This is a genomic window from Streptomyces sp. NPDC050147 (assembly GCF_040660195.1).
Classification (GTDB): Bacteria; Actinomycetota; Actinomycetes; order Streptomycetales; family Streptomycetaceae; genus Streptomyces.
This window is the reverse complement of record NZ_JBFALJ010000020.1, coordinates 119,188-176,858: the sequence shown is the minus strand read 5'-3', so window position 1 is coordinate 176,858 and position 57,671 is coordinate 119,188. Positions and strand designations below refer to the sequence as shown.

The following is a 57,671-nucleotide window of genomic DNA, read 5'->3' as shown; positions in this document are numbered from 1 at the left end:
CCATCTGCTCGCGCTGGGCGGCGAGGACGGCCTCGTGCCGGCGCTTCTGCCGGGCCGCCTCCGGGTCACCGAGCCGCAGGCGTGCCGCGTCCAGGAGCGGCAGGTCGGACAGCGTCCAGGCCTGGGGTGCCGCCTTGCGCCCCAGCGTCCGCACCTCGTCCGGGGTGAGCCAGGGCGCGCACATCTTCAGGTAGGCCCTCACCGACCACAGGTCTGAGACGAGGTCGGCCGCCTCGAGCAGCGGCCACGCGCGGTGCAGGGTGGTGACCAGCTCCTCGTCGTGCCGCAGCGACCGCTCGAAGAGCTCGCCGGGAACGTCTCCGTCGACCTTGTCGAGCAGGATCGCGACGAGCTCCTCCCAGATCTGCTCGCGCGCCTCGTTGTGCGGGGTGCCGTGTCCCGCCGCGTCGAACGCCTCGGCCCAGTCGTCGGCGCTCAGCCAGACGTCGGCCCAGTCGGTCGAGACCGTCATCCCCTTGGTGGGCGGCTCCTCGTAGAACCTGACGGCCGTCTCGATCGCCTTCACCATGTCCGCGGACGACTTCAGGCGGGCCACCTCGGGGTCGCTCTCGGCCTTCGCGGTGGCCCCTTCGGCGACGAGGTCCTGCAGGACGCAGGTCTGCACGCCCTCCTCGCCGAGGCTGGGCAGGACGTCGGCGACGTAGTTCAGGTAGGGCCGGTGCGGGCCGACGAACAGCACGCCTCCCCGGCTGTGGCCGACACGGGGGTCGGAGTAGAGGAGGTAGGCGGAACGGTGCAGGGCGACGACGGTCTTGCCGGTGCCCGGACCGCCGTCGACGACGAGAGCACCGCGGGAACCCGCCCGGATGATGGCGTCCTGGTCGGACTGGATGGTGGCGAGCACGTCGCGCATCCGGGACGAACGGTTGCCGCCCAGGCTGGCGATGAACGCGGACTGGTCGTCGAGGGCCGCATGCCCTTCGAGCCCGTCGGCGGTGAACACCTCGTCCCAGTAATCGCTGATCCGGCCGTCGGTCCAGCGGTATCTGCGGCGGCTCGCCAGACCCATCGGGTCGGCGTGGGTCGCCGCGAAGAACGGCTCGGCCGCGGGGGCACGCCAGTCGAGGAGCAGCCTGCGCCCCTCGCTGTCGGTGAGGCCGAGCCGGCCGATGTACACGGGCTCGGGGTCGTCCGCGGTCACGATGTGTCCGAGGCACAGGTCGAGACCGAAGCGGCTCAGGGTGCGCAGACGACCGGACAGGCGGTGGATCTCCAGGTCCCGGTCCATCGCCTCCCTGCCGATGCCGCCGGGCGCCCTGCGCTGGGCGTCGAGGCGGTCGGACACTTCGGCGACGGTCTGCTCGAGGGTCTGTGCGACGGACGCGAAGTGCTCCTCGTCCCGGGCGATCAGCGCCGGGTCGGCCTTGGCGGCGAGGCGGGCAGGAAGGTCGAACGCGGACAGCAACGCAGGCACTTGGTGAGTCTCCCGTTTTCGCAGGTCCAGGGGGTAGGCCTGCGATTGTGAGGCACCACCGGGGCCTTGCCGCAAGCCCCCCACTGCGCTATAAATTAAGAGTGGCAAGGAGTGCGAACACCTCCTTGCCTCTTCTTTTTCTCCTCTGCCGCCGCTCTTCTGCCGCTCCTCCGCCACCGCATGTCGCCGCACTCTAGGTGCCGTGGGCAACCATGCGCGAGGATGTGGCGGCCGGCGTCCCAGCGATCGAGGAGAGTCATGACCGTACGCATCCATGGCACCTGCGCCCCCGGATTCGAGGGCGTACGCGAGGAGTTCGAGCGCAACTTCGTCGAGCGCGGTGACCTCGGGGCGTCCGTCGCGGCCACCGTCGACGGTGAGTTCGTCGTCGATCTGTGGGGCGGTGACGCGGACAAGACGGGCACGCGCGCGTGGGAGCGCGATTCGCTGGTGAACGTGTACTCCACGACCAAGGGGATGACCGCACTGAGTGCGCATCTGCTGGCCGACCGGGGCGAGCTCGACCTGGACGCGCCCGTCGCCCGGTACTGGCCGGAGTTCGCCCAGGAGGGCAAGGCCGACATCCCGGTGCGCTGGCTGCTGAGCCACCGCTCCGGGGTGGTCGCGCCGCGCGAGCCCATGACGTCGGACGATCTCTACGACTGGGAGAAGGTGTGCGGGGCGCTGGCCGCGACACCGCCGTGGTGGAAACCCGGCTCGGCGCAGGGGTACCACGCGCTGAGCTTCGGCTATCTGGTCGGTGAGGTGGTCCGGCGGATCACCGGGGTCTCGCTCGGCACGTTCCTGCGGAGCGAGATCACGGGACCGCTGGGCGCGGACGTGTACGTGGGCACTCCGGTCAGTGAGCACGGCCGGTGCGCGAACATGGCGAGGCCGCTCGCTGCGGACGGCCCGCGCAGCGCGCTCGGCTCCGAACCGCCGCCCGCGCCGCCGGTGTCCTCGATCGACGCCCACCCGATGGCCGTCGTCACCCTCGCCCTGCGGTACCTGCCCGTCGGCAACGTGAACAGCGCGGCCTACCGATCCTCCGAGATCCCCGCGGCGAACGGGCACGCTTCCGCGCGGGGACTCGCGACGGTGTACGCGGCACTTGGATGCGGCGAGCTGCTGAGCCCCGCTGCACTCGAACGGCTCCGGACCCGGCAGGGCGAGCCCGACGAGCCGGACCTGGTGCTCGCGGCGGGCACGGCGTGGGGTGAGAAGTGGGACTGGGGGCTCGGCTACATGCTGAACCGGTACGGGCAGGCGGGCCCCAATCCACGGGCGGTGGGACACGGGGGCGCGGGCGGGTCCTACGCGTTCGCCGATCCCGAGAACCGGGTCTCGTACGCGTACGTGATGAACCGGATGGGTGGCGGGACCTCGGGAGAGGATCTACGGAGCGTGCATCTGGTGGGGGCGCTGTACCGCGGGCTGAAGTAGGGGCCGGAGTCCTCGGGGCCGGGGCACGGGCGCGCGGGGAACGTAATCTGCCCCCATGGAGCAGCACACCTCCCGTCACCGCCCGACCGGGCAGTACGCCGCCGCCGACCCCCGCAGAGCGGCCATCATCGACGCGGCTCTCGCGCTCTTCGCCAAGGCGGGCTATCTGAACTCCTCCCTGGCGAAGATCGCGACGGAAGCGGGTACGTCCGCGACCGTCATCACCCACCACTTCGGGTCGAAGCAGCGTCTTTTGATGGCGGTGCTCGAAGCGCGCGAGGAGCGCACGGTCCGTACCTTCGGACGGCTCGGCCCCGACGCCGGCGGTGACGACGTACGCGCGCTGTTCCGGGAGGTGCTCGCGCTGGCGGCGTACAACCTCACCCAGCCGGGGCTCATCCAGCTCCACACCAAGCTGTCGGCGGAGGCGGGTGATCCCTCGCACCCGGCCCACGCCTACTTCGCCGAGCGGTACGAGCGTGTCGCGCGCTCCCTCGCCGCTGGGCTGCAACGCGCGGTCGACGCGGGGCAGTTGAAGCCGGAAGTCGACCCGGAGGGCGTCGCGCGCGAGATCCTCGCCGTGTCCGACGGGCTCCAGGTGCAGTGGGCGATCGCCGAAGGGCGCCTGGACTTCGTCGAGCTGTACCGGGCGTACCTGGACCGGCTCACCCAAGCCCTTGCCGTGGACGGCGAGGGCTTGGGTGAGCCGGATGCTCAGCGCTCCATGCCGTCGCGACACGCACGGAAGTGACGGGGGCCCCTGCCGCCCCCTAGCGCGCCACCCCCGTCAGCCGGATGTCGCGCGACGACGACCCGACGTACACCGCGCGCCGTCCCTCGGGGCGCGTCCAGCGTCCACGCCCCGTGTCCCAGTACGACAGCTGCCGCTCGGCGACCCGCAGCCTGACCCGGCGCGACTCCCCCGCGCGCAGCTCGACGCGGTCGAAGCCGGCCAGCGTCTTGACGGCCATCTCGACATCGGCGCCGCGGGGTGCGCCCACGTACACCTGCGGGACCTCCGCGCCCGAGCGCCGCCCACGGTTGGTCACCGTGAACGACACCTCGTAACCCTGGCCCGCCCTGCGTACGGACAGGTCGCGGTAGCCGAACTCCGTGTAGGACAGGCCGTGCCCGAAGGGGAAGAGCGGCTCGATGCCCGCCTTGTCGAAGCCGCGGTAGCCGGTGAAGATGCCCTCGCTGTACGTGACCACTCCGTCGACGCCGTAGTAGCGCTCGGGGTGGGCCGGGTCCAGCGTGGGGTGGTCCGTGTCCTTCTTCGGCCAGGTCACGGTGGTCTTGCCGCCCGGGTTCGCGCGGCCGGTGAGGAGGTCGGCGGTGGACCAGCCGCCCTCCTGGCCGACGTAACCGGTGTGCAGGATCGTGCCGACCTCGCGGCGCCAGGGCATCGTCGCCGGGCAGCCGGTGGTGAGGACGACGACCGTACGCGGGTTGGCCCTGGCGACCGCCGTGATCAGCTCGTCCTGGTGGGCCGGGAGCGTCAGCGTGGTGAAGTCGCCGCTGCCGCCCACCGATCCGCCCGAGCCGTTGAAGGCGAAGACGACCGGGGTGTGGACGCGCCGGGCCAGCTTCGCCGCGGCGGCGATGGAGGCGGTGCGCCGCTCGGGGGTCACCCAGGCGAACCGCACCTGGACCGGGCCTCGTTCGGCGATGGTCGCGGCCCAGCCGGTGGCCTTGACGGCGACCTGGTAGGGCTTGCCGCCGGTGAGCTGGACGGGGTCGGCCTGGCCGTTGTCGAGGCCGTCCGTGGTGGGGACGATCGAGGACCACTTGCGCGCGAAGCTGTCGCGGGCGCCCGCCGCGGTCGTCAGCTCCTTGCCGTCGAGGCTGAGCGAGAGGCCCGCGCCCCAGCCCTGGATCTTGAGCGCGTACTCGCCGGTGGTGGGCGGCACGAAGGTGCCGGTCCACTCGGCCGTCGTACCGACGGGGAGCGCCATGTCGCCGACGAAGTCGACGGTCTTGTCCTTGCCGCCGCCTTTCCGCGTCAGTCCCTCGGGAAACGCCGACGCGGGGACGGCCGTGCCCGTGAGGTCGACGCCGACCTCGTAGGCGATCTTCCGCTTGGTGCTGCGGCGCAGCGCGTCGAGCGGGCTGACCAGGCGCTCCTCGAAGCCGTACGCGCGCTCGCCGGACACCGATGTGGCGAGCTGGCCCGCGGTCGGGCCGATGAGGGCGAGGTCGCGCAGGGCGGCACGCGACAGCGGCAGGCCACCGCCCCTGTCCTTGTCGTTGGCGAGCAACACCGCGCCCTGGGTGGCGACTTCGCGGGCGACGCGGGCGCCGGCCTCGACGTCGATCCGCTTGCGGGCGGGGACGCGGCTGCCGTCGAGCATGCCGAAGGCGTCGTACTGGCCGAGGATGCGGGAGACGGCGGTGTCCAGGGCGGCTTCCGGGACGGAACCGTCCTTGATGGCCTTCTTCAGGGGCTCGCCGTAGAAGGAGCCGTCCCACATCTGCATGTCCTGGCCCGCTTCGAGCGCGGCCGTGGAGTGGGTGGCGCCCCAGTCGGAGGTGACGAAGCCCTTGAAGCCGAGTTCGCCGCGGAGGATGTCGGTGAGGGTGGTGCGCTGCTCGGAGTTCCACTCGCCGTTGAGGTGGTTGTACGCCGACATGACCGAGGAGACACCGGCGCGGACGACGGCCTCGAAGGCGGGCAGGTACAACTCGTGCAGAGTGCGGTCGTCGACGACGAAGTCGTAGGAGTTCCCCGGCTTCTCGCGGTCGAACTCGTGCAGGCGCTGGTTGTTGGCGAGGAAGTGCTTGGCCTGGGCGAGCATGCCCTGCGCCTGGACGCCCTCGACCTGAGCGGCGCCGATCAGGCCGTTGAGGTAGGGGTCCTCGCCGGACTGGTCCTTGTTGCGGCTGAAGTAGGGCGTGCGGGAGAGCTCGATCTGCGGGGCGAGCAGCACGTCCATGTCGAGGGTGCGGCCCTCGCGGCCCATGACCTCGCCGTACTCGCGGGCGAGTTCGAGGTTGAAGGAGGAGCCGAGCGTGGCGACCGGCGGGAGGCCGGTCGCGGACTTGGTGACGTTCACGCCCGCGGGACCGTCACTCAGGCGCAGCTCCGGTATGCCGAGGCGCGCGATGCCCGGCAGGTATCCGGCCTGACCCAGCCTTCGTGGGTCGGTCGCGCCGTGGACGAGGCTGATCTTCTCGTCGAGGTTGAGGCGGGCGATGAGCCCCCGGACGCGGCGCGTGGCGGCGGCAGCGCCCGGGGAGGCGGCGGGTTCGGTGCGGGTGCCTTGGGCGGCGGTGGCCGCGGCGGGCGTCGCCGCGGCGAGCGGGCCGGCGGCGGCCACGAAGGCGAAGGCGGCCGCGGTGCCGCCCCATTGCTTCATAAGTTCACGACGTGTGGTGGCAGGCATGGCGAAACGGCCTCCGAACGCGGCTCTGGGCATGCCGAACTGGGTCGACGACGCCAAGAGCTGAATGCGTCATCCGCGCCAGTGCGGTGTTGTGGGGCCTGAGTCTTGATTGGTTGAACACGCAAGGTCAAGGCTCGCGTCGGCAAAACTTTGCGGGTCGTTCAGTTTTGCGATGGCGGCGGCGGTGGCCGCGTGTGACTGCGGTGCTCTCATCCACGGCGGCCATGGCGACCTGCGGCGGTCATCGCGGCCTCGTGAACGCCACGTCGAGGGGGGAATAGAGGAGCGATCACGTCAGTCGTCCATGGGGACACCCACGTCACGGCACGAAGCGAGGAAGCACATGTCCAAGGCGTACGCGTTCACCCGGTTCGGCGGCCCCGAAGTGGAAACCTTCGTCGACCAGGACCCACCGGAGCCCGGCCCGGGGCAGCTCCTGGTCGCGGTGCGGGCGGCGGGGGTCAACCCGGTCGACTGGAAGCTGCGGGCGGGCAAGCGGCGGCCGGGGGCGCCGCCCGCCGAGTTCCCCGAGGTGCTGGGGAGCGAGGTCGCCGGCGTGGTCGAAGCGGTCGGCGCGGGCGTCGAGGGGTTCGCGGTCGGCGACGCGGTCTTCGGCAACCCCGACACCGGTGGCTACGCCGAGTACACCCTTCTTCCCGCGTCTCTCGCCGCGCACAAGCCCGCGGGCCTGACCTTCGCGGAAGCCGCCGCGCTGCCGGTCGCCGTGGCGACGGCGTACGACGGGGTGCGTCAGCTGGATCTGCCCGCCGGGGCGACGCTCCTGATCACCGGGGCCGGCGGCGGGGTGGGCGTGGCCGCGGCGCAGCTGGCGCGGCACCTCGGCATCCGTGTCGTGGGCACGGCGAGCGCGGGCAAGAAGGACTTCGTCGAATCCCTGGGGGCGGTGCATGTGGCGCCGGGGCCCGACCTGGCGGACCGGGTGCGGAAGGCCGCGCCGGGCGGGCGCGTCGACGCGGTCTTCGATCTGGTGGGCGGGGAGGATCTCGCGGCGGTGGCGTCCCTGCTGCCGCTCCCTGGCCGCGAGGGCAAGCTGATCACGGCCGCGGCCAAGGAGACGGTCGGTGAGCTGGGCGGGGCGGCGGTAGCCCGGGCCCGGACCAGCGAGGTCCTGGACGCGGTGGCGCGGCTTGCCGTCGACGGGGTACTGCGCCCGCAGGTGACGGTGACGTATCCGCTGGAGCGGGCCGGTGAGGCGCTTCGTGCGGTGGAGGGCGGGCACGCGCGGGGCAAGGTGGTGATTGAGGTGGGGGCGTGAGGGGGATGGCATTCCGGTCTCGGGCAGAGGGAGGTGAATGCCCGGGGAGATCGGGTGCGTGAGTGAGGAAGGCCCTGGTCAAAGGGGTTTCGCGGCCTGCGGAGAAAAGGAGAGGACGACGTGACGGCCTCGTTGGTAGATTCCGGATCATGGAACCTATCGGCGAGAAAGAGATTCGCGCGGCCTTCGTCAACTGCTCCAAGGGCGAAGCCCGCAGACTCACGCTCCCCTCGGGCTTCCCGGAGATCCCCTGGTCCGACCTGGACTTCCTCGGGTGGCGGGACCCCAAGGCCCCGGACCGGGGGTACATCGTGACGGAGCGGGACGGCGAGTACGTGGGCATCGCGCTGCGCGCCTCGACCGGCGCGCGCAAGAGCCTGTTCAAGTCCAGCATCTGCTCGGTCTGCGTGACCCCGCAGTCCGGTTCGGGCATCACGCTACTCGTGGCTCCCCTCTCCGGCCCCGCGGGCCGGCAGGGCAACTCGGTCGGCATCTACATCTGCGCGGACCTCGCCTGCTCCCTCTACGTGCGCGGCAAGAAGACCACGGCGCTCGCCCGCCGCTTCGAGGAGACCCTCACGCTGGAGGCGCAGCACGCCCGCACCGTGGCGAACCTGCATGGCTTTGTCGACAAGGTCCTCGAAGGTTCGAAGGCCTCGGCCTGACCGTCAGGTCTGCCGGGGGTCCACCACCTGCAGAGTCAGTGCCGCCGACGGTGCCGCCATCCCCGGTCCGCCCGCCTCGGCCCACGCGATTATCTCGTCGATCGAGTCGTCGTCCATGGCGAAGCCGATCCAGACCGCTCGGCCGCCTCGCCGGCGCCCTTCCCGCGAGGGCTGCACGACGACGATGTTCGCCTGCCCGCACGGTCCGAGGCACTCGCTCGTACGCACCGCGAACCGCCCCGACGACTCCGCGGCTGCGGCCCGCATCCGTGCCAGTTGCCAGTCGTGGTCCGTGCCCGGGTGCTTGCGCGCGTTGCCGCAGCAACAGCCCCGGCACACGACCAGTGTGCAGGGGCGGGCGGCGGCGGATCCGATGGAGATGACGGGACTCATCCAGTGATCATCTCAGCCCTACCTCATGGCACGCTCGCTCCATCACGTTCCATCACGTTCCATCACGTCCCGCGAGGAAGCGCGAAGACTCCGCGCAGGAGAGGGAGAGCAGCCATGGCCATCCACTGGACCGTCACCATCGACTGCGCGCAGCCGGGAGAGCTGGCCAAGTTCTGGGCGCTGGCACTCGGTTATGTGCCGACGCCGCCGCCGCCCGGCTTCGACAGCTGGGAAGCGTGGTTCAGGCACCATGGCGTCCCCGAGGAGGAGTGGGACGACGGTGCCTACCTGTCGGACCCGGACGGCATGGCGCCCACCCTCTCCTTCCTCAAGGTCCCGGAGTCGAAGGTCGCCAAGAACCGCCTGCACCTGGATGTGCGGGTGGGCGGCGGCCGTGAGACCCCCTGGGATGTGCGGTGGCCGCGGGTCGTCGCGGCGGTGGAGAAGTTGACTGCCGCCGGGGCGACGGTGGTCCGGGAGCACCAGATGCAGGGGAAGCCGGATCATGTGGAGATGGCGGATCCTGAGGGCAATGAGTTCTGTGTGGTGTGAGCACCGCCGGTGGGGGCGCCTGGCCCCCACCGGCGGTGGTGGAGGGGTGGCGAGCGCGGAGAGCCGGAACCGCTCCCCCTCCCCCGTTCACCGCAGGTAGCCCAGGCCCGGATGCACCACCCCGTACCCCTCCATCAACCTCCGCGCCACCGCCACGGAATCCACCAGCGGATGCAGCGCGAAAGCCTTCACCGCCGTGGCGCGTGAGCCGCTCTCGGCCGCCGACAGGATCTCTCGCTCCACCGCTTTGACCGCGCACACAAGCCCCGTCGCGTGACCCGGCAGCGGGTCGACGGTCATGGGATGCGCGCCGTTGGCGTCGACCGAGCACGGGACCTCGATCACCGCGTCAGCGTCCAGCACCGAAAGGGTCGTGCGGTTGCGCACGTTGAGGATCAGCGTCGCCCGCTCGTCCCGCGCGATCGCCCGCATCAGGGCGAGGGCGACCTTCTCGTAGCCACCGGATTCGAGGTCCTCGGCCGCACGCTCCCCGACGCCCGCCACCTCCCGGCTCTCGGCCATGTACGTGGCCTCGCGCTCCGCACGTGTGGCGTCCCATGCCTTCAACGCCGACAGTGAGCCATCGCCTCCCCGGCCCGCCTCCTCGTAGAAACGGGCTTGTTGGCCGAGCAGGAACGCCCCCCTCGTCTGCTCCGCCTCCTGGTAGGCGCGGACCGCCTCGCGGTTGAAGTAGTAGTAGTGCAAGTACTCGTTCGGGATGGCCCCCAGCGACTGGAGCCACTCCGCGCCGAACAGCCGCCCCTCCTCGAAGGAAGCCAGCATCCGCGCGTCACCGAGGAGCCGCGGCAGTTCGTCGCGCCCCGCGATCCGCAGTCCGCGCAGCCAGCCCAGGTGGTTGAGTCCGACGTAGTCGATGAACGCCTCGTCGGGGTTGCCGCCCAGCAAGCTCGCCACCCGGCGCCCCAGTCCCACCGGTGAGTCGCAGATGCCGATGACGCGGTCGCCGATGTGCCGGGACATCGCCTCGGTGACCAGGCCCGCGGGGTTGGTGAAGTTGATGACCCAGGCGTCGGGGGCGAGCCGCCGTACGCGGCGTGCGATGTCGACGGCGACGGGCACGGTCCGCAGGCCGTACGCGATGCCGCCCGCGCCCACGGTCTCCTGGCCCAGGACACCCTCGGCGAGCGCCACCCGCTCGTCGGCCGCCCGTCCCTCCAGGCCCCCCACCCGGATCGCCGAGAAGACGAAGTCGGCACCCCGCAAGGCCTCGTCGAGGTCGGTGGTGACCGTGACGGCGGGAGCCTCCGGCACCCCGGCCGCCTGGTCGGCAAGGACCCGGGCGACTGCGCCAAGGCGCACCGCGTCCAGGTCGTGCAGCACGACCTCCGTGACCCGGCCTTCGGCATGGTCGCCGAGGAGCGCGCCGTACACGAGCGGGACGCGGAACCCGCCGCCCCCGAGAATGACCAGCTTCACGTCTCAACCACCTTCTGTCGTAACAGCCGCCGCCGGACGTCGCAGCCGCCGCCGGAACACCTGTCGACCTGTCAGAACTCACCCGTCGACAGAGGTCACGTTACGTACGATTGCCCGGCAGCGATCGACCCCCCACGGAGGCAGCGCACCGATGACACCTCTCAAGACGTCCGCGAAGGCATCCGCCGCCCTGCTCGGCGCCCTCGCGCTGGCGATGGCGACCGGCTCCCCGGCATCGGCCGACACGGCCCCGAGATCCCCCGGCGGCTGGCAGGAGTCCGGCGTCTCCTCCGTCAACTCGCTCACCGGCAGCCAGGGCCTGGCGAGCCGCGCCGACGGCAGCCTCCTCTACCGGGGCCTCGGCTCGATCCCGCTCGACCTGCGGGCCAAGGGCTGGAGCCACGTCGGCGACCCGGACATAGCCGCCGGCCACACCGTCGACGCCTATCAGGGCGGCGACGACGCGAAGTCGAAGATGTTCGCCGTCACGACGCCCGGCGGGAAGCGCTACCTCTACGAGCACCGGCTCGACGCGGGCGAGAAGCTCAACAACTCCTTCGCGGCCGTCGCGCCCGGCGACCAGTGGCTGGTCTCGGGCGAGTGGGGCGACCAGAACCGTCTCCAGGTCTTCCCCGCCCCGCTCCTCAACCCCTCGACCCCGCCCACCGGCGGTGCGCTCCCCCAGGCCGGACAGATCTCGCTCGACAAGCCGGTCCGTGACATCCAGGGGTGCGACTTCGTCTCCGGCACCCGCCTCGTGTGCGCGTCCAACGACGCGTCGAAGGAGCTGTGGCCCGAAGACCGGCCCGTCCTCCAGGTGGACCTGGAGCACGCGCTCGACGGGAAGCCCGTGACGGGCAAGGTCACGAGCCTGTTCGCCGTTCCCCAACGGAGCCTGTGCCGCGGCACGTTCGAGACGGAGGGCGTCGACTACGACTCCGCTCGCCGCACGCTGCGCGTCCAGGTCGTACCGCCGGTGCCGTGCCTGGTGACGACATCGGTCTACTCGTACCGGCCGACGACCGGCTGACCCGCACACCCTCTCGGCACACCGGACGTGTGCGACGGGGCGGGGCGGGGGATGGTCGCGATCATGACACAGCGACACCGGCACGCACCCGTGCCCGAAACGCGCCCCGCTCAGCCCCGCCGCCCCATACGGCAGCTGCTCGCCGCGTCGGTGGGCAACGCCGTGGAGTGGTACGACTGGTACGCGTACACGTTCCTCGCCACGTACATCGCCGATCAGGTCTTCCCCAAGAGCTCGGGCAATTCTCTCGTACCGCTGCTCTCCACGTTCGCCGTCTTCGCCGTCGGCTTCTTCATGCGTCCCGTCGGTGGCCTGCTCATGGGTGCGGTCGCCGACCGGCGCGGCAGGCGCGCCGCGCTGACGGTCACGATCCTGCTGATGGGCGCCAGCAGCCTGCTGGTCGGCCTGACGCCGACCTACGCGTCCGTCGGGGTGCTCGCCCCGGTGATCCTGGTCCTGGCCCGGCTGCTCCAGGGCCTCTCCGTGGGGGGCGAGTTCGCGGCGTCGACGACCTTCCTCGTCGAGTCCGCGGGCCCCGGTCGGCGCGGCCTCTTCTCCAGCTTCCAGTACGTGTCGACGAGCGCGGGCCAGCTGGCCGCGTCCGGTGTCGCGGCGCTGCTCGTCGGCGTGCTCTCCGAGGGGCAGATGGACGGGTGGGGCTGGCGGCTGCCGTTCGTCATCGGCGCGGTGCTGAGCCTGGTCGGCTTCTGGATCAGGCAGGGCGCGTACGAGACCCGTCAGGCACCGCGGGACGCATCCGAACGCCCCGGCCTGTTCGACGCCCTGCAAACGTATCCGCGCCAGTCGCTGCTGATCTGCGGCATCACGGCCGGCGGCACGATCGCGTACTACACGTGGACGTCGTACCTCCCGACGTACGCCGAGTTGAACACCGACATCAGCAAGAGCCAGGCGCTGCTGTCCGGCACGCTCTCACTGGCGTTCTTCGCACTGCTCCAACCGGTCGGCGGACTGCTCTCCGACCGCTTCGGCCGCAGGCCGCTGCTGCTCTTCTTCGGGATCGGCTTCGCCGTCCTGAGCGTGCCGCTGCTGCGCTCCCTGGACGGCTCGTTCGGTTCGCTGCTCATGGTGCAGTGCGCGGGCATGGTGCTGCTCACCGGCTTCACGTCCATCTCGGCAGCCGTGAACGCGGAGGTGTTCCCCGCTCACGTCCGCGCCGCGGGGATCGGCTTCCCCTACTCCCTCACCGTCGCCCTGTTCGGCGGCACGGCCCCGTACATGGGCACCCTGTTCAAGGAGCTCGGCGAACCCGGCCTGTTCCCCTGGTACGTGGCCGTGCTCTGCCTCGCGTCATCGGTGGTGTATCTCCGGCTTCCCGAGACGGCGCACAAGGAACTGGAGCGCTAGCCCGCCCTGTTGGTCTCGGAAGCCCTGTTGTCACGGAAGCATCACCACTCACACCAAGTCCCTTCACATGCGGACATCGCAGGACTAGCGTCATGCCCCTTTCCGCACCAAGGGGGGCACCATGGCCAATCCGTATCCCGCACCGCCGTCGGCACCGAGACCCGCACCCAAGTGGGCACGCAAGCGCTTCGTGCTCCCCGCCCTCGTCCTCACCTTCTGCATCGGCCTCGGGGCCGGTCTCGGTGACGACGGCAGCACCAAGGCAAAGGCCGCCGCCAAAGACACGGGGCCGACGCCGACCGTCACGGCGACTGCGACCGCGACAGCGACCGAGACGGCGAAGCCGGAACCCGCCCCCACCGTCACCAAGACCGTCAAGGCCACGAAGACGGTGAAGGCCACCGTGACCGCCCAGCCGGAAGCGGCCGGTTCCGGCTCGGGCGACGACGACTCAGGCACCGGCGGAGGCGGCAGCGTCGCCTACGGGAACTGCACCGAGGCCCGCGCCGCGGGAGCCGCGCCCGTCCACCGTGGCGAACCCGGCTACGGACCCCACCTCGACCGTGACGGGGACGGCGTCGGCTGCGACAGCTGAGCGGACCTGCGGCTACGGCCTGCGGGGCACGGGGCCGATGGCACGGCCCGCCCACTCCGGGGCCGGTTCCGCGAGGGATGTCAGGTGTTCGCGGATCGCGTCCGGGAAGGGGGCCGAGCGCCCCGCGTTCTGGTCGACGTGGATGGCCAGGAGTTCCGTCGTCGCCGCGGGGGTGGCGTCCTGGGCGATGTCCGCGTCGGCCTCCCCGACCACGTACAGCTCGTGGGTGAAGCGGGCCTTCTTGGCGTCCGCGCCCAGGATGCGGGTGCGGACGGCGAGGTGGGCGCCCTCCGCGACGTCGTCGAGATAGCGGATGTGCGCCTCGACCGTGTAGAGGGAGCAGCCGGTCGACTCGCGGTAGCCCGCGTGCAGGCCGGTCTCGATCATCATGGCGTCGGTGGCGTAGCCGAAGACGAGGACGTAGAACGCCTCGCTCATGTGGCCGTTGTAGTCGATCCACTCGGGCCGTACGGTCCGGCGCAGGAGAGGAAGGGGCTCGTGGGGCAGGGACTCGGTCACTTGGTGTCCTCCTGTGCCGCACGCTGCTGCGGCAGGCGTCCCGTCGCCCGCAGTACGTCGATGACTCCCTGGTCACGCTCGGCGACGAGGTCGGCGATGGTCCGCCCGTCCGCCGCGTCGTCGCATCCGGCGACCACCGCGTCGTACAACTCCTTGTCCAGCTCCGGTGCTTCGAGGCGCGTCCACGGTGACTTCAGGGACGGGCCGAAGTGGTCGAGCATATGGGCCATGCCGCCCTCACCGCCCGCGAGCGCGAAGGTGAGCATGGGGCCCATGAACGCCCAGCGCAGGCCGGGGCCTTCGGTGATCGAGTCGTCGATCTCCTTCACCGTGGCCTCGCCGTTGGCGACCATGTGCAGGGCCTCGCGCCACAGGGCTTCCTGGAGGCGGTTGGCTATGAAGCCGGGCACCTCGCTCGTCATGGTGATCACGGACTTGCCCGCGACCTCGTAGAAGCGGGACGCCCACGTCACCGCGTGCGGCGCGGTCTTGTCACCGCCGACCACCTCGACCAGCGGGATCAGGTAGGGCGGGTTGAAGGGGTGGCCGACGACGAGGCGGCTCGGGTCGGCGGCCGTGGTCTGCATGTCGGTCATGGGGTAGCCGGAGGTGGAGGAGGCGATGACGACTCCGGCGGGCGCGGCGGCATCCAGCTGGGCCAGCAGGTCGCGCTTCAGCTCCAGCTTCTCGGGGGCGCTCTCCTGCACGAACTGGGCGTCGGCGACGGCCTCTTCGAGGGTGGCCGTGACGGTGAGGCGGTCCGGGGAAGCGCCTTCGGCGAGGCCGAGCCGGGTCAGCGCGGGCCAGGCGGCGCCGACCAGGCGGCGCAGCTTCTGCTCGGCGTCGGGGGCCGGGTCCCAGGCGGTGACGTCGTAGCCACGGGCCAGAAAGTGGGCGACCCAGCCGCCACCGATGACACCGGCACCTATACAGGCGACCCGGCGGACTTCTTCAGGGGTGGTCGTGGTCATGCTGGTGGGGTCCTTTCGTTGCTGCGCGGCACTGCTGAGCGGGGTCGTGCCCCGAAGGGGCGCGGGGAACTGCGCGACCAGCCACGACCGGCCCGCAGCCGGGTATCCGCGCAATCCAGCGAAGCGCTACCGCTTGAGGCCGAGCTTCTGGCGCGCCTCGTCCGGCGTGGCGACGCGCGAGCCGAGGTTCTCGGTGATCTGCACGGCCCGCTCGACGAGTTGGGCGTTGCTGACCTTGTTTCCCTTGCCGAGGTAGAGGTTGTCCTCCAGGCCCACGCGGACCTGACCGCCGAGCAGGATGGACTGGGCGACCCACGGCATCTGCATGCGGCCGAGCGCGAAGCTGGCCCACTGGGCGCCCTCGGGAAGCATGTTGACCATGGCCTGGAGGACGCCCGGGTCGGCGGGGGCGCCCCACGGGATGCCCATGCAGAGCTGGAAGACGGTGGGGTTGTCGAGCAGCCCTTCGGCGAGAAGCTGCTTGGCGAACCAGAGCTGGCCGGTGTCGAAGATCTCCAACTCGGGCCGTACGCCCAGCTCCTGGATGCGCTTGGCGCCCTGGCGGAGCATGTCGGGGGTGGAGATGTAGAGGTTGTCGCCGAAGTTGAGGGAGCCGCAGTCGAGGGTGCAGATGTCGGGGAGCAGGTCCTCGACGTGCGGGAGGCGGTCCAGGCCGCCGACGAGATCGGTGCCGGGCAGCTCGCCGAGCTGCTTCAGCGGCTCGACCGGGTCGATGACGAGGTCGCCGCCCATGCCCGCGGTGAGGTTGATGACGACGTCGGTGCCGGTCTCCTTGATGCGCTCGACGACCTCGCGGTACAGGCGGGGGTCGCGCGAGGGGTCGCCGGTCTCGGGGTCGCGTACGTGGATGTGTACGACGGCGGCGCCGGCCTCGGCGGCCTCCACGGCGGAGGTGGCTATCTGCTCGGGGGTGACGGGGACATGGGGGCTCTTGCGTACGGTGTCGCCCGCGCCGGTGAGGGCGGCGGTGATGATGACGTCTTGGTTCACGGGCATGGTGAACTCTCCCTCGGTGTGGGGTGTTGGAGAACAACTGAGGTACTGCTGAGTACGACTGAGGTACTGCTGAGGTGCTGCCGATCCCTGCCGGTGCTTATGCGGGTCTCGGCGCGGCGAGCGTCGCGTCCACGTACACGAGCAGCGCCTCGTGCATGTCGTCGGGGGTCGTGCCGTCGTCTCCCGGGGTGGAGGCGAGCACCTGGGTGGCGAGGCCGTCGATCAGCGCGGTGAGCCGGAGCGCGGCGGACTGCGGGTCGACGAGGCGGAACACGCCCTGGTCGACGCCGCGCCGGATGACGTCGGCGACCGTCGAACGCCACTGCCGGTAGTAGTCGGCGTGCAGCCGACCCACGGCGGTGGAACGGGCGGCCTCCGCCCACAGGTCCAGCCAGACGCTCCACTGCCAGCGCTGCTGCGGGGTGCGGGGCGTCTGGAGTTCGATCAGCTGGCGCAGCTCGTCGGCGGCGTCGGCCGCGTCGGCGATGCGGGCGGCCCGCCGTGCGGTGTCCTCGTCCATGCACCAGCGGACGGCGGCCTCCAGGAGGTCGTCGCGGCCGGGGAAGTGGTAGTGGATGGCGGCGGTGCTGGTGGCGCAGGCTTCGGCGATGTCCGCCACGCGTACGGCGTGGAATCCGCGCTCGGCGACGAGCCGGACGGTCTCGCGGACGATCTGGAGGGGGCGTCCGCCGTCCGGGGCCGCGGCGGTGCGTTCCCGGCGGGCCGGGGAGGCGACGGACTGAGCGCCCGGGAGCTGGGTGCCCAGGAGCCAGCCCGCGTCGACGCCGCCGGTGTCGGCGATGCGGGCGAGTTCCGCGACGGTGAAGCGGCGGGTGCCGCCGAGGGAACGGGAGAGCTTGGAAGGGTCCATCACGATGCGGCGGGCGAATTCGCGCTGGGTCACTCCGGCGTCGGCGATGACCTTGCGGACCCTGTCCGCGACCTCGGGGTCTTGCTGCATGGGCGGTCACGCTACCCGGGCATTGCGGTGAGCGCAATTTCTGGGGCACACCTTGTCCAGGCTATCTCCGGGATTGTGATGCTGACTGACGTCTCAGTTATCAGATATCGCAATGCGGGGCCCTCGCGTCGTAGGCCGTGCCCCGGCATCGCGGCGTCGCGCCCGCACACCCGCTCCCCGTGCGCTGCGGGGGTACGGGTGTGCGGGAGATGTGCCGCTCTGCGGCGGCTAGGTCCTGTCCTGGACGCCCTTGACGAACTCGTCCAGGTAAGGGTCAGCGATCTTCACCGGCCCCAGCTGATGATGCTCGGCCGGGTCCACCGTGATCGCGCGGGCCCGCTTCACCAACGACTCCATCGAGGCCCGCTCCCGCGCGGCCCCCGCGTCGTTCCCCTCCTGGGCGAAGGAGAGCGCCGCAAGGCCGTGCCCCATCGCGGAACCCCACAGTTCCGTCGCGTCCAGCCACTGCTTCGCGTCGTGCAGGAACCGCTCGTCCGGCACCCCGGCGCGCAGCACCGCGGGGACCTTCTCGATCTCCCGGGCCGTGGGCCGCAGAGCCCGTACCGCTTCGGTGGGATCGCTCTCGTACCGTTTCCAGAACGCGTCCAGCTTCGCCCCGAGTACCGGGGACTGCGGCTGCCAGTTCGACTCACCGAACGTGGGCGCCGCGTGGTTGAGGTCCACGAACGTCCGTACCGCGTCGGCGACCCGCTCATCGCCCCCGGCGAGATACAGCGCCGCCTGCCGCCCTGACCGCGACCGCTCGTACCCGCGGTCGTTCCACGAGAAGTCGTTCATGGTGAAGACGGCGAGCTTGCTCGCCCCCTCCTGGTTCATCGGGTTGGACACGATGCCGCTGAGGTGGCCGGACAGACCGGGCTCGCGCTTGTCGTAGGGCGCGAGAAGCAGCCGTCCCGCCGTGCGCGCGAAGTCGTTCACCGGGTAGTTGTCCCAGACGAACACCTTCCTTCCGAAGAGCTCGGCGGCCTTCTCGGCCTGGGAGTTGGTGATCTCCGGCGGGACCACGTCCGTGCCCGTCCACATCACCTCGACGGCTCCGTCGAGCTCGGCCCTCATCGTCTGCTTGTACGCGGTGTCCGTGAGGTCCCCGTACTCCGTGGGCACCATCTGCAGCGGATGGGCGCCCTCGTGCCGCGCGATGAAGTCCCGCTGGATGGTGTTGAGGAGCCCCACCTGCGCCTTGGCCGCGGGCCCGCGGCCCGGCTCGCCGAACTTCGCCTTGTCGGCATCGCAGTTCCACTTGGTGTAGCTGATGTCGTCCAGCGGCACGGAGAAGGACCGCACCCCGAGGTCGTACATCGCCTGGAGCTTCGCCGTCAGCGCCTTGACGTCGGCCGGGTCCGAGTAGCAGATGGAGCCGCCCGGCGAGACCGCGAACGTGAAGCGCACGTGATTGGCCGTCGCGCGGTCGATCAGCTTGCCGAGTTCGGTGAGCTTGTCCGCCGGATACGGCTCGCGCCACTTCTCCCGGTGATAGGGGTCGTCCTTGGGCGCGTACACATAGGTGTTGGCCTTGGTGTCGCCGAGGAAGTCCATCTGGTCGAGACGTTCGGCCTCGGTCCAGGGCGGTCCGTAGAAGCCCTCGATGCTGCCGCGCAGCGCCATGGCGGGGAAGTCGGAGACCTCGGCCCCCGCTATCCGCCCCTCGCCGATCAGCCGGCCGAGGGTCTGCGCCGCGTAGAACTGCCCGGTCGCGTCCTTGCCGCCGAGCGCGACGGTGCGGCGTTCCGCCCGCAGCGCATACCCCTCCGCCTGCTCGGGCACCTTCGTCCTGCCGAGCGCCTTCGCGATGTCGGGCCGGGTCGCGGGGCCGAGCAGGACGGTCAGCGGGGCACGGCCCGACGCCTTGGCCCGTACATCGATGTCGCGCACCCCGTGGGCGCGCAGCGTCTCGGTGACCCGCCGCCGGGCCGCCTCGTCCGTGCCTTCGCCGACGACGAGTTCGGCCCGCCGGGCGAGCGGCACGTCGCCGCCCACCCGTGCCATGTGCTGCGGTGTCGGGGAGACGACGGGGAGGCGGCGGGACGCGGCTTCCTCCTGCGTGGCTTTCGCCTGGCCCGGGGAAGGCGCGGCGAACGCCGAGGGGGCTGCCGGGACGGCCAGGACGGCCAGCGCGAGGAGCGCTGTACGCGGTCTGAGCGTGCGAGTGGAGCGGGGCATGGAACCTCCGGGCTTCGGGACGGGGGTGCGGGCGGGCTCGGGTGCCGAGGGGCTGACGGGGCTGACGGTCGGCGGCTCAGTCGCGCGTGTGTGTGCGGTACAGGTCGAGATCGCCGTCGAGTTCCAGGGCGATGACCGTGCACAGCGGATCGAGGTGGTCGTCGGTGAGATGGACGTACTCCCAGCCGGGTACGTCACCGAGACCGCCGACACGCTCGTGCCTCACGGCGGTGTCCCTGCCGAGCACGCGGGCGGACGTCACGCCGTTGCGCACGCCTCGCAGCACCACGTACTCATGGGGCCGGTCGAAGAGGAACAGATACAGGGTGCGGCGGTCGGCGGAGAGCGTCGAAGGGCCGTAGAAGTGGCCGTGCGGAAGGCCGCGTACCGTGCCGTAGATCGCGTCGGCGTGCCTCCCGGTCCACTCCCCCAGCGCTTCGAGGCGCTCCGTCTGTTCGGGGAGCAGCGTGCCGTCCTCCTTCGGCCCGACGTCGAGGAGCAGATTGCCGCCGCCTCCCACGGCCTCGACGAAGATGCGGACGAGCTGACGCGATGACTTGTGGCGGGTGTCCTGCGGCTGGTAGCCCCAGGAGTCGTTGACGGTGAGGCACAACTCCCAGGGCTGGGCGGGGGGTTCGATCGGTACGCCCTGTTCGGGCGTGGCGTAGTCACCGTGTCCGGTGAGACGGCCGTTGACGACGGTGTGCGGGCAGAGCGCCCGGATCTCTTCGGCGAGTTCCGCCATCCGCCACTGCTCGGGGCTGCGTTCCCACTCTCCGTCGAACCACAGCAGGTCCGGTTCGAACCGCTCCAGGAGCTCCCGCACCTGCACGCGGTGGAAGGCGAGGAAGTCCGCCCACCTCTCCTCGGATTCCTCGCCGACGGCGGGCATGGAGAAAGGGTTGCCGCGTTCGGCGGGGTCCTGGCCGTCGGGGCGCACGGTGGCGTAGTCGGGGTGTGACCAGTCCAGGTGCGAGTAGTACAGGCCGACCTTGATGTCCCGGGCACGCAGGGCGGCGACGTACGGGGTGATGAGGTCGCGTCCCGCGGGAGTGCGCTTGACGACGGACAGGTCGTTCGCCGCCGTGTCCCACAGGGCGACCCCGTCGTGGTGCTTGGCGGTGAGGACGGCATAGCGGGCCCCCGCGCGGACGAAGAGGTCGGCCCAGGCCTCGGGGTCGTAGGCGGAGGCGGTGAAGCCGTCGAGCTGCGCCATATAGCGGTCGTAAGGGACCCGGCCGTCGAAGAACGACCAGGACTCCGCGACGCCGTCCACGCTGTAGATGCCCCAGTGGAGGAAGATTCCGAGCTTGGATTCCGTGAACCACGGCTGAATCATGTGCAGTTCTCCTCGTCGTGCGTGCGCGTCAGGCCTGGCAACGTTGTCTACGGGCGGGGAGGTGCCGACGACGGCCGACGGCCACCGGACGGAAAGCGCTTGCGCGCCAGCAGGCTAGATCGAGAAAGATGCCCCGTACAAGGGGGCGTCGGACGGCAAATCCCGTTGCCGTGGGGGGCCTTGACGGGGCGGCGTTCCTGCTTCATCCTCACGGCCCGCTCATGGTTGCGACGTTTGAACCGCTGGGCTCACGCAATGGTGTGACGCTCCGGTCATCACCGCATCGCTCACCCTCGCTCGGGTAGTGCTCCGCTGTCGTGAGCCACCGTCGCGAGGAGAACGCCGGATGTCGCAGCCCTTTGAACTGCCCAGCTTCTACATGGTGCATCCCGCCCGCCTCAACCCCCATGTGGAAGAGGCCAGGGAGCACTCCGGGAAGTGGGCACGTGACATGGGGATGCTGGAGGGTTCGGGGGTCTGGGAGCAGCGCGACCTGGACGCACACGACTACGCCCTGTTGTGCGCGTACACCCACCCTGACTGCGACGGCCCGGCGCTGTCCCTGGTCACCGACTGGTATGTGTGGGTGTTCTTCTTCGACGACCACTTCCTCGAACTGTTCAAACGGACCCAGGACCGCGACGGCGGCAAGGCCTATCTGGACCGGTTGCCCGCCTTCATGCCGATGGACCTGTCCACGCCCGTGCCGGAGCCGACGAATCCGGTCGAGGCTGGTCTCGCGGACCTGTGGGCGCGGACCGTGCCGTTCATGTCCCATGACTGGCGAGCCCGGTTCGCCGAGAGCACCAGGAACCTGCTCAACGAATCCCTGTGGGAGCTCTCGAACATCAACGAGGGCCGGATCGCCAACCCCGTCGAGTACATCGAGATGCGCCGCAAGGTGGGCGGCGCGCCCTGGTCGGCGGGGCTGATCGAGTACGCGACGGGCGCGGAGGTCCCCCCGGCCGTCGCCGGCTCCAGGCCGCTGCGCGTCCTCAAGGAGACCTTCTCCGACGCCGTCCACCTGCGCAACGACCTCTTCTCGTACCAGCGGGAGATCGAGAACGAGGGAGAACTCTCCAACGGCGTACTGGTCCTCGAGAAGTTCCTCGGCTGCACCACGCAGGAAGCGGCGGACGCCGTGAACGACCTCCTGACCTCGCGGATGCAGCAGTTCGAGAGCACGGCGCTGACCGAACTCGCCCCGCTCTTCGTGGAGACCGGGCTGCCCCCGAAGGAGTGCGCGGACGTCCTGGCGTACACCAAGGGCCTCCAGGACTGGCAGTCCGGCGGGCAGGAGTGGCACATGGTGTCGAGCCGCTACATGAACAAGGGCGGCGGCGCGCCGTCGCCGCTCGACGGCCCCACCGGGCCCGGCACGTCGGCCGCCGGGATCAAGGCGCTGATCGCCGCCACGGGCGCCAAGCGGCTGCGCGGCTACACGCACGTCCCCTTCCAGCGCGTGGGCCCGTCCCTGCTGCCCGACTTCAACCTGCCGTTCGAGACGCGCCTGTCACCCCACCTGGAGGCGGCGCGCCCCCGCGCCGTGGAGTGGGCGGGCCGGATGGGCATGCTCGTACCCCAGCCGGGCGTGCCGGGTTCGGACATCTGGGACGCGCGCAAGCTGTACGGCTACGACTTTCCGCTCTGCGCGGCGGGCATCCACCCGGACGCGGACCTCGAAGCCCTCGACCTGGGCTCACAGTGGCTGACCTGGGGGACGTACGGGGACGACTACTTCCCGGTGGTCTTCGGCAGGCCCCGCGACCTGGCGGGCGCGAAGCTCTGCAACGACCGGCTCTCGCTCTTCATGCCGCTGGACTTCGCCGACATGCCGGCGGCGACGAACGCCTTGGAGCGGGGCCTGGCGGACCTGTGGGTGCGGACCGCGACGCCGATGGACGACGAGGCGCGCCGCACGCTGCGCACCGCCGTCGAGGTCATGACGGCCAGCTGGCTCTGGGAGCTGGACAACCAGGCACGGAACCATGTCCCCGACCCCGTCGACTACATCGAGATGCGCCGCCTCACCTTCGGCGCCCCGCTCACGCTGAGCCTGTGTCGCCTGGGCAACGGCCCGCAGGTCCCGCCGGAGATCTACCGCAGCGGCCCGATGCAGAACCTGGAGAACGCGGCGGTCGACTACTCGGCCCTGATGAACGACGTCTTCTCGTACCAGAAGGAGATCGAGTACGAGGGCGAGATCCACAACGGCGTCCTCGTCGTCCAGAACTTCTTCGACTGCGACTACCCGACGGCGCTCGGCATCATCGACGACCTGATGAAGTCGCGACTGAGTCAGTTCCAGCACGTAGTGGCCCACGAACTCCCGGTTCTGTACGACGATTTCGGCCTCCCTCAGGAGACACGGGACATCCTCGACCGCTATGTGCGCGAACTTGAGAACTGGATGGCGGGCATCTACACCTGGCACCGCGACTGCCGCCGCTACCGCGAGGAGGACCTGTCACACGGCCCGCTGCGGGCCCCGTCGGGATTCGGCATGGCGGCCGTACGCCCTGACTGGCTGCGGGAGTTCGCTCTGGCCGCCGACCGGCAGCTGGAAGGGGCGATTAGCCTGCTCCCATGAGTCTTGTCCCTGACCGTGCCCAGCGCGCCGCGGGCGCCCTCGTCGGCTCCGCCGTGGGGGACGCTCTTGGCGCGCCCTTCGAGTTCGGGCTGGGGGGTGACTTCTCGGCACGCTTCCCGGAGGCAGGCTCGGGCGGGGAGATGTGCGGGGGCGGCGGCTGGGACGCCGGCGAGGCCACGGACGACACACAGATGGCCGTGCACGTCGCGGACTCGCTGCTCGCGTACGCGGGTCTCGACCTGCCCGACATCTTCGGCAGGTTCCAGCGGTGGGCGGCGGCCGGGCCCAAGGACATCGGCCTCCAGACGGAGGACGTCCTGACGAACGGCCTGCCGTGGGACCTCGCCGCACAGGCTCACTTCCGGGTCAACACGCGCGCCGCGGGCAACGGTTCGCTCATGCGCGCCACCACCGCCGCCCTCTACTTCGCCCGCGACGGCCGGACCGGCACGATGGACGCGGCCCGCCGTATCGCCGCCCTCACCCACGGCGACCGCGCGGCCTGGGAGGGCACAGCCGTCTTCCACGAGCTGCTGCGACTGGCGCTGGAGGGCACCGATCCCCTGGCGCACCTCACGGAGACACTGGACCTGGTCCGTCCCGACCACCAAGGCCGGTACGCGCGCGTCCTCGCCCCCGACTGGCATCCGGACGACGCCACCGAGTTCAACGGCGCGGTCTGGCCCTGTCTGGGCTCGGCCGTGTGGGCGCTGCGCACCACGGCGACGTACGAGGAAGCGGTGCGCGCGGCGGTCGACCTGGGCGGCGACACGGACACCGTGGCCGCGGTCACCGGCGCCCTGGCCGGTGCGCGCCACGGCCTCGCCGCCATACCCACCGGCTGGACGGCTCCCCTGCACGTCCCGCTGCCGGGCTCCGCCGAGCCGGGCCGGACGCTGCGCCTCGCCGACCTCGTGGACCTCGCCCGCCGTCTGGACGCGCCCCGTCCCGGCTGATCAGCCGGCGTCCCGCGGCTGAGGCAGGATCTGGCGCAGGCGCGGGTCGGGGTGCCGCTCGCGGCTCCACTCACGTGGGTAGCCGACCGAGACCTCCTGGAAGCGGACGCCGTCGTGCCAGGTGGTGCGGGGGATGTGCAGGTGGCCGTAGACGACCGCCGCCGCCTCGTACTTCACATGCCAGTCGGCGGTCAGCTCGGTGCCGCACCACAGGGCGAACTCGGGGTAGTGCAGGATCCGGGTGGGGTCGCGCACCAGCGGCCAGTGGTTGATCAGGACCGTGGGCAGGCCGGGCGTCCGCCGGGCGAGCATCTCCTCGGTGAACGCCACCCGGGCGCGGCACCAGTCGTCGCGGCCCAGGTAGGGGTCGGGGTGCAGGAGCACCTCGTCGGTGCAGACGACGCCCGCCGCGTGCGCGGCTTCCAGCGCGTCCCGCTTTGCGTACGTGCCCTCGGGACGGAACGTGTAGTCGTAGAGGAGGAACAGCGGGGCCACGGTGACGGGGCCGCCGTCGCCGCGCCACACCGGGTAGGGGTCCTCGGGGGTCGCGGCGCCCAAGGAGCGGCACAGATCCACGAGGTGGCGGTAACGGGCCTCGCCGCGCAGCTGGTTCGGGTCGTCGCGGGGCGTCCACAGTTCGTGGTTACCCGGTGTCCACACCACTTTGGCGAAACGGTCGGTGAGGGTGCGCAGCGCCCATTCGACGTCGGCCATGCGCTCGGCGGTGTCCCCCGCGACGATCAGCCAGTCCTCGTCGGTCTCCGGGCGCAGGGACTCGAGGAACTTCCGGTTGTCGTCGTACGCGACATGCAGATCGCTGATGGCGTACAACTTCGGTTTCTTCTCGGGTACTTGTGTCACTCCGTGAGGCTAACCGCAGGGCTGACCCCGCGGTGCGCGATCAATGGTGTCCGTCCCCGCCACCCTGTTGGATCTCCAGATACTCCTCGGGCGTCGCCTTGGGCACCTGGGCCGACGGGCCGTACATGGCCCGTCCCAGGCGTGCCCTCAGCCGCTCGCCCCGGGTGACCTTGCGGGCCACGCCGTGCTCGTCGACCGCCGGGCCGATCTCGTACGGCTTGGGCTGCTCGTGCGCGGTCAGCTTGTACAACTCGCCCTGCGACAGCGGCACATGGACCTCCACGTACTCGCCATGGGGCAGGCGTTTGATCGTGCCGCTCTCCCGGCCGTGCAGCGCCTTCTCGCGGTCGCGCAGCTGCAGCCCCATGCACCATCGATGGGTCACGTAGAAGGCGATCACCGGCCCGACGAAGCAGGAGATCCGCACGAACCATGTGATCGCGTTGATGGAGAGATGGAAGTGCGTGGCCCAGATGTCGTTGCCGCCGCCGACCATCAGGACCGCGAACAGCGTCAGCCAGGCCACGCCGAGCCCGGTGCGCACGGGGGCGTTGCGCGGCCGGTCCGCGATGTGGTGCTCACGTTTGTCGCCGGTGAGCCAGGCCTCGATGAACGGATAGACGGCGATGGCCATGAGGATCAGCGGGAACAGCGAGAACGGGATGAAGACGCCCAGTTCGAGCGTGTGCCCCCAGGCGTTGATCTCCCAGCTGGGCATCACCCGGATCAGACCTTCGGAGAAGCCCAGATACCAGTCGGGCTGAGCGCCCGTGGAGACCAGGTCCGGCCGGTAGGGCCCGATCACCCACACGGGGTTGATGGTGGCGACCGCGCCCATGATCGCCAGGACCCCGAAGACGAGGAAGAAGAAGCCGCCCGCCTTGGCGATGTAGATGGGCATGAAGGGCGCCCCGACCACGTTCTTCTCGGTCTTTCCCGGCCCGGCGAACTGGGTGTGCTTGTGGTAGAAGACCAGGATCAGGTGGGCGACGACGAGGCCCAGCATGATCCCCGGCAGCAGCAGGACATGGACGCTGAAGAGCCGCGGAATGATGGCGTCGCCCGGGAACTCCCCGCCGAAGAGGAAGAAGGAGAGGTACGTCCCCACCACGGGGACGGACAGGATCGCACCCTGCGCGAAGCGGATGCCGGTGCCCGAGAGCAGGTCGTCCGGGAGGGAGTAGCCGGTGAGGCCGGTGATGATGCCGAGGAACAGCAGCGTCCAGCCGAACAGCCAGTTGACCTCGCGCGGCTTGCGGAAGGCGCCGGTGAAGAACACCCGCATCATGTGCACCAGCATGGCGGCGACGAAGACGATCGCGGCCCAGTGGTGGATCTGCCGGATCAGCAGACCGCCGCGCACTTCCATGCTGATGTCGACCGTGGACTCGAACGCCCGGGTCATCTGGATGCCCTTGAGCGGGGTGTAGACACCGTCGTAGACGACCTCGGCTCCGCTCGGCTCGAAGAAGAGCGTCAGCCAGACCCCGGTGAGGATCAGGATCAGAAAGCTGTAGAGGCAGATCTCCCCGAACATGAAGGACCAGTGGTCGGGGAAGATCTTGCGCATCTGGCTCTTGGCCAGGGTGTTGATGCCGAGACGGCCGTCCGCCCAGTCGGCGACTCGCTCCCCCTTGCCGGCCGGATCCGGCCGCTTGCTCTCCCGGGTGTGCTCGATACTTCCACTCATCCGGCTACCCCCCTCAGGCGGCTACCAGGCTAGATCAAGGACTGCCGCGAGCCAACAGGGCCCCGCCGTTTGTTAGTTGGCGATCATGGGGTGCGCAGACCAGGCCACACGGCTCGCGCGGCGGAGGTCCCGTCACCGTGGCGCGCCTCCCGCGGGCGGCCGGAGCACTTCCTCGCTCCTCCAGCGAGGCGGCCGGGGCGCTCCCTCACTTCTCCCGCGGGGCCGCCGGCACTCCCTCACTTCTCCCGCGGGGCCGCCGGAGCACCCCCTCACTCCTCCACCTCCCGCACAAGGTCTATCGCCCGCCCCAGAGTCGTGAGCCGGGCCTCCAGGGTCTCGCCCGCCGGGTAGAAACGGACCGTGTCCACGCCCGCTTCGCGCCACACCCTCAGCCGCTCGCGGACCATGTCCTCGGTGCCGATGAGAGTGGTGGCGAGGACCATGTCGTCCGTGATCAGGGTGGCCGCGCCGTCCCGGTCACCGGACTGCCAGCGCTCGTGGACCTCGGCGGCGACCTCGGCCCAACCCTGTCTGCTGTAGGCGTTGTTGTAGTAGTTGGTGGTGGCGGAGCCCATGCCGCCCAGGCTGAAGGCGAGCTCCTTCTTGCGGCCGGCGACCATCACGCGCAGCGCGTCCTCGTCGTCGGCGAAGGCCACTTCGGCGCCCTGGCAGACGTCGAGGTCACCTCGGGTGCGGCCGGAGGCGGCCAGGCCCGCGTCGAGGTGGTCGAAGTAGGCCTCCTTCGCGCCCTCGGGGACGAAGGAGGTGCCCAGCCAGCCGTCGGCGATCTCGCCGGTCAGACGCAGCATCTTGGGCGAGAGGGTGGCCAGATAGATGGGCAGCTCATGCTCGGCGCGCATGGACAGGCGCATGGGTGTGGCCTCGCCGCCGGGCAGCGGGAGGGTGAACTCCCGCCCCGTGTACGAGATCTTCTCCCCCGTGACCGCCTGGCGGACGATCTCCACGGTCTCCCGCATCCGGGTGAGCGGCCGCGCGAACGGCACCCCGTGCAGGCCTTCGATCACCTGCGGTCCTGACGGGCCGAGCCCGAGAAGGAAGCGGCCCTCGGAGATGTTGGAGAGGGTGATCGCCGCGCGGGCGATGGCCGCCGGGGTCCGGGTGGCGAGCTGGATGATGCCGGAGCCGAGCAGCATGCGTTCCGTGCGCGCGGCCAAGTACCCGAGCGGGGACGGCGCTTCGGAGCCCCACGCCTCCGCGACCCAGCAGATGTCCATCCCCAGCTTCTCGGCCTCGGTGACGAAATCGACGCTCTCCCGCCAGTTCGCCCCGGACGCCTCGATGGTCGTCGACGTGCGCATCAGGCGTCCGCCTTTCCGGACGCGGCACCTTCAGCCAGCTTCTTGATCGCGTCCAGCGTCGCCGCCATGTTCTGCTCGAACTCCCGCATCCTCACGTACACGATCTTCTGCTCCTTCTCCGGCATCCGGTCGATCGCGTACGACAGCCCCGAGCGGCCCGGCCCCATCCGCACCCACTGGGTCAGTTCCGTGCCGCCGTCGTCCGCCGCCGTGAGGCTGAACCTCCAGAGGGCGCTGGGCCGTTCGGGGTCCTCGACCGCCCAGGCGAACACGCGCGGGGCCTCGCACTCCACGACGTACGACGTGGTCTCCCAGGTGCCGAACGACGCGTGCTCGCTGCGGCCTGTGAACCGCGCGCCGAGGACGGGCCCGGTCGTCCCGTCCAACCACTCGGCCGACCGCAGCTCCGCGCTCAGCGTGGGCATCAGGGCGATGTCGGAGACGAGCTCCCACACGCGTTCCGGTGACGCGGCGATCCGTGTGCGTGCCTCGGCCGTCGGCCTGTCCGCGTAGCGCGCGCCTGTCCACTTCATCGTGGCTCGCCTCCCTGTTGTCGTGATTACCTCGCTGACCACGAGAGTTGCTTAGATAGACTCACTCGTCAAGAGTGAGTACCGCGGCAGCTGAACAGGGGCTCAGCGGCTGAAGCGGTCCCGGATGTCAGGCCGTTCGGCGAGCCTCGCCGGGTAACCCGGGCCGATGCGTGCGTGCGTGTCCGCGGCCGACATCGGCTCCTTGCAGTGTCCGCAGACCACCTCGGCCTCGGCCTCGTGCCCGCAGCGGTTGTGCTCGAAGACGACCGGGGCCCCTTCGTCGCCGCTCAGCCAGCGGTTGCCCCAGCTGTTCATCACGGCGAGCACGCCGAAGAAGTCGCGGCCCTTCTCGGTGAGCACGTAGTCGTAGCGCACCGGTTCGCTCTGATACGCGCGCTTCTCCATGAGGCCCTCGTCGACCAGCCGGCGCAACCGGTCGGTCAGGGTGTTGCGTGCGATCCCCAGCTCCTGCTGGAAGGAGTCGAACCGCTTGATCCCGTAGAACGCCTCGCGCAGCACGAGCGGCGTCCACCAGTCGCCCAGCAGGTCCATGGTGCGGGCGATGGAACAGGGCCAGTTGGCAAAGGAGGTCCGCCTCATGCCGCAAGGATACGAGAAGGGGCCACCGGGTCCCGGTGGGTCTCGGAACTGGACTCAGCAGCCCGCGGCGGGTGCCGACGCCCACGCGTGGCGCCTCGCGCGATGCCTCACGTGACGTTCGACGCAAACGCGGCGCCCCCGTTGTGGAGCGGCCCGCAGAGCTGATCGAGTGGCAGAAACCGTTGTGCCCGACGCGCGCATCACCGGTCACACCCGCACAAGCCGGAGGCCCCGTTGCTCTTCTCATCCGTGGACGATGTCGCCGCGCGGCTCGCCGAGACGGGCTACCTGGCCTCGACGGCCGTCGCCACCACCGTCTTCCTGGCCGACCGCCTGGGCAAGCCGCTGCTCGTGGAGGGCCCGGCGGGTGTCGGCAAGACCGAGCTGGCCAAGGCCGTCGCCGAGGTCTCGGACGCGCGTCTGGTCCGCCTCCAGTGCTACGAGGGCGTGGACGAGTCCCGCGCGCTGTACGAGTGGAACCACGCCAAGCAGCTCCTGCGCATCACCGCGGGCCGCGACGAGTCCTGGGACGAGACGCGCACGGACATCTTCAGCGAGGAGTTCCTGCTCCCGCGCCCGCTGCTCACCGCCATCCGCGGCGACGAGCCGAAGGTGCTCCTGATCGACGAGACCGACAAGGCGGACGTCGAGATGGAAGGGCTGCTCCTGGAAGTCCTGAGCGACTTCCAGGTCACCGTCCCCGAGCTCGGCACCATCACCGCGACGCGCCGCCCCTTCACCGTCCTCACCTCGAATGCGAGCCGTGAGCTCTCCGAGGCGCTGCGCCGCCGCTGCCTCTTCCTCCACATCGGCTTCCCCGACGAGGAGCTGGAGCGCCGCATCGTGCGCCTGAAGGTGCCCGGACTCGACGAGGCCCTCGCGCAGTCCGTCGTCCGCGTGGTGGGCGCGTTGCGCGCGATGGACCTGCGCAAGGCGCCGTCGGTCGCCGAGACCATCGACTGGGCCCGTACGCTCCTCGCCCTCGGCGCCGACTCCCTCGACGAGGACGTCGTACGCGACAGCCTCGGCGTCGTCCTCAAGCACCAGGACGACGTGTTGAAGGCGACGGCCAAACTGGACTTGGAGACGGCGTGACCGCGGCGGCCACCGGCGTCCCGGAGCGGCTCACGGCTCTCGTGCAGGCGCTGCGTTCGCACGGCATCCGGATCGGCACGGGCGAGACGGTGGACGCCGGGCATGTCATCGAGGCGCTCGGTCTCACCGACCGGGAGCGGGTACGGGAGGGGCTCGCCGCCGCGCTGCTGCACGGCGAGGGACAGCGGCCGGTCTTCGACCCGGTCTTCGACCTGTACTTTCCGCGCGGGATCGGAGCACCGGACACCCCGGACAGCTCCGGCACAGGGCAGGACTTCGACAGGGACGACCTGCGTGATCGCCTGGCCGCCGCGCTCGCCGCCGACGACCAGGCGCTGCTGGCCCGGTTGGCGGCCGAGGCGGTGGACGGCATGGGCGGTTACGGCACGCGGCCCGGGTCGGGAGGCACCGGAGGCTCGGACGGCTGGTCGTCGCACCAGACGCTGTCCCGGCTCCGCCCTGAGACCCTCCTTGCCCGTGTCCTCGCCGGTATCCGCCAGGGGACGGCAGAAGGCGAGTTCACCGACCGTCTCGGCGCCGACGAGATCCGCCGCCGCATCGAGGGCTTCCGTGCGCTCGTGGGCAGCGAAGCCCGCCGCCGGGTCGCCGAGCGGCGCGGCGCGGACGAGATCGCGCGGCGGGCCATCGCCCCCACCGCCGACCGGGTCGATTTCCTCGTCGCGGGCCGCGCCCAGCTCGACGAACTGCGCAGAACGGTCCAGCCGCTGGCCCGCAAACTGGCGACGCGCCTCGCCGCGCGCCGCCGCCGTGCGGCCCGCGGCCACATCGACCTGCGCAGAACGCTGCGCGGCTCCCTCTCGACGGGCGGCATCCCGATGCGTCCGGTCCTGCGAAGGCGCCGCCCCGCACGCCCCGAACTGGTCCTCCTGTGCGACGTGTCAGGCTCGGTGGCGGGTTTCGCCAACTTCACGATGCTGCTCGTGCAGGCGCTGCACGACCAGTTCAGCAAGGTGCGGGTCTTCGCCTTCGTCAACCGCGTCGACGAGGTGACCGACCTCATCACGCGTGGCGGGGCCGGCCCCGAGGGCCTGGGCAGCCGCATCATGTCGGGGGCGGCGGTCACCGGCCATCACGGCAGCAGTGACTACGGCTCCGCCCTGGGCGAGTTCACCGAGCGCTACACCGAAGCGGTCACCTCACGCTCCACGGTCTTCGTGCTCGGCGACGCCCGCACCAACATGAGCGACCCGAACGTCCCCGCCCTGCGCGCCATCGCCGCCCGCGCCCGCCGGGTGTACTGGCTCAACCCGGAGGGCCGCGCCCAGTGGCAGACCGGGGACTCGGTGGCGGGCACCTACGCCGAGCTCGTGGAGATGTACGAGTGCCGGAACGCAAGGCAGCTCGGCGCGCTGATCGGGCGGTTGTTGCCGGTCTGAGCCGTCCGCCCCTCCGGGCTCTCCGGCAGCGGGCCACGTCATCGGGCGAACCAGCTCGCGCCCGCGAGCGGTCCGCCGACAGCCGCGACCAAGGCGACAAGGCGGTACGGAACCTGCTGGATCGTCACGCCACCGAGGGCCGTCGGCTCCGAGGTCGCACCCATGACCAGGCACCCGAACCGAGCCGCTTTAAGCTGTCCCGGCAGGGGCGTACAGAACGGCGAGGAGACGACGTGGCAGGCGGCGCGGATCAGGTCAAGGAGCAGATACGGGCTCGGATCGGCGACGTGCGGGCCGAGCTCGTCGGGCTCAGCAGGCGCATTCACGCCCATCCGGAGATCGCGTTCGAGGAGCGGCGGGCCGCCGGGTGGTGCGCCGATGTGCTGCGTGGGCACGGCTTCGCGGTGACCGCTCCGGCGTACGGCCTCGAGACCGCTTTCGAGGCGACCCTGGGGTCGGGGCCCGTGACCGTCGCGCTTGCCTGTGAGTACGACGCGCTGCCCGGCATGGGGCACGCCTGCGGGCACAATCTGATCGCGGCGGCGGGCGTGGGGGCCGCTCTTGGTCTTGCTCCCGTCGTCGAACAACTCGGGCTGACCGTGCGCGTGTTGGGGACACCTGCGGAGGAGAGCGGGGCCGGGAAGGCGCTGATGCTGGACGCCGGGGCCTTCAAAGGGGTCGACGCGGCGATGATGATTCATCCGTGCCCGTTCGAGGTGGCCGACTTCCACTCGTACGCGATGGGGGCGCTGTCGGCGACGTACACCGGGAAGTCCGCGCACGCCACGCTCAACCCGCAGGACGGCCGGAACGCGGCCGACGCGCTGACCGTGGCACAGGTGGCCCTCGGGCTGCTCCGGCAGCAGCTGCCCGGGGAGTGGAAGGTGCACGGGATCACCACCGAGGCCGGGACGGCGCTGAATGCCATCCCCGAGCGGGCGAGCGCCGCGTACGCGTTGCGGACGCCTTCGGTGGAGGAACTGCGCGAGCTGCGTGAGCGGGTGGCGGACTGCTTCCGGGCGGGGGCGCTCGCGGCCGGGTGCGCGGTGGAGCTGGAGCAGCCCGCGCCCGACTATCTCGACTTCCGGTCGGACGCGGGGCTCGTCGCCCTGTGGGAGGCCAATGCCCGCGCCCTCGGGCGGCCCGAACCGCAGCGGCGCGGGCCCTTCGCGTCCACGGACATGGGCAACGTCTCGCACGTCGTCCCGTCGATCCACCCCGTCCTCGACATCAGCGGGGGCGGCTGCGGCCCGCACCAGCCGGAGTTCGCGGCCGTGGCCGCCACGCCGGTCGCCGAACAGGCCATGGTGGACGGGGCGGTGGCGCTCGCGTGGACGGCCGCGGACTTCGCCGTCAGCCGCGCTTAGCCGTCAGCCACGCTTAGCCGCCTTCGCTGGGGCGGGTGCGGGTGCGGCGCCCTTTACGGGTGCCTGCCAGCGCATTTTCGCCGGTGCCCACTCGGGCGCCGGGCGCCTTCGCGGATGCCGTGCCGGGGACCTCTTCGAACGTCCGCTCGGACATGAGGCGAGCGGCCCCTCAAACGCCCCATCGGCCGTCTCTTCGGACCCCACCTCCGGCGACCTGCCGGGCCTTCCCGGGGGCCCCCGCGGACGCCCCTCGGACGCCTCCCCGGGAGCCTTCGTGATCAGCCCCGCTCAGCCGCCTTCGCGGGGGCCGTGGTCGGAGTCGTGGCGGAGGACTCATCGGACGCCGCCACAGACGCCTTCACGGTCATCGTCGGTACGACCACCGGGGAGCCGTCGCCCGGTGCCCGCAGGATGTCCGCGTCGATCCCGTACAGCTCCTTGACCAGCTCGGTGGTGACCACCTCGCGCGCCGGGCCGTTCGCGACGACCTTGCCCGCGTTCATGGCGATGACGGTGTCGGCGTAGCGGGCGGCGCTCGCGAGGTCGTGCAGGACCATGACGACGGTGCGGCCCGCGGCGGCCACCTCCCGTACCAGGGAGAGGACTTCGACGGCGTGGCCGAGGTCGAGGGCGCTGGTCGGCTCGTCGAGGAGCACGATCGGTGTCTGCTGCGCCAGGACCATCGCCAGCCAGCAGCGCTGCCGCTGGCCGCCGGAGAGGTGGTCGAGGCGGCGCGTGGCGAGGTCCGTGGTGCCGGTGGCTTCGAGGGCATCGCGCACGGCGTCCTCGTCCTCGCGCGACCACTGGCGGAACAGGCCCTGGTGGGGGTGGCGGCCGTAGCGGACGAGTCCGGCGACGGTGACCGCCTCCGGGGCCTGCGGCGACTGGGCGAGCAGCGCGATGCGGTGGGCCGCGCGGCGCTGGGTGAGCCGCCACACGTCTTCGTCCCCGGCGCGCACCGTGCCCGAACTCGGCTTGTGCAGCCGGGAGATGGAGCGAAGCAGCGTCGACTTGCCGCAGCCGTTGGGGCCGACGATGGCCGCGACCTGTCCGCTGGGGATGGTCAGGTCGACGCCGTCCACGGCGGCCGTGTGGCCGGGGTAGCCGGAGGTGAGCGCCTCGACGGTCAGTTGCACGGGTCAGGCCTTTCCGGTCTGCTCGGAGTTCTTGCCGAAGAGGACCCACAGGAGGAAGGGTCCGCCAAGGACGCTGGTGATGACGCCGACGGGGATCTCCACGGGGGCGACGACGCGGCCGAGCGCGTCGGCGGCGCCCACGAGGGCCGCGCCGACCAGGGCCGAGCCGATGACCGGGACACGGGTGGGTCCGCTGAGCCGGCCGGCGACGACGGGCGCGGCGAGCGCGACGAACGCGATCGGGCCGCCGATGCCGACGGCCACGCCGGACAGGGCGACGGCGAGCGCGAGGGTCAGGGCGCGCACACGGCGGACGTTGACGCCGAGGGTCGCCGCCATGTCGTCGTCGAAGCGCAGGAGTTGGAGGCGGCCTCCGGCGACGAGGGACAGCGGCACGAGGACGAGCAGGATGACCGACAGAGGCGTGCCGACGCTCCAGTCACGGCCGCTGAGCGAGCCGACGGTCCACAGGAAGACGCCGCCCGCCGTGTTGTCGTTCTCGCGGGACATGACGAGGTCGGTGACGGCGCCGATGACGGTGGAGACGCCGATGCCGACGACGAGGATCCGGTATCCCCCGCTGCCCGCGCCGCCCGCGCAGGCGACGACGACCATGGCGGCGGCCGCGGCGCCGATCGGCCCGAGCCACCAGTCGCCGATCATCCCGGTGGACGATCCGACGACGGAGGCGACGACGGCGGCGGTGGCGCCTTCGTTGACGCCGATGATGTCGGGGGTGGCGAGCCGGTTACCGGCGAGCGTCTGCGTCAGGCACCCGGCGATGCCGAGCGCCGCGCCGACCATCAGCCCCACGGCGATCCGCGGAAGCCGGAAGTCCTGCACCAGCATGACGGTGGCGGAGTCGCCGGTTCCGAGCAGCCCGGAGAGGCTGTCGGAGAAACTCATCCCGGTGGAGCTCGCGAAGGTGGCGAGCGAGACGACCACCGCGATCACCAGCGTGAGGCCGACGGCGGCGAGGGCGCTGCGGTAGGGGAAGAGCCAGGAGAAGGTCCCGACGCGTACGGGGGTGGAGTCGGGCGGAGTGACGTCGGCCCGTGTCGCGTGCTCATCCCGCTTCGCGTACTCACCCTGCGTCGCGCGCTCACCCCGCGTCGGATCCGCGTCCTCCGGAAGCCCGGCCTCCGGCATCTCTTGGGTGCTCACGCGGCCACCCCCGCCGTGGACATCCGCTGCGACCGGGCGATCCAGATCAGCAACGGGCCGCCGATGAAGGCGAGAAGGACGCTCACCGGGGTCTCCCAGGGACGGATCACGACCCTGGCCAGGAGGTCCGCGGCGATCATCACGTTCGCCGCGACCAGCGCGGAGAGTACCAACTGACCGGCCATCCGGGGTCCTGTGACGGCGCGTGCGGCGTACGGGGCGAGGAGGCCGAGGAAGGCGATGGGGCCCGCGAGGGCGACCGCCGAACCCGCGAGGAGGGTCACCGCCGCCGCGACGGTCAGGCGGATACGCCCCGGGTGGTGGCCCAGGGAGCGTGCGCTGTCGTCGCCGAGCGCGAGGGCGGAGAGCGGGCGTACGCAGGAGAAGGCGACGAGCAGGCCGACCGCGATCAGCGGGATCAGGGGGTAGGTCTCGGACGTCTTGATGCCGGCCAGCGATCCGATGGTCCAGTAGCGGTAGGTGTCGAAGGTGGCCTGCTCACCGAGGAGTACGTACGACGTCATGCCGTGGAAGGTCGCGCCGAGCGCCGATCCGGCGAGGACGAGCCGCAGCGGCGAGCCCGCGGCCCGCCCCGACGCGGCGAGCAGCAGGACCACCGCGCTGGCGGCCATACCGCCGACCAGGGCCCACACCAACACGCCGTACGCCGAGGTCACTTCGAAATACGTGAGACCGATCACAACGCCGAGCGCCGCCCCCGAGTTGACCCCGAGGAGGCCCGTCTCGGCCAGCGGGTTGCGGGTGACGGCCTGCAGGAGGCAGCCGGCCGCGCCGAGGGCGACGCCGACCAGGACGCCGGCGAGCGTACGCGGAAGGCGTACGTCCATGACGGCGAGCCGTATCTGGGCGTCGGCCCGCGCGGAGGGGTCCCCGGTGAGGAAGTCCCAGGCGCGGCCCATCGGCGTCGACCCTGACCCGACCAGGAGCGAAAGCAGGCCGAGGAGGAGGAGCAGGACGACAAGGGCGGCAGCCGCCCACAGCGTGGGGCGATGCGTCTTCGCCAAGCCCGGTATCGGAGGTCTGGATCCGGACGTTGGGACCCGGCCCCCTTGCGCAACCAACATGAAGTTAGCCTAACCTAACCTTGACCTGGAGCCCCGAGTCGGGGTGGCGGCGAACTCCCTGTTCTTTCAGGGGCGATTCGTCATGCCCCGACGCGGCCAGGAATGACCCTTATGCCCGGACTGACCCCCGGGCCCCGAAGCATGGAGACCACGGACATGTCCTCGAACCACTCCCCGCGCACCCGGCTGACCGCGGTTGCGGCCCTCACTCTGGCCTCCGCGCTCGCCCTTTCCGCCTGCGGTTCGGACTCGTCGGACGACTCCGGCTCCAGCAACAAGGCCAAGAACGCCGCGAAGGACCTCACCGTCACCGACGCCTCCGGTGCGGAGGTAAAGGTTCCGGCCAATCCCGAGAAGGTCATCGCGCTGAGCGAGATGGATCTGGACTCCGCCCTCGCCCTGAAGGTCAAGCCCGTCGGTCTCTCCGCGGGCCGCGGCCAGAAGGGCGCCCCCGAGTACCTGGCGGACCAGGCCAAGGGCATCCCGGTCGTGGGCGCGGTCACCGGACCCGACATCGAGAAGGTCCTGCAGGCCAAGCCGGACGTCATCCTCGCCGGGCAGCTCGCCGACCAGCAGGTGCTCAAGCAGCTCAAGGCGATCGCCCCGACGGTCGTCACGATCGACAGAACCAAGGACTGGAAGAAGTCCCTGGAGCTCACCGGCGAGGTGCTCGGCAAGTCCAACGAGGCGAGCGCGTTCCTCAAGGACTACGACACCAAGGTCGCCGCCGTGAAGAAGAACCTCGGCAAGAACGCGGGCGCGAGCGTCTCCGTGGCGCGCTACTCCGCCAAGGGCACCGCCGTCATGCAGCAGGGCGTGTTCATCTCGGACGTCCTGAAGGACCTCGGCTTCAAGCGGCCCGGCATCCAGAACAAGAAGGGCGAGGGCCACTCGACGCCGCTGAGCGACGAGGACCTGAAGCAGATCGACGCCGACTGGCTGTTCATCGGCACCCTCGCCTCCGCGGGGCCTGACGCCGACCTCTTCAAGGAGCTGAAGGGCAAGGCCGCGTACAAGCAGCTCGACGCGGTCAAGAAGGACCACACCACTGAGATCGACGGCTCGAAGTGGACCAGCCTCGGTGGCGCGCAGGCCGCCGTCTCCGTCCTTCAGGACGTCGAGAAGGCGATGGGCAAGTGACTTCCGGCATAACCGACCCTGAGCTCGCGGGCCGGGTGGCCCTGGTCACCGGCGCGGGCCGGGGCATCGGTCAGGCGGTGGCCCGCGCGCTCGCCGAGCGCGGCGCGCGGGTCGTCGCCGCCGACCGGTCGCCCGACGTCAAGGAGCAGGGCGTCGAAGAGCGGTCGGCGGGTGGCGGCAGCATCACCGGCATGGTCCTCGACGTCACCGACGCGGCAGCCGTGGACGCGGCGTTCGAGGAAGTCGAGCGCACCGTCGGGCCGTTGGACATCCTCGTGAACGTGGCGGGTATCCTCAGGCCCGCCCCGGTCGTCGAACTCACCGACACGGACTGGGCGGAGACGTTCGCCGTCAACACGAACGGCGTCTTCCACACCTCGCGCGCGGCGGCCCGCCGCATGACCGCGCGGGGCAAGGGCTCCATCGTGACGGTCGGCTCGAACGCCGCCGGAGTGCCGCGCACCCAGATGGCCGCGTACGCCGCCTCCAAGGCCGCCGCCACGATGTTCACCAAATGCCTCGGCCTGGAGGTCGCCCGCGACGGCGTGCGCTGCAATGTCGTGTCGCCGGGCTCCACCCATACCGACATGCAGCGGCAGCTGTGGACGGGCGACCACGAGCAGGCCGCGGCCCGGGTCATCGACGGTGACCCCGCCTCGTACCGGGTCGGCATTCCGCTCGGCCGGATCGCCGACCCGTCCGACATCGCCGACGCGGTCGCCTTCCTGGTCTCCGACCGGGCCAGGCACATCACCCTGCACGACCTGTACGTGGACGGCGGCGCCACCCTGCGCGCCTGAAAGCCGCGCCGCCCTCCCCTACTTGACGAGGAGTCATCCGTGACACCCCCCAACGACGTGGTCGCAGACGCCGCCCCCACCACCCCCGGGGCCGTCGGCGCGGCGACCGCGCTGCTCGACGCCTACCGACCCGGCGACACCCGGTTCTTCGCGTCGCCCACCCGTACCCTCCTCGCCCACGGCACGGCCGCCGACGTCCCGCACGACGGGCGGCCGTTGACCGAGCGGGTCGCCGCCACCCTCGACGCGCAGGTGCGCGCGGGCAACCAGGCCCCGATCGTGGTCGGCTCCATTCCCTTCGACCCCACCGAGCCCGCCGTGCTCGCGGTGCCCGAAGCGGCGCGCTGGGCGCCCGCGCTGCGCACCGACCCGCTCGTGGCGCTGCCCACGCCGCCGCCCGGCACGGCCGGCGGCTGGCAGGTGCGCGAGGTTCCCTCGGGCGAGGAGTACGCCGCGTCGGTCGAGGCCGCCGTGGCGCGCATGAAGAGCGGTGAATTCGACAAGGTCGTCCTCGCCCGCACCCTGGAGCTGTCCACCGACGGCCCGCTCGACCTGCCCGCGATGCTCCAGCGCCTGGCCCGCCGCGACCCGCGCGGTTACTCCTTCGCCGTGCCCACGGGCGCGGGCCGCACCCTCCTCGGCGCGAGCCCGGAGCTGCTGGTCTCCCGGCACGGCAACCGCCTGACCGCCAACCCCCTGGCCGGTTCGACGCCCCGTTCGGCGGATCTCGCCGAGGACGTGCGCCGGGCGGCCGCGCTGCTCGAATCGGCGAAGGACCTGCACGAGCACGCCGTCGTCGTGGACGCCGTGCACAAGGCCCTCGCCCCGTTCTGCACCGACCTCGACGTGCCCGAGCGGCCCACCCTGGTCCGCACCGCCACCATGTGGCACCTGTCGACGACCCTCACCGGCGAGCTCGCCGAACCGGCCACCTCCGCCCTTGAGCTGGCCACCGCCCTGCACCCGACCCCGGCCGTGTGCGGCACCCCGACCGGGCACGCCCGTGGCGTGATCGGCGAGCTGGAGCCCTTCGGCCGCGGGCACTACACCGGCATGGTGGGATGGAGCGACGCGCGCGGCGACGGCGAGTGGGTCGTCACGATCCGCTGCGCGGAGTCCGAGGAGACGGCGGACGGCGGCGGACGGCTGCGGCTCTTCGCGGGCGCGGGCGTCGTGGCCGACTCCTCTCCGGAGGCCGAACGGGCCGAGACGGGCGCCAAGTTCCGTACGTTCCTGGACGCCGCGGGGGTCGACCGATGACGACGACGGACAATCACCTGCAAGACAGCCGCACAGACGCGCCGCGCATCCCCGAGGTCTTCGCCGAGCGGTATCGCGCCGCGGGGTACTGGCGCGGCGAGACCTTCGGCGGCATGCTCCGCGAGCGCGCCGACGCGCACCCCGCCCGGGTGGCGATCACCGACGGGGACCGGAACTGGACGTACGGCGAACTCGACGTACGCGCCGATCAGTTGGCCGCCGGTTTCGCCGCCCGTGGCATCGGCAAGGGTGACCGGGTCGTCGTCCAGCTGCCGAACATCGCCGAGTTCTTCGAGGTGATCTTCGCGCTCTTCCGGATCGGCGCCCTGCCGGTCTTCGCGCTGCCCGCGCACCGCGAGACGGAGATCCACTACTTCTGCGAGTTCACCGAGGCCGTCGCCTACGTCATCCCGGACCGCGTCGGCGGCTTCGACCACCGTGATCTCGCGTCCAAGGTCCTGGCCGAAGTGCCCACGCTGCGCGACGTGTTCGTGGTGGGCGACCCCGGCGAGCACACCGCGCTCGCCGACGTGCCGCGCGAGCCGGTCGAGATCGACGGACCCGAACCGTCCGACCTCGCGTTCCTCCAGCTGTCGGGCGGCAGCACCGGCGTGCCCAAGCTGATCCCCCGCACGCACGACGACTACATGTACTCGCTGTGGGGATCGAACGAGATCTGTGGCGTGACGGAGGACTCCGTCTACCTGGTGGCGCTGCCCGCCGCCCACAACTTCCCGCTGTCGTCGCCCGGTTCACTGGGACTGCTCTACGCGGGCGGCCGAGTCGTGATGTGCCCCCAGCCCGACCCGGACACCGCTTTCCCGCTCATCGAGCGGGAGCGGGTGACGATCACCGGTCTCGTCCCGCCGCTCGCCCTGGTGTGGACGGACGCGGGGCGCACCACGCCGTACGACATCTCCAGCCTCGACGTGCTCCTGGTGGGCGGGGCGAAGTTCAGCGAGTCGGCGGCCCGCCGGGTCGCCCCCGCGCTCGGCTGCACCCTTCAGCAGGTCTTCGGGATGGCCGAGGGCCTGGTCAACTACACGCGTCTGGACGACCCGGCGGAGACGATCGTCACCACGCAGGGCCGTCCGATCTCCCCGGACGACGAGATCCGCATCGTCGACGACCTCGACCAGGAGGTCCCGGAGGGCCAGGCGGGCCACCTGCTGACCCGCGGCCCGTACACCATCCGCGGCTACTGGCGCGCGCCCGAGCACAACGCCCGCTCGTTCACCGCCGACGGCTTCTACCGCACCGGCGACATCGTGCGCCGCACCCCCACCGGACATCTGGTGGTGGAGGGCCGGGCGAAGGACCAGATCAACCGCGGCGGCGAGAAGATCGCGCCGGAGGAGGTCGAGAACATCATCCTCGCCCATCCCCACGTCCATGACGTGTCGGTCGTCGCCGTCCCCGACGAGTACCTCGGCGAGCGGACCCTCGCGTACGTGATCCTGCGCGCGGACGCCGAACCGCTGAAGTCCGTCGTCATCAAGAAGTTCGTGCGGGAGCGCGGTCTGGCCGCGTACAAGGTCCCCGACCGGGTCGAGTTCGTCTCCGCCTTCCCGCAGACCGGCATCGGCAAGATCAGCAAGAAGGACCAGCGGACGACCGCCGCCGCCCCTGGCGGCTGACCTCTGCCCGCGGCACCCCGATGCACCCAGCTACCTTGCGTTTCCCGAAAGGCCCCCACCATGGCGCTCCCCGCCGTCACGCCGTACCCGATGCCCTCGTCCGACGAGCTGCCCGACAACCGGGTCTCCTGGACCATCGACCCGCAGCGGGCGGTGCTGCTCGTCCATGACCTGCAGAACCACTTCCTGACCGCCTACACGCCCGACACCTCGCCGACGACCGAACTCCTCGCCAACGTCGGCGAGCTGGCGAAGGCGGCGCGAGCGGCCGGCATCCCCGTCCTGTACTCCGCGCAGCCGGGCGGCCAGTCGCCGGCCGAGCGCGGCCTCCAGCAGGACTTCTGGGGCCCCGGGCTCCCCGACGACGAGCACGCGAAGGCGATCGCGGGCCCGGTCGCCCCGGAACCCGGCGACACCGTGCTCACCAAGTGGAAGTACAGCGCGTACGTCCGCACCGACCTCGAGGAGCGCATGCGCGAGGCGGGCCGGGACCAGATCGTCATCGTCGGCGTGTACGCGCACATCGGCGTCCTGATGACGGCCTGCGACGCCTGGATGCGTGACGTGCAGGCGTTCGTCGTCGCGGACGCCGTGGCCGACTTCTCCCGCGAGGACCACGACATGGCCCTGCGCTACGCGGCCGGCCGGTGCGCGGTCGTCACCACCACCGACACGGTTCTGAAGGGGATCTGACATGGCGCTCAGCGTGGAACTCATACGGGCCGACGTCGCCGACGTCCTGGGCGAGGACCCGGCCGACATCCCGGTCGACGAGAACCTCGTCGACTACGGTCTGGACTCGGTGCGCATCATGTCGCTCATCGAGCGCTGGCGCCGCGAGCACGACATCACGGCCACCTTCGTGGACCTGGCCGAACAGCCCGCCATCGAGGCCTGGGCGCCGCTTCTGGGAGCCTCCGCATGAGGCTCACCGCTGCCCAGTCGGGCATGTGGTTCGCTCAGGCCCTCGACCCCGGCAGCCCGGCCCAGAACACGGCCGAGTGCCTGGAGATCCACGGTCCCATCGACCCGTCGGTGTTCGCGCGGACACTGCGACAGGTGGTGTCCGAGGCCGACGCCCTGCGCGTGAGGATCATCGAAGGGGCCGAAGGGCCGAGCCAGTTGGAGGTCGTCGACCCGACGCTTCCGCTGAAGGTGCGCGACCTGCGCGCCGCCTCCGACCCGGACGCCGAGGCGCAGGCGTGGATGCGCGAGGACCTGGCCACGCCGTTCGACCTGGCGGCCGGTCCGCTGTTCGCGCACGCGCTGTTCCGCGTCGGCGACGAGCGGTGGCTCTGGTACCAGCGGGTGCACCACATCGTGATGGACGGCTTCGGCTACTCGCTGCTCGCCCGCCGCACCGCCGAGGTCTACACCGCGCTCGCCGCGGGCGAGGAGCCCGGCGAGAGCCCCTTCGGGCGGCTCGAGGACCTGGTCGCCGAGGACACCGCCTACCGCGCCTCGGAGACGTTCGAGACGGACCGCCGCTACTGGGACGGCGCCTTCGCGGACCGTCCCGACGCCCCCAACCTGGCCGGACGCACCGCGCTGCCGTCCCGCACCTTCCACCGCCGCAGCGCCCGCCTCTCCCCCGAGGCGACCGCGCGGCTGCGGGAGTCGGCGTCCTCGATGCGGGCGACCTGGCCGGAGGTGCTCGTCGCCGCGCAGGCCCTGTACGTCTCCCGGGCCACCGGCTCCGCCGAGGTGGTGCTCGGCCTGCCGATGATGGGCCGCATGGGTTCAGTGGCCCTCCGCGTGCCCGGCATGGTGATGAACGTGCTGCCGCTGCGGCTCACCGTGACCCCGCAGGCGACCTTCGCCGAGCTGACCCGGCAGGTGGTGCTCGGCATCCGCGCCGCCCGCCGTCACCAGCGCTACCGCTACGAGGACATCCGCCGCGACCTCGGCCTCCTCGGTGAGGGCCGGTCCCTGGTCGGGCCGCTGATCAACGTCATGCCGTTCGACTACGGCCTGACCTTCGCGGGCGCCCGCACGGACGCCCACAACCTGTCGGCGGGCCCGGTCGACGACCTCACGGTCAACGTCTACGACCGCGCCGACGGCAGCGGTCTGCGCATCGACTACGACGGCAATCCCGCCCTGTACGAGCCGGACGAACTCGGCGTCCACCAGGCTCGCTTCATGGAACTCCTGGAGCGCATCGCCGATGCGGGACCGCATGTCCCGCTGGCGGAGCACACGATCGCCCGCCGCGGTGAACTCACACTGGTCGTCGACGAGTTCAACGCCACCAAGCACCCGGTGCCGCCCACCACCCTGATCGGCCCGATCGAGGGCCAGGCGGTGCGCACCCCGGACGCCATCGCCCTGGTCTTCGGCGACCAGGAGCTCACCTACGCCGAGCTGAACGCCCGCGCCAACCGCCTCGCCCACCGTCTCATCGAGGCCGGCGTACGTCCGGGCGCCCTCGCGGCGGTCGCCGTCCCCCGTTCCCTGGACCTGGTCATCACGCTCCTCGCCGTGCTGAAGGCGGGCGGCGCCTATCTCCCGCTGGACCCGGACTACCCGGCGGACCGCCTCGCGTACATGCTGGACGACGCGGGCCCGGCCTGCGTGATCGCCGACCGCGCCGACCGGGTGCCCGCGTCGGGCGTCCCGCTCGTCGCCCTGGACGTCCTGGACACGGCTCCGTACGGGACGTACGACCCGCCGCGTGCGCTCACTCCGCACCACCCCGCCTATGTCATCTACACGTCCGGGTCGACCGGCCGCCCCAAGGGCGTCGTGGTGCCGCACTCGGCGATCGACAACCGGCTGCGCTGGATGCAGGACCAGTACGAACTGGCCGCCGGGGACCGCGTGTTGCAGAAGACGCCGTCCGGATTCGACGTGTCGGTGTGGGAGTTCTTCTGGGCGCTGCGGGTGGGCGCGACACTCGTCGTCGCCGAGCCCGGCGGCCACAAGGACCCGGCGTACCTGGCCCGCGTCATCCGCGAACAGGACGTGAGCGTCTGCCACTTCGTGCCGTCCATGCTCCAGGTGTTCCTGTCCGAGCCCGCCGCCGCGCACTGCACGGGTCTGCGGCACGTCTTCTGCAGCGGTGAGGCGTTGCCGCGCGAGACCGTGCGGGAGTTCGGGCGCGTGCTCGACGGCGTACCGCTGCACAACCTGTACGGCCCGACCGAGGCGGCCGTCGACGTGACGTACCACCCGTGCGCCACGGACGCGACGGGCCCGGTGCCGATCGGCAAGCCCGTCTGGAACACGCGGCTGTACGTTCTCGACGCGGCGCTCCAGCCGTGCCCGCCCGGCATCCAGGGCGAGTTGTACCTGGCGGGCACCCAGCTCGCAGCCGAGTACCTGGGGCGGCCCGAACTGACCGCGTCCCGTTTCGTCGCCGACCCCTTCGGCGCGCCCGGCACCCGCATGTACCGCACGGGCGACCTGGCGCGCTGGACCGAGCACGGCGAGATCGAGTACCTGGGCCGCACCGACCATCAGGTGAAGCTGCGCGGCCTGCGCATAGAACTGGGCGAGATCGAGGCGGAGTTGGCCGCCGATCCGACGGTGGGGGCGGCCAGCGTCCTGGTCCGCGAGGACCGTCCGGGCGACCAGCGCCTAGTGGGGTACGTGACGCCCTCCGACACAGGGGCCGCCCCCGCCCCCGATCCCGAGGAGCTGCGCGCCCGGCTGACCCGCACGCTGCCCGACTACATGGTGCCGGGCGCGATCCTCGTCCTTGACGACTTCCCGCTCAGCCCGAACGGCAAGCTGGACCGGCGCGCTCTGCCCGCTCCCGCCTTCGAGGGGGCGGGCGACGGCGGGCGGGTGCCGAGCGGCCACCGCGAGGAGACGCTCACCCGGCTCTTCGCCGAGATCCTCGGAGTTCCCCACCTCGGTGTGGACGACGCCTTCTTCGACCTGGGCGGCACCTCGCTCCTCGCGGCCCGCCTGGTCGCCAGGGTGCGTGACACGCTGGGCGCCGAGCTCACCATCGGCACGCTGTTCCAGGCGCAGACCCCGGCGGCGCTCGCCGCCCACCTGGACGCGGACCACAGCGAGGCCGACCACTCCCTGGACGTGCTGCTTCCGCTGCGCGCGGGCGGCGACCGCGCCCCACTGTTCGCCTTCCACCCGGCGGGCGGCATGAGCTGGTGCTACTCGGGACTGCTCTCGCGGCTCGACCCGGGGCAGCCGGTGTACGGCCTCCAGGCGCGCGGCCTGCACGGCGAGGGCGAACTCCCCTCCACGATGGAGGAGATGGCGGCCGAGTACGTCGCCGCACTGCGCGCGGTTCGGCCGCACGGCCCCTACCGGCTGCTCGGCTGGTCGGTCGGCGGTGTCCTCGCCCACACCGTCGCCGTACTCCTGCAAGAGGCGGGCGAGGAGGTCGAGTTGCTCGCGCTGCTCGACGCCTACCCCTCCGACCAGTGGCGCGACGCCGTGGTCCCGGAAGAGGCGGACGCCCTGGCGGCGCTGCTGCGGATGGCCGGCTACGACCGTACGGACGAGATGACCCGTGAGGACGTCCTGGCCACGCTCCAGCGCGAGGGCAGCGCTCTCGCGGGCCTGCCCGACCGTACGCTGTCGGCGGTCCTCGACATCGTGGTCAACAACGCCCGCCTGATGCGTGAGCACGACCACCGCCTCTTCGACGGCGACGCCCTGTTCTTCACGGCGGCCGCACCGCGCGCCGAGGACTGGCTGACGAGGGAGGCCTGGGCGCCGTACGTCAGCGGATCGATCAGCAACCACGACGTGGACTGCCTGCACCCGGAGCTGACCCAGCCGCGCCGCCTCGACGAGGTCTGCGCCGTCCTCGCCGCCCGTCTCAAGGAGCTGGACCACGCATGACGACGACATCCGGCCCCTTCGGCCCGGTCAACACCGGTGCCGATACCGGCACCGGCACCGAGCCGACCCATGTGATCCTGGAGAACGCGCTCGGCGAACACTCCCTGTGGCCGGTCTTCCGCCACGTGCCCGAGGGCTGGGCCACGGTGTACGGCCCGGAGACGTACGGCCGTTGCGTGGCCCGCCTCCAGGATCCGCCCGCGTGACGGAGATCCAGCTGGTCCGCCCGGCGCCGCTCGACGTGTCGCTCCTCGACGCGGAGGAGCGGCGCCGGGCGGCGGCGCTGCGGCGCCCGGCGGACCGGGAGCTGTACGCGGCGGCGCACACCGCGCTGCGGCGGCGGCTCGGCCGGTACCTCGGCGTCGATCCGGCGGCGGTGGAGCTGATGCGGCTGCCGTGCCCGCTGTGCGGTGACCCGCACGGCCGCCCCGCGGTGGCCGGAGGTGTGGGCCCGCACTTCTCGCTGTCCCACACGGACGGCCTCGCCCTGCTCGCCTTCGCGGACCGGCCGGTCGGCGCCGATGTCGAGCGGCTGCCGTCGGGAAGCGTGGTGGCCGACGTGGCGAGGTCCCTGCACCCCCGGGAACAGACCGAGCTGGCCGAACTCCCGCCATCGGACCGCCCTTTGGCCTTCGCCCGCTGCTGGACACGCAAGGAGGCATGCCTCAAGGGAACGGGCGAGGGACTGGCCGGGGGCCGGATGGCATCGCTCCTGGTGGGCACGGCCCCCACCCCTGTCGAGGTCCAGGGCTGGACGGTAGAGGACGTGGCGACCCCCGAGGGCTATGCGGCGGCGATCGCCATCAAGGACTCCCTCACACCCTGAACACCTTGCGGACGTCACCGCCGAGCTTTCCGGCCAGAGGACCTGGAACCTGGCGGGCCGCCCCTCACCGCTCCGGGGCAGCGCCGCCCTGGGTTCACCGCTCCAGGGCAGCTCCGCACGGAACTCACGGCACTCGAGGGCTACGCGGCGGCGGTCGCCGCCACCGACTCCCCCTCGGATTCCGCACCGAGCAGCCCGACAAGACCGTCCGCCAGCTCGGTGCGCCAGCACAGGTAGTCGTGCCCGCCGTTGAACTCGCGGTACACGGCGTCTTCGTACCCCTTCTCCCGCAAGGTGGCCCGCAGCCTGCGCATGGCGGGCAGCGCGACCCACTCCTGCTCGCCGGCCGAGAGCCAGAAGCGGACGGGCAGCCGCTCGCTCTCGGCGATGCGTCCCGTCAGCCACTCGGAGCGTTCGAGGTCGGGACCGTCCGGCCACCAGAAGGACCCCGACTGCGCCAGGACCCGGCCGAACCGCCCCGGCGCCATCACGGCGGCGTACGCGGCGGTGAGCCCGCCGAGGCTCTGACCGGCGACGACGGTCCTTGCCGGATCATCGGTCAGGGACAGCCGCTCGCCCGCCCAGGGCAGCAGCTCGGTCTGCAGGAACCGGACGAACCGTTCGTTGCAGGCGAGTTCGGCCCAGCGCTGGTCGGCGCTCAGGGATTCGGGCAGCAGGGCGGCCAGGGGCGGGATACGGCCGTCGGCGATGAGATTGTCCAGGAGCGTCGCGACATCCAGGCCCGGCTGCCACATCTCACCGTCCATGAGCACCAGGACGGGCAGGTCACGCCCACCGCCCGGCGGCTCGTACAGGTGCACCCGCCGTTCGTTGCCGAGGAGTGCGCTCCGGACGGTGTGCGCGCTGACGGTGCCGCGGGCGACGCCGTCGCGGCGCTGCCAGTCGTCGCCTGCCGGCGCCTGCGGCAGCTCGACGTACGAGACCGGATCGCCGCCCCAACGCCGGGTGAGCGTACGCGAGTTGAGCGGATCGGTCCGCTGCTGTCCCCGTAGCCAGGGCCAGTACGCGGCGTCACCTTCGGGGCCGCCCCCCTCGTCCACGCACAGGCTGTAGGTCGCCCGCCAGTCCGCGCGCATCCGGATCGACCAGTGCCAGACGTCCGTGCCCGGCACCCGCTCCATCAGGTTGGGGGCCATGTCACGCGGGTCGACGATCTTGTTCGGCAGCACAAGGACGGCGCGTGTCGCGTCCGTGCCGCGCCACAGGAAGGTGACCACCCGGTGCTCGTCGTCGCCCTGCGGATCCGGCTCTACGACCGGCGCCCCGCCGGCCGCCCGCACGGCGCACCAGAAGTCGCCGCCCCGCTCCACGGCCCGGCCCACCCACGCACTGTCCGCGCGCTCGACAGGCCGCGGCCGCGGGATGCGGGGCGGTCGGCGGGTCGCCCCGTCGGGAGGAGCGGTGAGCGGCATGGGGGAGCCTCCAGGGGTCACTGCGTACGCACGGCTAAGGGTGACCTTACTTGAGCCGACCATCCCTGGGACGACCAGGTCCGGGCCACGTCCGACGACCCCCGGGCCAGCGGTACATTGCCGCCTATGTCGATACCGAACCCCCAGCCCAACCAACCGAATCAACCGAATCAACCGAATCAACCCAACCCGCCGAACCCGTACCAGCAAACCCCGAATCCGTACCAGCAGCCCCCAGGCGCCGTGCCGCCCCCAGGCGCGCCGCAGCCCTTCGGTCAGCCGCCCGGCCCGTACGGACAGCAGCCGGGCCCCTACGGCCAGCCGCCCGCACCGCCGGCGCCGCCGTCCGGCCCACGCAGGCCCACGCCCGGCTGGGTGTGGGGCATCGGCGGCGTCGTGGTCGCGTCGGCCCTGTGGGCGGGCGGGCTCTTCGCCACCGGCAACCTCGGCTCCGAGAGCTCCGGCAGCGGCGACGACGCGAAGGCGGACCTCGCCGGATACCAGTACGCCAAGAACCTCTGCGACGTCTCCCCTCTCGACGCCTTCAAGAAGAAGTACGAGATCGACTCGGACTCGACCTCGACCACCCGTTACGGCTCACGGCAGAAGGGGCTCGATCAGAGCTACTGCAGCCGCAAGCTCAAGGACCCGGAGGCGGACGCCGACTCGTATGCGAGCATCTACGTCTACTCCACCGCCCGGTGGCACAAGGCGACCGACCCGGAGGGCGAGTTCGCCTCGGAGCAGAAGGCCTACGAGGACCAGTCGCAGAAGACGTACACCTACCAGACCAAGGCCGTGAGCGGCCTCGGCGACGAGGCGTACCTGGTGACCGACATGAGCGGCACGGGCGACGACGACCTCAGCGGCATGACGCTCGCCGTGCGGGAGGGCTGGTTCACGATCGAGACGCGCTGGAGCTACTACGGCGGCGCGGACGACAAGACCGAGCCGCCGACCGCTTCGGAGGTCGAGGAGATGCTCAAGTCCGACACGCGCGCGGCGATGGACGGTCTCAAGAAGTGAGGGACCGGCTCAAGCAGCGACGCACGGGTTCGGGAGGTCCTGAACCCGGCAAGACCTGAACCCGGCAAGTCCTGCGCTCGGCAAGTCCTGCACTCAGCAGAGGGGCGGCGCCGGGCGGACGAGGCCCGACTGGTAGGCGATGACGACCAGTTGGGCGCGGTCACGGGCATCCAGCTTGGTCATGGCGCGCTGGACGTGCGTGCGTACCGTCAGCGGGCTGACGAAGAGCACCTCGGCGATCTCGGCGTTGGACTTCCCCTCGGCGACCATGGCCATCACCTCCCGCTCGCGGGCGGTGAGCGCGGCGAGGCTCTCGGGCGGCGCCAGGTGGCCGCCGGGCTCGGGGGTGGCGAGGAAGCGGGTGATGAGGGCGCGCGTGGCCGACGGGGAGAGCAGCGATTCGCCCGCCACCACGGTGCGGATCGCGCCCAGGAGTTCGTCGACACCCACGTCCTTGCCGAGGAACCCGCTCGCTCCGGCGCGCAGGGCCTGGGCGACGTACTCGTCGGTCTCGAAGGTCGTGAGGATGAGAACGCGGGTGGCGGCGAGGTCCGGGTCGGCGCAGATGCGGGCGGTCGCGGCCAGGCCGTCGGTGCCCGGCATGCGGATGTCCATGAGGGCGAGGTCGGGGCGGTGGGTCCGGGTGAGTTCGAGGGCTTCCTCGCCGTCGGTGGCCTCGGCGACCACCTCCATGTCGTCGCAGGAGTCGATCAGGATGCGGAAGGTCGCCCGGAGGAGGGCCTGGTCGTCGGCAAGCAGGACGCGGAGGGTCATGTGGTGCGGTTCTCTTCCGGGTTCTCGGGGTGCGGCGGCAGGTGGGCGGTGACTTCGAAACCGCCTTCAGGACGGTGGCCGGCGTGCAGGTGACCGCCGACGGAGTGGGCGCGTTCCCGCATGCCGATGAGGCCGAAGCCGTGTCCGGCGGCGGGTATGCCGGGGTCTGTGGGACGGCCCTCGTCGGTGACCTTGAGGGTCAGGCCGTCGGGGGCGTGGCTCAGATGGACGTATGCCGTCTCCGTGTGGGCGTGTTTGCTGACGTTGGTGAGTGCTTCCTGCACGATCCGAAATGCTGTCAGATCGACCGCCGCCGAGAGCGGCTGCGGCTCACCCTCCGTGGTGATGGTGACCGTGAGCCCGGTGGAGGCGAACGATGCGGTGAGGTCGGCGAGCCGGGCGAGTCCTGGGGACGGCTCCAGGGGGGTGTCGGTGTCGCTCGCCTGGCGCAGCAGTCCGACGGTGGCCTTGAGTTCCCGCAGCGCCGTCGCGGTGGTGCCGGTGAGATCCGTGAGGATTTGCTTCGCCTGGCCGGGATGGGTGGCTGCGAGGTGCGCGGCCGTACCGGCCTGGGCGTTGGCCAGGGTCAGGTGGTGGGCGACGACGTCGTGCAATTCCCGGGCGATGCGGATGCGTTCGGCGTGGGCGGCGCGGACCTGCAGCGACTCCAGGTAGGCACGGCGCAGCTGCACGCCGCTGCCGAACACGGCTGACAGCAGAATCCAGGCGACGGGGTTGAGGGTCTTGAGCAGCAGCGAGTGGTTGACGGCGTCCGCGAACAGGGCCGTGGCTCCCACCAGTACGGCGACGGCGAGCGTGTACCCGCGGGTGACCTGCCGGTCGCTGGCGGCAGCCAGCCAGTAGAGCGCCACCATGACCGGGCCCAGGAGCAGCGGCGTCAGCAGGAAACCCAACGCGCTCGCGCCCATGGCGCAGATCGTGGTCACGGCGACGACGACGCGGGGACGACTGCGCTGCCACAACAGGGCCGTGCAGCCGACCGCCGAGATCAGCACGCCGGTCCACCACGCGGGCCGGTGGGAGGGCTCGGTGGTGCTGAGCACGCTGCCGGAGAAGGAGACACCGAACAGCAGCAGCGCCACGGCCGCGTCGGCGGCGCGTGGATGGGCCGCCGCGTGACGCTGCCATCTTGTGAGCATCGAGTTCTCCGATCAGGGTTCTTGGGCCATCGTCGGCCACGCGGCGTCCCGACGGGCGCAGGGCCGCCCCGTGTCCCGCACGGGCGGTCCTGCGCCCGGCCGGTCCGCCGGGCGGTCCGTTACGCGGTTCGTGACACGGTTCGTCAGGTCCGCACCGACTCGCGATCGGCCGTCCGGGCGGGGGCCGGAAGGACGGTGGACCGGCGGCTGAGCGCCTCCCCCTCCACGTCGACGCGGGGCAGCAGCCGGTCCAGCGGACGCGGCAGCCACCACGCCGCCCTGCCGAGCAGGGCGAGGACGGCGGGGACGAGCGCCATGCGGACGACGAACGCGTCGAACAGGACAGCCACGGCGAGTCCGAACCCGATCGCCTTGATCATGGACTCGCCGGCGCCTATGAACCCGGAGAAGACCGCCATCATGATCAGCGCGGCCGCCACCACGACACGCGCGCTGTACCGGAAGCCGCTGACGACCGCCTGGTCCGGCCGGTCCCCGTGCACGTACGCCTCGCGCATGCGCGCGACGAGGAACACCTCGTAGTCCATGGCGAGCCCGAAGACGATGCCCACCAGGAAGATCGGCATAAGACTCATGACCGGCCCGGTCTGTTCGACGCCGAGGAGCCCGGCCCCCCAGCCCCACTGGAAGACCGCGACGACCGAGCCGAGGGCGGCGCCGACCGACAGGAGGAAGCCGAGGGCCGCCTTGACCGGTACGAGGACGGAGCGGAAGACCACCATCAGGAGCAGCACGGCCAGCCCCACCACGACGGCGAGGTACGGAATCAGCGCGTCCTGGACCTTCTGGGCCATGTCGATGTTCATCGCGGTGGTGCCGGTGACCTCGAAGGTGGCCCCCTGGGTGGTGGACTCGATCCCGGAACGGTCGCCGCGGATGCCGTGGACGAGGTCCTTGGTCTTCTGATCGGTGGGAGCGGCGGCCGGCACGGCGGTGAACATCGCGGTGTCACCGGCGGGGTTGAACCGCGCGGCCGATACGGACACGACCCCCTCCGTGGCGCCGACGCGCTGCTCGATCGTCGTCACCGCGGCCTTCGGGTCGGCTGCCCCCTTGGCATCGACGACGATGGTCAGCGGTCCGTTGAACCCGGGACCGAAGCCGTCGGCCAGGGCGTCGTAGGCGCGGCGTTCCGTGGTCGAGGTGGGCTTGGACTCGTCCCCGGGCATGCCCAGCTGGAGATCGAGCACCGGCAGGGCGAGCGCGCCGAGCCCGGCGACGGATGCGAGGAGCACGGGGACGGGTCGGCGCAGGACGAACCTGGCCCAGCGGGTGCCGCCGTTGCCCTCGCCACCTTCCGTGGACCCGCCGCGCTTGCGGGCGAAGCGCGGGCGGGGGAAGCGCGTGCGGGAGGAGGGCTTGCGAGTGGAGCGGGAAAGGACGGCGTCCGGCCACAGGCCGAGCAGGGCCGGTACGAGGGTGAGCGCGATGACGACGGAGACGACGACCGCTCCGGCGGCGGCCAGACCCATCTTGGTCAGCATCGGAATGCCGACCACCGAGAGCCCGGCGAGCGCGATGACCACGGTGAGCCCGGCGAAGACGACCGCGGAACCGGCCGTGCCCGCGGCGAGGCCCGCCGCCTCCCGGGGCGCGTGCCCCTTGGCCCGCTCTTCCCGGTAGCGGGAGACGATGAACAGGGCGTAGTCGATGCCGCAGGCGAGGCCGAGCATCGTGGCGAGGGTTCCGGTCGTCGCGGAGAGGCCGAACGTGCTGCCCAAGGCCAGGATCGAGGCCATGCTGACGCCTACGCCGATGATCGCGGTGAGCAGCGGAAGCCCGGCCGCGGCCAGCGAGCCGAAGGTGATCAGCAGGACGACGGCCGCGATGGCGACGCCGATCCCCTCGGCCGCCCCGCCCGCCGCGGGCTGGGTGGCGAGCGCGTTTCCGCCTGCCTCGACGGTCAGGCCCGCGTCCCGGGCCTCCTCCATGGCGTCCTCAAGGACGGTCTTGCTGCGGTCGGTGAGGGCGTCGGCCTCCACCTCGTAGCTGACCGTCGCGTACGCCGTCGAGTCGTCCTCGCTCACCGCCCGCACCTTGAAGGGGTCGGCTGCCTGGGCGACTTGGGGCCCGTCGGCAGCCTCGTCCACGAACTTCTCGACGGCCCTGCGGTTCTCGGTGGCGGTGACCTTCTGCCCGTCTGGGGCGACGAAGACGATCCGCGCGCTCGCCCCGTCGGCCGCGGCCCCGGGGAAGCGCTGCTCCATCAGGTCGAACGCCTGCTGGGACTCGATGCCCGGCATGGAGTTGCCCTCGTCCGGGGCGGCGGGCGCCGTGGCCGCGCCGAAGCCGACGGCACCGAGGACCGCCGCCCACAGCAGGGCGACGTACCAGCGCCGCCGGAAGGCCAGACGGCCAAGGCGATAGAGAAGAGTAGCCACGGGCAGAGGTCTCCAGATCTGGTCTCGGGTACCTCCACAGGCTCTCCGGGCGCAGGGGGTCCGGTCGTCGTACGCCTGCAGTCAATTCGGCGTACTGATCTGGCAGTACTCGGGCCCGCCTCGTCATCCGCGGGAGTAGTTCCCCGCGGACCGCGGACTGGAAGGGTTCACGGGCACCCGCCGACCAGAGTGGTTCACGGGCGCGGCCAGGGGTGGCCCTCCAGGCGCTCGATGTCGGTGTTGAAGCGCTGGAGAAAGCCCGCGAACGCCGCCACGTCCTCCGCCGACCAGTCGTCCATGACCTTTTCAAGGCCTTGGGTGTACTCGGCCCGGTCGGCGTCGAGTTGGCGCGCGCCCTCGGCGGAGATGCGGAACTTGCGGGCCATGCCGCCGTCGGGGTCCGGGATGCGCTCGACGAGACCGCTTCGCATCATGGCCGCGGTCTGCCGGTTCAGGGTCGAGGCGTCGAGGCCGAAGGCGTCGGTGAGCTGGCCGATGGACATGGGTCCGTCCATCTGGATGCGACTGAGCAGGATGTACGCGCTGCGGTCCAGGCGCCCGCCGGAGGAGCGTGTGCGGGGGTTGAACAGGTGTGAGTGCCGTCCGAGCAGCATCGTCTCGAATTCGACCCGCCGCACTGGCTTCTCCGTGCGGTCGGCGAGCTTGTCCATGCGGCGACCGGGCTTTTCCATGAGGGCATTCTACTAGGCGTATGCATCATGCACTCTATATGTATAGTGCATATCGCATTGCCGTCAGGTCGTCCGCCTGATGGCCCTCAGCTCACCGGACAGTCCGGAAGTCGCCTGGAAGTCGTCCAGGCGCTGCCCGGAAAGCCGAAGGAGAAGCCAGTGGTCAGCTCGAAGCCCGATGCCCGCCCCGAGGTCCGCCCCGATGTCCGCCCAGGGCGTGTCGTCGGGGTACTCGCCCTCGCGGGCATCGTGGCCGCCGTCATGCAGACGCTGGTGGTGCCCCTGATCGGCGACCTCCCTCGCATGCTCGACACCAGTCCCTCGAACGCCTCTTGGGTCGTCACGGCCACCCTGCTCTCGGCAGCGGTGGCGACGCCCGTGGCCGGGCGGCTCGGTGACATGTACGGCAAGCGGCGCATGCTGCTCGTCTCCGTGGTGCCGCTTGTCATCGGCTCGGTGGTCTGCGCGCTGGCCTCCTCCGTGGTGCCGATGATCGTCGGCCGCGGACTGCAGGGCCTCGGCATGGGTGTGGTGCCCCTGGGCGTCAGCCTCCTGCGTGATGTGCTGCCGCCCGAGAAGCTCGGCTCCTCCATCGCCCTGATGAGCGCCTCCATGGGCGTGGGCGGTGCGCTCGGCCTGCCCTTCTCCGCGGCGGTCGCCGAGAACGCCAGCTGGCGCGTGCTGTTCTGGGTCGCCGCCGCCCTGAGCCTGCTGGTCGCCGTCCTGGCCTGGCTGTTCGTGCCCGCGGGCCGGGCGGGCACCGGCTCGGCCCGCTTCGACGTGCTGGGCGCGATCGGCCTCGGCAGCGGCCTCGTCTGCCTGCTGCTCGCCGTCTCCAAGGGCTCCGACTGGGGCTGGACGAGCGGCACCACACTCGGCCTGTTCATCGCCGCGGTCGTCATCCTGCCGGCCTGGGGCCGGTGGGAGCTGCGCAGCGACGAGCCGTTGGTCGACCTGCGCGTCACCGCCCGGCCGCAAATCCTGATGACCAACGCGGCTTCGGTGCTCGTCGGCTTCGCGATGTACGCCCAGTCGCTGGTCGTTCCCCAGCTGCTGCAACTGCCGGAGGCCACCGGCTACGGCCTGGGTCAGTCGATGATGGCCATGGGGCTGTGGATGGCCCCGGCGGGCCTGATGATGATGGCCCTCGCACCGCTCGGCGCCAAGCTCTCGGCCGCCCGCGGCCCCAAGGTCACCCTGGCCGTCGGCAGCCTGGTCATCTCCCTCGGCTACGCCTCCTCCATGCTGCTGCTCGGCTCCACCTGGGGCCTGCTGGCCGTGACCATCGTCTGCAACTCGGGCGTCGGTCTGGCGTACGGGGCGATGCCGGCGCTCATCATGGGCGCGGTCCCGCAGGAGGAGACCGCGTCGGCCAACAGCTTCAACACCCTGATGCGCTCGATCGGCAGCTCCGCGGCGGCGGCCGTGATCGGCGTGGTCCTGGCCCAGATGACGACGGACTTCGGCGGCCACTTCCTGCCGTCGGAGAACGGCTTCAAAGCCGCCATGCTGATGGGCTGCGGAGTGGGCCTCGCGGCGGCGGTGGTCGCGGCGTTCATTCCCGTACGCGAGGTGGAAACCGGCCCCGACACCGAGACGGCCACCGACCCGCGCCCGGCGTCCGAGGCCACGGCCTGAGCCCAACGGGGGCGTGCTCGCGGCGGTGGTGAGCACGGGTGCGCGACCCTCCGGGACGCCGGCAGGTTACATTTACAGCACCGAGCGCACCTCGCACGCCGTCATCCGTTTCGGCGTCGCCCTCGGGGAACGGCAATGTCGGAGCACGTCGCGTCCGGCCGGAAAAGAGCCGCCCCATGCTTTCCTGCTCGAACTGTCGCGCCGTCGTCCGCACGCCGTTCCGCGCCCCGCAGTAGCTGCGTTCCTCATTCCCGAGGCTCTCCGAGGCCTTCCGAGGAGCTCCGGCACCTCGCCCGATGCCGCCGACAGGCGCCGGGACGCCGTCTGCGCGGGACGCAGCAGTGACGACAAAAACGACGAAAACTAAATGACGAGGACGTTCATGGGCCTGATGAATCTGGGAGTGCTCGCCTCCTCCCACAAGGAGAACGAGTTCCGGCTGCCGTTGCACCCCGGCCACCTCGACCGGATCGCGTCGGACGTACGCGAGAGAATCTTCCTCGAAGAGGGCTACGGCCAGCGGTTCGGCATCGGCGACGAGGCGCTGCGACCGCTTGTCGCCGGACTGCGCTCCCGCGAGCAGATCCTCGCCGAGTGCGACATCGTGACGCTGCCCAAGCCGATGCACGAGGACGTCGCCGCGCTGCGCGAGGGCCAAGTGCTGTGGGGATGGCCGCACTGCGTCCAGGACGAGAAGATGACGCAGATCGCCATCGACCGACGGCTGACCCTCATCGCCTGGGAAGCCATGAACCACTGGACATCCACGGGCGCCTTCAGCGTCCATGTGTTCCACAAGAACAACGAACTCGCCGGCTACTCCTCGGTGTTGCACGCCCTGCAGCTCGGCGGGCTGACCGGAAGCTACGGACGACGCCTGCGCGCGGTGGTCATCAGCTTCGGTGCCACGGCGCGCGGAGCGGTCACCGGCCTGGGCGCGATGGGGGTCTCCGACGTCACGGTGCTCACCCAGCGCGCGGCGGCGGCGGTGGCCTCACCGATGCCGTCGGTCGTGATGGGCCATTTCGCGGAGCAGGAGGACGACCCTTCCCGCCTGCAGGCACTCACCGAGCCCCGCCCCGTGCCGCTCGCGGAGTACCTCGCCGGGTTCGACATCATCGTCAACTGCGTCCGGCAGGACACCGACGCGCCGCTGATGTTCGTCACCGAACAGGAACTCGCCTCGTTCCGGCCGGGCACCTTCTTCATCGACGTCTCCTGCGACGAGGGCATGGGCTTCGAATGGGCCCGTCCGACCTCCTTCGGAGAGCCGATGCACACGGTGGGACCCGGCTGCCACTACTACGCGGTGGATCACAGCCCGTCCCATCTGTGGAACTCCGCCACGTGGGAGAACAGCGAGGCGCTCCTCCCCTACCTGCGCACGGTCATGGCCGGTCCCACGTCCTGGGAGACCGACGCCACGATCAGGAACGCCATCGAGATCCAGGACGGCGTTGTCCTGAACCCGAAGATCCTCTCGTTCCAGCACCGGACGGCCGCCTACCCCCACGCCGCTGAGACCCCGGCGCCGCGCGCCTTCATACAGCCGACCTGACGGCTCCTGGCCGCGCGGGGCTGAGAGCCATGTGGGGCTGAGAGCCGCGCGGGGCTGAGAGCCTCGTGCGACTGGGAGACGACCACGAAAGCGTGGGGGGGGGGGGGGGTGAACGGCGGGGAGAGCCCGCCCCCCCGAGATATTTGTTGTTG

The 57,671-nt window shown here is 71.2% G+C and carries 49 protein-coding genes (1 of these 49 running past the window's edge); 25 read left to right on the top strand and 24 right to left on the bottom strand.

The annotated features are described in order from the left end of the window. Positions 1–1,435: the 5' portion of an RNA polymerase recycling motor ATPase HelR gene (gene helR, locus AB0I94_RS27995; protein WP_363312457.1), read on the bottom strand. 731 nt of this gene lie to the left of the window's left edge; the window shows 1,435 of its 2,166 coding nt (coding positions 1–1,435); it begins with the start codon at positions 1,433–1,435; the stop codon falls past the left edge of the window. A 258-nt stretch (positions 1,436–1,693) separates the two neighbouring features. On the opposite strand from helR, the gene AB0I94_RS27990 reads away from it, so the two are divergent. Both AB0I94_RS27990 and AB0I94_RS27985 read left to right on the top strand, forming a co-directional pair. Continuing rightward, entirely contained in the window at positions 1,694–2,878 is a 1,185-nt protein-coding gene (locus tag AB0I94_RS27990) for a serine hydrolase domain-containing protein (RefSeq protein WP_363312456.1), read from the top strand. Positions 2,879–2,933: 55 nt separating this feature from the next. Next, positions 2,934–3,629, top strand: coding sequence for a TetR/AcrR family transcriptional regulator (locus AB0I94_RS27985; protein ID WP_363312455.1), 696 nt, complete (start codon positions 2,934–2,936; stop codon positions 3,627–3,629). Between the two features lie 19 nt (positions 3,630–3,648). Here the strand turns inward: AB0I94_RS27985 and AB0I94_RS27980 are convergent, their stop codons facing one another. Then, positions 3,649–6,261: a glycoside hydrolase family 3 N-terminal domain-containing protein gene (locus AB0I94_RS27980; RefSeq protein ID WP_363312454.1), complete on the bottom strand. Its 2,613-nt coding sequence runs from the start codon at positions 6,259–6,261 to the stop codon at positions 3,649–3,651. Between the two features lie 343 nt (positions 6,262–6,604). On the opposite strand from AB0I94_RS27980, the gene AB0I94_RS27975 reads away from it, so the two are divergent. Together AB0I94_RS27975 and AB0I94_RS27970 are read left to right on the top strand one after the other, a co-directional pair. After that, on the top strand, positions 6,605–7,537 hold the full coding sequence (locus AB0I94_RS27975) for an NADP-dependent oxidoreductase (RefSeq protein WP_363312453.1): 933 nt from the start codon (positions 6,605–6,607) through the stop codon (positions 7,535–7,537). Positions 7,538–7,686: 149 nt separating this feature from the next. Then, on the top strand, positions 7,687–8,202 hold the full coding sequence (locus AB0I94_RS27970) for an FBP domain-containing protein (protein ID WP_363312452.1): 516 nt from the start codon (positions 7,687–7,689) through the stop codon (positions 8,200–8,202). A 3-nt stretch (positions 8,203–8,205) separates the two neighbouring features. Here AB0I94_RS27970 and AB0I94_RS27965 read toward each other — a convergent pair whose 3' ends face one another. Then, positions 8,206–8,595, bottom strand: coding sequence for a (2Fe-2S) ferredoxin domain-containing protein (locus tag AB0I94_RS27965; protein WP_363312451.1), 390 nt, complete (start codon positions 8,593–8,595; stop codon positions 8,206–8,208). A 114-nt stretch (positions 8,596–8,709) separates the two neighbouring features. Here AB0I94_RS27965 and AB0I94_RS27960 point away from each other — a divergent pair, with 114 nt between their 5' ends. Beyond that, positions 8,710–9,147 carry a VOC family protein gene (locus tag AB0I94_RS27960; RefSeq protein WP_363312450.1) on the top strand — a complete coding sequence of 146 codons (438 nt, stop codon included), beginning with the start codon at positions 8,710–8,712 and terminating at the stop codon, positions 9,145–9,147. 87 nt (positions 9,148–9,234) lie between these two features. Here AB0I94_RS27960 and AB0I94_RS27955 read toward each other — a convergent pair whose 3' ends face one another. Then, complete coding sequence (locus AB0I94_RS27955; RefSeq protein ID WP_363312449.1) at positions 9,235–10,584, bottom strand: 6-phospho-beta-glucosidase; 1,350 nt, start codon at positions 10,582–10,584, stop codon at positions 9,235–9,237. A 151-nt stretch (positions 10,585–10,735) separates the two neighbouring features. Between AB0I94_RS27955 and AB0I94_RS27950 the strand changes: the two genes are divergently transcribed. From AB0I94_RS27950 to AB0I94_RS27940, 3 genes are all read left to right on the top strand, one after another. Continuing rightward, positions 10,736–11,614, top strand: a complete 879-nt coding sequence (locus AB0I94_RS27950; RefSeq protein WP_363312448.1) for a hypothetical protein — start codon at positions 10,736–10,738, stop codon at positions 11,612–11,614. Between the two features lie 63 nt (positions 11,615–11,677). Continuing rightward, entirely contained in the window at positions 11,678–12,982 is a 1,305-nt protein-coding gene (locus AB0I94_RS27945) for an MFS transporter (protein ID WP_363312447.1), read from the top strand. A 121-nt stretch (positions 12,983–13,103) separates the two neighbouring features. Beyond that, positions 13,104–13,577, top strand: coding sequence for an excalibur calcium-binding domain-containing protein (locus tag AB0I94_RS27940; protein ID WP_363312446.1), 474 nt, complete (start codon positions 13,104–13,106; stop codon positions 13,575–13,577). A gap of 12 nt (positions 13,578–13,589) precedes the next feature. On the opposite strand, the gene AB0I94_RS27935 is transcribed toward AB0I94_RS27940, so the two are convergent. The 6 genes from AB0I94_RS27935 to AB0I94_RS27910 all read right to left on the bottom strand — a co-directional run bounded on the left by AB0I94_RS27935 (position 13,590) and on the right by AB0I94_RS27910 (position 20,565). Then, positions 13,590–14,096: a thioesterase family protein gene (locus AB0I94_RS27935; RefSeq protein WP_363312445.1), complete on the bottom strand. Its 507-nt coding sequence runs from the start codon at positions 14,094–14,096 to the stop codon at positions 13,590–13,592. Beyond that, a complete protein-coding gene (locus AB0I94_RS27930) occupies positions 14,093–15,067 on the bottom strand; it encodes a 3-hydroxyacyl-CoA dehydrogenase NAD-binding domain-containing protein (protein WP_363312444.1) in 975 nt (324 codons plus the stop codon). The genes AB0I94_RS27935 and AB0I94_RS27930 overlap by 4 nt, the downstream gene beginning before the upstream one ends. Before the next feature lie 126 nt (positions 15,068–15,193). Beyond that, positions 15,194–16,084 (bottom strand): 3-keto-5-aminohexanoate cleavage protein, encoded by an 891-nt coding sequence (locus AB0I94_RS27925; protein ID WP_363312443.1) that lies wholly within the window; start codon positions 16,082–16,084, stop codon positions 15,194–15,196. A 97-nt stretch (positions 16,085–16,181) separates the two neighbouring features. Continuing rightward, positions 16,182–17,045, bottom strand: coding sequence for a TetR/AcrR family transcriptional regulator (locus AB0I94_RS27920; RefSeq protein WP_363312442.1), 864 nt, complete (start codon positions 17,043–17,045; stop codon positions 16,182–16,184). 228 nt (positions 17,046–17,273) lie between these two features. Continuing rightward, positions 17,274–19,226, bottom strand: coding sequence for a beta-N-acetylglucosaminidase domain-containing protein (locus tag AB0I94_RS27915; protein ID WP_363312441.1), 1,953 nt, complete (start codon positions 19,224–19,226; stop codon positions 17,274–17,276). A 76-nt stretch (positions 19,227–19,302) separates the two neighbouring features. Then, positions 19,303–20,565 (bottom strand): alpha-L-fucosidase, encoded by a 1,263-nt coding sequence (locus tag AB0I94_RS27910; RefSeq protein WP_363312440.1) that lies wholly within the window; start codon positions 20,563–20,565, stop codon positions 19,303–19,305. 346 nt (positions 20,566–20,911) lie between these two features. On the opposite strand from AB0I94_RS27910, the gene AB0I94_RS27905 reads away from it, so the two are divergent. Then, positions 20,912–23,155: a terpene synthase family protein gene (locus tag AB0I94_RS27905; RefSeq protein ID WP_363312439.1), complete on the top strand. Its 2,244-nt coding sequence runs from the start codon at positions 20,912–20,914 to the stop codon at positions 23,153–23,155. Next, the gene (locus AB0I94_RS27900; RefSeq protein ID WP_363312438.1) at positions 23,152–24,111 is read left to right on the top strand and encodes an ADP-ribosylglycohydrolase family protein; all 960 of its coding nucleotides are present in this window, start codon (positions 23,152–23,154) and stop codon (positions 24,109–24,111) included. The genes AB0I94_RS27905 and AB0I94_RS27900 overlap by 4 nt, the downstream gene beginning before the upstream one ends. Here AB0I94_RS27900 and AB0I94_RS27895 read toward each other — a convergent pair whose 3' ends face one another. From AB0I94_RS27895 to AB0I94_RS27875, 5 genes are all read right to left on the bottom strand, one after another. After that, a complete protein-coding gene (locus AB0I94_RS27895; RefSeq protein WP_363312437.1) occupies positions 24,112–24,972 on the bottom strand; it encodes a metallophosphoesterase in 861 nt (286 codons plus the stop codon). Between the two features lie 40 nt (positions 24,973–25,012). Then, on the bottom strand, positions 25,013–26,662 hold the full coding sequence (locus AB0I94_RS27890; protein WP_363312436.1) for a cytochrome bc complex cytochrome b subunit: 1,650 nt from the start codon (positions 26,660–26,662) through the stop codon (positions 25,013–25,015). 269 nt (positions 26,663–26,931) lie between these two features. Beyond that, positions 26,932–27,981: an LLM class flavin-dependent oxidoreductase gene (locus tag AB0I94_RS27885; protein WP_363312435.1), complete on the bottom strand. Its 1,050-nt coding sequence runs from the start codon at positions 27,979–27,981 to the stop codon at positions 26,932–26,934. After that, complete coding sequence (locus AB0I94_RS27880; protein WP_363312434.1) at positions 27,981–28,514, bottom strand: SRPBCC family protein; 534 nt, start codon at positions 28,512–28,514, stop codon at positions 27,981–27,983. The genes AB0I94_RS27885 and AB0I94_RS27880 overlap by 1 nt, the downstream gene beginning before the upstream one ends. Positions 28,515–28,616: 102 nt before the next feature. Then, positions 28,617–29,114: a helix-turn-helix domain-containing protein gene (locus tag AB0I94_RS27875; protein WP_363312433.1), complete on the bottom strand. Its 498-nt coding sequence runs from the start codon at positions 29,112–29,114 to the stop codon at positions 28,617–28,619. A gap of 234 nt (positions 29,115–29,348) precedes the next feature. On the opposite strand from AB0I94_RS27875, the gene AB0I94_RS27870 reads away from it, so the two are divergent. Further along, positions 29,349–30,209, top strand: a complete 861-nt coding sequence (locus AB0I94_RS27870; RefSeq protein ID WP_363312432.1) for a MoxR family ATPase — start codon at positions 29,349–29,351, stop codon at positions 30,207–30,209. Then, positions 30,206–31,606, top strand: coding sequence for a VWA domain-containing protein (locus AB0I94_RS27865; protein WP_363312431.1), 1,401 nt, complete (start codon positions 30,206–30,208; stop codon positions 31,604–31,606). The genes AB0I94_RS27870 and AB0I94_RS27865 overlap by 4 nt, the downstream gene beginning before the upstream one ends. 38 nt (positions 31,607–31,644) lie before the next feature. Here the strand turns inward: AB0I94_RS27865 and AB0I94_RS27860 are convergent, their stop codons facing one another. Further along, a complete protein-coding gene (locus AB0I94_RS27860) occupies positions 31,645–31,770 on the bottom strand; it encodes a hypothetical protein (RefSeq protein WP_363312429.1) in 126 nt (41 codons plus the stop codon). Positions 31,771–31,872: 102 nt separating this feature from the next. On the opposite strand from AB0I94_RS27860, the gene AB0I94_RS27855 reads away from it, so the two are divergent. After that, entirely contained in the window at positions 31,873–32,973 is a 1,101-nt protein-coding gene (locus tag AB0I94_RS27855; RefSeq protein ID WP_363312469.1) for a M20 family metallopeptidase, read from the top strand. A 278-nt stretch (positions 32,974–33,251) separates the two neighbouring features. Here AB0I94_RS27855 and AB0I94_RS27850 read toward each other — a convergent pair whose 3' ends face one another. The 3 genes from AB0I94_RS27850 to AB0I94_RS27840 are packed head-to-tail and all read right to left on the bottom strand — an operon-like array spanning position 33,252 to position 36,298. Further along, positions 33,252–34,109, bottom strand: coding sequence for an ABC transporter ATP-binding protein (locus AB0I94_RS27850; protein WP_363312428.1), 858 nt, complete (start codon positions 34,107–34,109; stop codon positions 33,252–33,254). A gap of 3 nt (positions 34,110–34,112) precedes the next feature. Beyond that, entirely contained in the window at positions 34,113–35,273 is a 1,161-nt protein-coding gene (locus tag AB0I94_RS27845; protein ID WP_363312426.1) for an iron ABC transporter permease, read from the bottom strand. Beyond that, positions 35,270–36,298: an iron ABC transporter permease gene (locus AB0I94_RS27840; RefSeq protein WP_363312425.1), complete on the bottom strand. Its 1,029-nt coding sequence runs from the start codon at positions 36,296–36,298 to the stop codon at positions 35,270–35,272. Before AB0I94_RS27840 ends, AB0I94_RS27845 begins: the two co-directional genes overlap by 4 nt. A gap of 216 nt (positions 36,299–36,514) precedes the next feature. Here AB0I94_RS27840 and AB0I94_RS27835 point away from each other — a divergent pair, with 216 nt between their 5' ends. Genes AB0I94_RS27835 through AB0I94_RS27795 form a run of 9 tightly spaced genes read left to right on the top strand, consistent with a single transcriptional unit; the run spans position 36,515 to position 46,836 of the window. Next, entirely contained in the window at positions 36,515–37,498 is a 984-nt protein-coding gene (locus tag AB0I94_RS27835) for an iron-siderophore ABC transporter substrate-binding protein (protein WP_363312424.1), read from the top strand. Then, positions 37,495–38,298: a 2,3-dihydro-2,3-dihydroxybenzoate dehydrogenase gene (locus AB0I94_RS27830; protein WP_363312423.1), complete on the top strand. Its 804-nt coding sequence runs from the start codon at positions 37,495–37,497 to the stop codon at positions 38,296–38,298. Before AB0I94_RS27835 ends, AB0I94_RS27830 begins: the two co-directional genes overlap by 4 nt. A gap of 39 nt (positions 38,299–38,337) precedes the next feature. Continuing rightward, entirely contained in the window at positions 38,338–39,558 is a 1,221-nt protein-coding gene (gene dhbC, locus AB0I94_RS27825; protein ID WP_363312422.1) for an isochorismate synthase DhbC, read from the top strand. Further along, positions 39,555–41,195 (top strand): (2,3-dihydroxybenzoyl)adenylate synthase, encoded by a 1,641-nt coding sequence (locus tag AB0I94_RS27820; protein ID WP_363312421.1) that lies wholly within the window; start codon positions 39,555–39,557, stop codon positions 41,193–41,195. The genes dhbC and AB0I94_RS27820 overlap by 4 nt, the downstream gene beginning before the upstream one ends. Before the next feature lie 60 nt (positions 41,196–41,255). Next, entirely contained in the window at positions 41,256–41,888 is a 633-nt protein-coding gene (locus tag AB0I94_RS27815) for an isochorismatase family protein (RefSeq protein ID WP_363312420.1), read from the top strand. Position 41,889: 1 nt separating this feature from the next. Further along, the gene (locus AB0I94_RS27810; RefSeq protein WP_160508472.1) at positions 41,890–42,120 is read left to right on the top strand and encodes a phosphopantetheine-binding protein; all 231 of its coding nucleotides are present in this window, start codon (positions 41,890–41,892) and stop codon (positions 42,118–42,120) included. Beyond that, complete coding sequence (locus tag AB0I94_RS27805) at positions 42,117–46,010, top strand: amino acid adenylation domain-containing protein (protein ID WP_363312419.1); 3,894 nt, start codon at positions 42,117–42,119, stop codon at positions 46,008–46,010. The genes AB0I94_RS27810 and AB0I94_RS27805 overlap by 4 nt, the downstream gene beginning before the upstream one ends. Continuing rightward, positions 46,007–46,216: an MbtH family NRPS accessory protein gene (locus tag AB0I94_RS27800; protein ID WP_363312418.1), complete on the top strand. Its 210-nt coding sequence runs from the start codon at positions 46,007–46,009 to the stop codon at positions 46,214–46,216. The genes AB0I94_RS27805 and AB0I94_RS27800 overlap by 4 nt, the downstream gene beginning before the upstream one ends. Continuing rightward, the gene (locus AB0I94_RS27795; protein WP_363312417.1) at positions 46,213–46,836 is read left to right on the top strand and encodes a 4'-phosphopantetheinyl transferase superfamily protein; all 624 of its coding nucleotides are present in this window, start codon (positions 46,213–46,215) and stop codon (positions 46,834–46,836) included. The genes AB0I94_RS27800 and AB0I94_RS27795 overlap by 4 nt, the downstream gene beginning before the upstream one ends. A 140-nt stretch (positions 46,837–46,976) precedes the next feature. Here the strand turns inward: AB0I94_RS27795 and fes are convergent, their stop codons facing one another. Next, positions 46,977–48,269: an enterochelin esterase gene (gene fes, locus AB0I94_RS27790; protein ID WP_363312416.1), complete on the bottom strand. Its 1,293-nt coding sequence runs from the start codon at positions 48,267–48,269 to the stop codon at positions 46,977–46,979. 243 nt (positions 48,270–48,512) lie between these two features. Between fes and AB0I94_RS27785 the strand changes: the two genes are divergently transcribed. Continuing rightward, positions 48,513–49,295: a hypothetical protein gene (locus tag AB0I94_RS27785; protein ID WP_363312415.1), complete on the top strand. Its 783-nt coding sequence runs from the start codon at positions 48,513–48,515 to the stop codon at positions 49,293–49,295. A 93-nt stretch (positions 49,296–49,388) separates the two neighbouring features. Here AB0I94_RS27785 and AB0I94_RS27780 read toward each other — a convergent pair whose 3' ends face one another. From AB0I94_RS27780 to AB0I94_RS27765, 4 genes are all read right to left on the bottom strand, one after another. Beyond that, the gene (locus AB0I94_RS27780; protein WP_363312414.1) at positions 49,389–50,069 is read right to left on the bottom strand and encodes a response regulator transcription factor; all 681 of its coding nucleotides are present in this window, start codon (positions 50,067–50,069) and stop codon (positions 49,389–49,391) included. Next, on the bottom strand, positions 50,066–51,229 hold the full coding sequence (locus AB0I94_RS27775) for a sensor histidine kinase (RefSeq protein ID WP_363312413.1): 1,164 nt from the start codon (positions 51,227–51,229) through the stop codon (positions 50,066–50,068). The genes AB0I94_RS27780 and AB0I94_RS27775 overlap by 4 nt, the downstream gene beginning before the upstream one ends. Positions 51,230–51,372: 143 nt before the next feature. Continuing rightward, a complete protein-coding gene (locus AB0I94_RS27770; protein ID WP_363312412.1) occupies positions 51,373–53,631 on the bottom strand; it encodes an MMPL family transporter in 2,259 nt (752 codons plus the stop codon). Positions 53,632–53,825: 194 nt separating this feature from the next. Continuing rightward, a complete protein-coding gene (locus tag AB0I94_RS27765) occupies positions 53,826–54,302 on the bottom strand; it encodes a MarR family transcriptional regulator (protein ID WP_363312468.1) in 477 nt (158 codons plus the stop codon). 180 nt (positions 54,303–54,482) lie between these two features. On the opposite strand from AB0I94_RS27765, the gene AB0I94_RS27760 reads away from it, so the two are divergent. Together AB0I94_RS27760 and AB0I94_RS27755 are read left to right on the top strand one after the other, a co-directional pair. Then, complete coding sequence (locus AB0I94_RS27760) at positions 54,483–55,961, top strand: MFS transporter (RefSeq protein ID WP_363312411.1); 1,479 nt, start codon at positions 54,483–54,485, stop codon at positions 55,959–55,961. A gap of 382 nt (positions 55,962–56,343) precedes the next feature. Further along, the gene (locus tag AB0I94_RS27755; protein ID WP_363312467.1) at positions 56,344–57,519 is read left to right on the top strand and encodes a N(5)-(carboxyethyl)ornithine synthase; all 1,176 of its coding nucleotides are present in this window, start codon (positions 56,344–56,346) and stop codon (positions 57,517–57,519) included. Positions 57,520–57,671 lie beyond the last annotated feature (152 nt).

Coding starts and splice junctions, on each gene's coding strand:
- AB0I94_RS27985 (WP_363312455.1), top strand. CDS start 2,934: ATGGAGCAGCACACCTCCCGTCACCGCCCGACCGGGCAGTACGCCGCC.
- AB0I94_RS27960 (WP_363312450.1), top strand. CDS start 8,710: ATGGCCATCCACTGGACCGTCACCATCGACTGCGCGCAGCCGGGAGAG.
- AB0I94_RS27885 (WP_363312435.1), bottom strand. CDS start 27,981: ATGCGCACGTCGACGACCATCGAGGCGTCCGGGGCGAACTGGCGGGAG.
- AB0I94_RS27805 (WP_363312419.1), top strand. CDS start 42,117: ATGAGGCTCACCGCTGCCCAGTCGGGCATGTGGTTCGCTCAGGCCCTC.
- AB0I94_RS27990 (WP_363312456.1), top strand. CDS start 1,694: ATGACCGTACGCATCCATGGCACCTGCGCCCCCGGATTCGAGGGCGTA.
- AB0I94_RS27980 (WP_363312454.1), bottom strand. CDS start 6,261: ATGCCTGCCACCACACGTCGTGAACTTATGAAGCAATGGGGCGGCACC.
- AB0I94_RS27820 (WP_363312421.1), top strand. CDS start 39,555: ATGACGACGACGGACAATCACCTGCAAGACAGCCGCACAGACGCGCCG.
- AB0I94_RS27925 (WP_363312443.1), bottom strand. CDS start 16,084: ATGCCCGTGAACCAAGACGTCATCATCACCGCCGCCCTCACCGGCGCG.
- AB0I94_RS27970 (WP_363312452.1), top strand. CDS start 7,687: ATGGAACCTATCGGCGAGAAAGAGATTCGCGCGGCCTTCGTCAACTGC.
- AB0I94_RS27875 (WP_363312433.1), bottom strand. CDS start 29,114: ATGAGGCGGACCTCCTTTGCCAACTGGCCCTGTTCCATCGCCCGCACC.
- AB0I94_RS27860 (WP_363312429.1), bottom strand. CDS start 31,770: ATGGGTGCGACCTCGGAGCCGACGGCCCTCGGTGGCGTGACGATCCAG.
- AB0I94_RS27950 (WP_363312448.1), top strand. CDS start 10,736: ATGACACCTCTCAAGACGTCCGCGAAGGCATCCGCCGCCCTGCTCGGC.
- AB0I94_RS27910 (WP_363312440.1), bottom strand. CDS start 20,565: ATGATTCAGCCGTGGTTCACGGAATCCAAGCTCGGAATCTTCCTCCAC.
- AB0I94_RS27780 (WP_363312414.1), bottom strand. CDS start 50,069: ATGACCCTCCGCGTCCTGCTTGCCGACGACCAGGCCCTCCTCCGGGCG.
- AB0I94_RS27965 (WP_363312451.1), bottom strand. CDS start 8,595: ATGAGTCCCGTCATCTCCATCGGATCCGCCGCCGCCCGCCCCTGCACA.
- AB0I94_RS27775 (WP_363312413.1), bottom strand. CDS start 51,229: ATGCTCACAAGATGGCAGCGTCACGCGGCGGCCCATCCACGCGCCGCC.
- AB0I94_RS27800 (WP_363312418.1), top strand. CDS start 46,007: ATGACGACGACATCCGGCCCCTTCGGCCCGGTCAACACCGGTGCCGAT.
- AB0I94_RS27920 (WP_363312442.1), bottom strand. CDS start 17,045: ATGCAGCAAGACCCCGAGGTCGCGGACAGGGTCCGCAAGGTCATCGCC.
- AB0I94_RS27930 (WP_363312444.1), bottom strand. CDS start 15,067: ATGACCACGACCACCCCTGAAGAAGTCCGCCGGGTCGCCTGTATAGGT.
- fes (WP_363312416.1), bottom strand. CDS start 48,269: ATGCCGCTCACCGCTCCTCCCGACGGGGCGACCCGCCGACCGCCCCGC.
- AB0I94_RS27765 (WP_363312468.1), bottom strand. CDS start 54,302: ATGGACAAGCTCGCCGACCGCACGGAGAAGCCAGTGCGGCGGGTCGAA.
- AB0I94_RS27880 (WP_363312434.1), bottom strand. CDS start 28,514: ATGAAGTGGACAGGCGCGCGCTACGCGGACAGGCCGACGGCCGAGGCA.
- AB0I94_RS27975 (WP_363312453.1), top strand. CDS start 6,605: ATGTCCAAGGCGTACGCGTTCACCCGGTTCGGCGGCCCCGAAGTGGAA.
- AB0I94_RS27900 (WP_363312438.1), top strand. CDS start 23,152: ATGAGTCTTGTCCCTGACCGTGCCCAGCGCGCCGCGGGCGCCCTCGTC.
- AB0I94_RS27945 (WP_363312447.1), top strand. CDS start 11,678: ATGACACAGCGACACCGGCACGCACCCGTGCCCGAAACGCGCCCCGCT.
- AB0I94_RS27915 (WP_363312441.1), bottom strand. CDS start 19,226: ATGCCCCGCTCCACTCGCACGCTCAGACCGCGTACAGCGCTCCTCGCG.
- AB0I94_RS27890 (WP_363312436.1), bottom strand. CDS start 26,662: ATGAGTGGAAGTATCGAGCACACCCGGGAGAGCAAGCGGCCGGATCCG.
- AB0I94_RS27755 (WP_363312467.1), top strand. CDS start 56,344: ATGGGCCTGATGAATCTGGGAGTGCTCGCCTCCTCCCACAAGGAGAAC.
- AB0I94_RS27835 (WP_363312424.1), top strand. CDS start 36,515: ATGTCCTCGAACCACTCCCCGCGCACCCGGCTGACCGCGGTTGCGGCC.
- AB0I94_RS27940 (WP_363312446.1), top strand. CDS start 13,104: ATGGCCAATCCGTATCCCGCACCGCCGTCGGCACCGAGACCCGCACCC.
- AB0I94_RS27905 (WP_363312439.1), top strand. CDS start 20,912: ATGTCGCAGCCCTTTGAACTGCCCAGCTTCTACATGGTGCATCCCGCC.
- AB0I94_RS27810 (WP_160508472.1), top strand. CDS start 41,890: ATGGCGCTCAGCGTGGAACTCATACGGGCCGACGTCGCCGACGTCCTG.
- AB0I94_RS27815 (WP_363312420.1), top strand. CDS start 41,256: ATGGCGCTCCCCGCCGTCACGCCGTACCCGATGCCCTCGTCCGACGAG.